Origin of the sequence: Roseovarius aestuariivivens (genome assembly GCF_004761875.1) — a bacterium.
Lineage (GTDB): Bacteria > Pseudomonadota > Alphaproteobacteria > Rhodobacterales > Rhodobacteraceae > Roseovarius > Roseovarius aestuariivivens.
Genome location: NZ_SJEY01000006.1, coordinates 55,784 through 110,259 on the forward strand (window position 1 = coordinate 55,784; position 54,476 = coordinate 110,259).

The following is a 54,476-nucleotide window of genomic DNA, read 5'->3' on the forward strand; positions in this document are numbered from 1 at the left end:
GGCAAACCGCTTTGAGGAACTGGCGCGGGTTATGGCAGACATGCATCCCGGACAAGAGCTCTGATGCGTCTGGTTGTCTCACTGATCACCGGACTCTTCCTTTCGTGCGGGGCTGTTCAGGCCGGCGAGGCCGAGGATATGGACGCCTTGCTTGAGGCCCTGCGCATAAATGATGCGGTTGAGATCATGCGCGCGGAGGGTCTTGTCTATGGCAATGAAATCGCTGCGGACATGCTGCCCGAAACAAGCGAGGATGCCTGGGCTGCCCAGCTTTCACGGATTTATGATACCGACCGCTTGGCAGGCCAGGTTTCGACCAGGTTGGCGGAAGCGCTTGCCGGAACCGACCTTGCGCCGCTGGTGGCCTTCATGACGTCCGAGACCGGCCGCGAGATTGTGGCGCTTGAAATCTCCGCGCGAGAGGCTTTTCTGGATCCTGCGACCGAAGACGCAGCATTCGCAAGTTATGAAGCGGCGAAAGAAGAGCAAACAATTCTTTACCGTAAGGTGCAGGTTCTGATCGAGGACAGCGCACTTGTGGATTTCAACGTGATGGGCGCGCTCAACGCCAATCTCATGTTCTACCGCGGTCTGGAAGACGGCGGCGCCATTGAGATGGGTGAGTCGGAAATGCTGAAGGATGTATGGGCGCAGGAAGACGCCGTGCGCGCCGAGTCCGAAAGCTGGCTCGGCGCCTTCCTTATGATGGCGTACCGTCCGCTCGATCCCGACGCGCTCGAGGCGTATACGGCGTTTTATCGAACGCCCGAGGGCCAGGCGCTCAATGCCGCGATTTTCGAGGCGTATGACGGGATGTACGAGCAGGTGTCCTACCTTCTGGGCCGGGCCGTGGCACGCCAGATGACAAGCGAGGAACTGTAGCGCTCGACGTCAGACGGATCGCTGGAATATTGCACCCAGTTCGGTCTTGACAGGTCCGCCTATCCTGACCATAAGCCCGCATCCCGACGAGGTTCGCTCGCGCGGGTGTGGTATCAATGACGCTCACTTAGCTGGGCGCGCTGTCCGAGGCAGGCCTGAGAAGGCCGCAACACGGGAGACGATCCCGAGGCCACAGGACGCGGGATATGAAAAGGAAGACTAGGATGTTCGCGGTCCTCAAGACCGGCGGCAAGCAGTATAAAGTCCAGTCGGGCGATATGCTCCGCGTGGAAAAGCTTGCAGCAGATGCCGGTGAAAAAGTTCAATTCAACGAGATTCTGATGCTGGGCGGTGATAGCACCGTGATTGGCACGCCTTTCGTCGACGGCGCTGCTGTGCAGGCTGAGGTCGTCGATCAGATCAAGGGCGACAAGGTCATCCACTTCGTCAAGCGCCGCCGCAAGCACGGATCGAAGCGCACCAAGGGCCACCGTCAGCAACTGACCGTCCTGCGTGTGACCGAGATCCTGGAAAAAGGCGCAGAAAAGTCGGGCGTGAAAGCAGCGATGGGCGCAGGATCCGCCGCGGCTGTTGCCGGTCTTGGCGACGCAAAGCTCGCCACAAACAAGGCCGAACAGGCCGACATGAACGCCCGCATCAAAACAGACGACAACAGCGCCAAGGCAAAGCCCGTGGCAGAGGCCGGCGTAGCGTCTGGCGCTGCGGACGATCTCAAGCAGCTGTCGGGCGTTGGCCCTGCGCTTGAGAAGAAACTCAACGAAGCCGGTGTGACAACGTTTGCCCAGATCGCAGCATGGACCGAAGAGGACATTGCTGCTATGGACGAGAAATTGTCGTTCAAAGGCCGGATCGAGCGTGAAGGCTGGGTCGATCAGGCCAAAGAGATCGTCAAAGGCTAAGGAGAAGCGAGATGGCACATAAAAAAGCAGGCGGTTCATCCCGCAACGGGCGCGACTCGGCTGGCCGCCGTCTTGGCGTCAAGAAATACGGTGGCGAAGCCGTCGTTCCTGGCAATATCCTCGTGCGTCAGCGCGGCAACAAATTTTGGCCGGGCGACAACGTTGGACAAGGCAAGGACCACACGCTTTTTGCCACGGTTGAGGGTTCTGTTCAGTTCCGCAAGGGACTGAAGGGTCGGACCTTCATTTCGGTTACGCCGGTGGCGGAGGCCGCAGAGTAAGCCGACACCAAAAGGTCTGACACACCAACGGGATCGGCAAACCGCCGGTCCCTTTTCTTTTGGGCGGCCTTTGCGGGAAACGAGATTGAAAGTCATGATACGGGATCAGGTGGCATGAGCGTGGCGGGCGTCACGAATTCCGCTTCTGCCGGAGCACCCGCCTTGCAGGCGACCGCAACAATCGCCATCTGATTTCTGCTACTGCACTGCCTGCGGCACCCCGTCTGGACATACGGAGGAGATCAGATTGCTGAGGGTGTTGCGGGTACGTCGGCGGAAGCGATTTTAATGTGGACGCTGGCGGTGCTGACCGTCGCATCCGTGGTATTCGTTCTTTTCGGAGGAGAAGGCATATGAAGTTCGAGCATATTTCCAGCCAGCCGGTGATCGACGCGGGCCGCTTCATGCTGCGCCCTTTGCGTGGTGCTGATGCCGGTCTGATCGAGATGTATGCCGGTGACGAGAGGGTGGCCTGGCGTACCACGACCATTCCGCACCCGCTTCCCCCCGGCGTTGCCGAAGCGCTGATCGCCCGGTCGAACGATCCTATCCATTCCGAAGATGTCTGGGCGATGGACGCCTCCGCGTTTGGCGGGAGCGCGCTCATGGGGCTTATAAGCCTCGAACGTCTTGAAATGAATCAATCCGAGATTGGCTATTGGGTGGCGCCGGCGTTCTGGAACGCCGGCATCGCCTCGGCCGCGGTAGAGGCGTTGGTTTCAGCGAATCCGCACCGCGCCCGCACCATTTTCGCCAGTGTCTTTCAAGATAATCCGGCCTCAGCCCGGGTGTTGATCAACTGCGGCTTCGCATATCTCGGAGATGCGGAAAGCTTCTCGGTGGCGCGGCACGCCAAAGTCCCCACCTGGACCTACTCAAAAAAACTGGATTGAGCCGTTAAGGGCCTTTCGCGTAAGGAGACATCATGAAATTTCTCGATCTCGCCAAGGTCTATATTCGCTCGGGCAGCGGCGGGAACGGGTGCATCAGTTTCCGGCGCGAGAAGTTCATAGAATACGGCGGTCCGGATGGCGGCGACGGCGGTGGCGGCGGATCGGTCTGGGTGGAGGCCGTGGACGGGCTGAACACCTTGATCGATTTCCGCTATCAACAGCATTTCTTTGCAGAGAACGGACGTCCAGGCATGGGCCGGCAGCGTACGGGTGCGGATGGAAAAGATATTGTGCTGCGTGTCCCCGTTGGCACCGAGATTCTTGATGAGGATCAGGAAACGCTTCTGGCCGATATGACCGAACTGGGCCAACGCGTGTGCCTTGCAAAAGGCGGAAACGGAGGGTGGGGTAACCTGCATTTCAAGACCTCCACCAACCAGGCACCGCGTCGGGCCAACCCCGGGCAGGAAGGGATCGAACGCACCATATGGCTTAGGCTGAAGCTGATCGCGGATGTGGGGCTTTTGGGCATGCCGAATGCGGGCAAGTCAACTTTTCTTGCCGCGACATCAAATGCTCGGCCTAAGGTGGCTGATTATCCCTTTACCACGCTGCACCCCAATCTGGGCGTCGTTGGCGTCGATGGTGTGGAATTCGTGGTGGCGGATATTCCCGGCCTTATTGGCGGCGCGTCTGAAGGCAAGGGGCTGGGTGATCTGTTTCTGGGTCATGTGGAGCGCTGCGCGGTACTTTTACATCTTGTCGACGGCTCGTCGGGCAGTCTGATCGAGGATTATCATACCATAATCCGCGAGCTTGAGGCTTATGGCGGCGGCTTGGCCGACAAACCCCGTGTCACCGTTCTGAACAAGATCGACACACTTGATGACGAGGAGCGCAGTTTCCTGCGCGAGGAACTCGAAGCCGCGTCAGGCGGACCGGTGATGACGATGTCCGGTGTCTCGGGTGAGGGCGTGCCGGACGTTCTGCGCGCGCTCAGAGCCCAGATCGACGATGACCGCCTGCGGCAACGCCTTGCCGAAGAAGAGCCTGAGCCGTGGCAACCGTAGCGAACGCCAAACGTCTGGTCATAAAGATCGGTTCGGCGCTTCTTGTGGATCGCCACAGCGGGCAGTTGCGCGCAGACTGGCTGCGCGCTCTGGTCGAGGACGTGGCGCGCATTCGCACGCGCGGCACGGATGTGATACTGGTGTCCTCGGGTTCTATCGCACTCGGACGCCGCTTGCTCGGTTTGCCGGCGGAGGAACTTAGCCTCGAGCAAAGCCAGGCGGCCGCCGCGGTTGGTCAGATTCAGCTGGCCCGCGCCTATGCCGAGGCCCTGGCCACGCATGGGATTACCGCCGCTCAGGTATTGGTGACGCTGGAAGACAGCGCAGACCGCCGCCGCTACCTTAATTCTCGCGCCACCTTGGAACAGCTTTTGCGTCTTGGCGCGGTCCCCATCGTCAACGAAAACGACACCGTTGCCACGGACGAGATCCGCTATGGAGATAACGATCGGATGGCCGCACAGGTTGCCGTGACTGCAGGGGCCGACCAGTTGATCCTATTATCGGATGTTGACGGTTTCTACACCGCCAATCCTGCGCATGATCCGAGCGCTAAACGTTTCGATGTGATCGACGCCATCACGCCCGAGATCGAGGCCATGGCGGGCGAGGCGGGCTCGGGCCTCTCGAAAGGCGGCATGAAGACCAAGCTGATGGCCGCGCGCACCGCCACCGCGGCGGGGTGCGACATGGCGATTACCGAAGGCTCTGGCCTGCATCCGGTGCGGGCTTTGGAAGAGGGCGCACCGGCCACCTGGTTCACTGCGCAAGGCGACCCGCAACAGAAGCGGAAGCAATGGATTGCGGCGATGAAGCCAAAGGGAAGGTTCGTAGTCGATGCCGGTGCGGCCAGCGCCCTTGGCAGGGGCTCAAGCCTTTTGCCGGCCGGCGTTGTTTCCGTTTCGGGGCGGTTCGGACGCGGCGATGCCGTGGAACTGGCCGACGAGACCGGCCGCGCCCTGGGACAGGGGCTGACCCGGTATGACATGGCGGATGCCACGCGTATCCTTGGGCGGCGGTCCGCCGAAATTAAAGAGCTGTTGGGCTATCCGGCGCGCGGGCCGCTCATTCACCGCGACGATATGGCGATATGATCCGGTTTGCGTGTAGACTGCGCCGACCGCAGGAGGGTTGAACGATGAAGGATCTGGACAATATCCCCGCGCTGATGGCCGAAATCGGCAGCCGTGCGCGCGCTGCGGCCACCACACTGGCCACGGCCACGCCGGAGGCGAAGCGGCAGGCACTCGAGGTGGCAGCCGATGCTGTCTGGAACACGCGCGCCGACATTATCGCGGCCAATGCGAAAGATCTTGAGTTCGGACGCGACAAAGGCCTGAGCGAGGCGATGATGGACCGTCTTATGCTGAACGAGGCTCGGATCGAGAGTATTTGCGACGGCCTACGTACCGTGGCAGCGCAGGACGACCCTATTGGCGAGGTTCTTGAGGAATGGGACCGTCCTTCTGGTCTGCATATTCGCCGGGTGCGCACGCCGCTTGGTGTGATCGGCGTAATCTACGAATCCCGGCCCAACGTCACAGCGGATGCCGGGGCGCTCTGCCTGAAATCGGGTAACGCCGTTATCCTGCGGGGCGGGTCGGAAAGTTTCCATTCTTCCGCCGCGATCCATGCCTGCCTTGTCGAGGGCCTCCGCCAAGCGGGTCTGCCCGATGATGCGATACAGCTCGTGCCGACGCGAGACCGTGCGGCGGTGCAGGAAATGCTGACGATGACCGACACGATCGACGTCATCGTACCCCGCGGCGGCAAGGGACTCGTCGGTCTCGTGCAGCGCGAAGCCCGCGTGCCGGTTTTCGCCCATCTTGAAGGCATCGTGCACATCTACCTCGATGCCCAGGCGGATCCGGAAAAAGCCCTGCGCGTCGTGCTGAACGCGAAGACCCGGCGCACTGGAATCTGTGGCGCGGCGGAATGTTTGCTGATCCACGAGTCGATCGTAGATACGATCGGCCAGGGTGTACTTAAGGCCTTGATCGAAAAAGGGGTCGAAGTGCGTGCGGATGCGCGCCTTCAGATGGTTCCGGGTACCATACCCGCCAGCGAAGACGATTGGGGGCACGAGTATCTGGACATGATTGTCGCCGCGAAATGCGTGGCGTCTCTTGACGAAGCCATCGATCATATCCGCACCTATGGTTCGAACCACACCGACTGTATCATCACCGAAGATGACGGCGCCGCCGCGGAATTCTTCGCACGGCTAGACAGTGCGATTCTCATGCGCAACGCGTCGACCCAGTTCGCGGACGGCAGCGAATTCGGCATGGGCGCAGAGATCGGCATCGCAACCGGCAAAATGCACGCGCGCGGTCCGGTCGGGGCGGCCCAATTGACCAGCTTCAAGTATCTTGTCGAGGGGGACGGCACGACGCGCCCGTAAGCGTGATCGTTGCCTCATTATCACCGAGATCCGTGGAAATCTTAATGTCCGCTTCCGCCGCCATGGCGGGAAGAAGCGAAAACTGGACAGTGGCCGGAACCGGCGTGCCGATCATTGGCGATCCGTTCAGACGCGCCCAGAGATCCGGATCGGGGATCAGCTGGGAACCACGTGCCGTGACACACCACTGGCCATCCTGAATATCAACGGCGATCTCGCCGCCTTTTGGGATCGCCTGTTCACCGCAGAGGACCGCCAGCAACACAATGCGGACCTCTTGCCGTGCAAAAGAGCCCGCCGGAAAGCCCTTAATTCGCACGCGGCCATCGGCGAAAAGCCCCATCAGGATCGCGGAAACTTCTTCTCCGCCGATCATCTGGCCTGACGAGGCCAAGCCAAACGCGACTCTGAAAAACCGGATCCGGGCATTCGCATGCGCCACGCTTTCGGCGACAAGCTTCAATTCCGGTGTTTTCGGAACACCGGACATTTCCAGAAGCTCCAGACCGTTCGTCACGGCCCCAATCGGGCTTACCAGATCGTGGCAGATACGCGAGCCTATCAACCCGGCCAAGGTGCTGGTATCGTGTCCCATCGACGATCGTCCTTTCCTAGCACCGGAGCCGTGATGTCCGACCTGAATTCCATCCTCGAACCCGGCATGCTGGTTCAGCACCCGGGACAGCCGGACTGGGGCACCGGCCAGGTCCAATCCAACGTGGGCGGCAAGATCACCGTGAATTTTCCGGATTTCGGTAAGGTCGTGATTGACGGATCCCGTGTTGAGCTTTTGCCGGTGATAGAACCATAATCTTGGTTAGCGAATGATTAACAGGGGCAAGCACCAGCACAGCTTCCGGATGGGCAGGGGCGTTGCCTTGACGCCGCGCCTTGCCTAAAAGCCCTGCATGACAAAAGACGCAGTCCAGACACAGTCAGACCAAGCACAGTTCAGCGTGCGTGTTGCGAAGGATGCCGAAGACCTTCGCAGGGCACAAAGGCTACGCTACGACGTCTTCGTTGAAGAATTGGGCGGCGACGGTCCGCTTGTCGATCACACCGCCCGTCTGGAACGCGACCGTTTCGACGAGATTTTCGATCATCTGATCCTAGCCGACGAAATCCGTCACGGCGAAATTGTCGGCGTCTACAGGCTGATGCGCGACGATCAGGCGCGGGAAACCGGGCAGTTCTACTCCGAAGACGAATATGACCTTAGCGCTCTGAAGTCCTCGGGCCGGCGATTGATGGAACTGGGGCGGTCCTGTCTGGCCAAGGGATACCGTGGCGGGACCGCCATGTACCATCTCTGGACGGGCCTTGCGCAGTATATCGCGAAACACGAGATCGAGATCTTGTTCGGCGTAGCCAGCTTTCACGGCACCGATGCCAAGGCTTTGGCACAACCGCTATCGCTGTTGCATCACCGGCATCTTGCGCCGGAAACGTTGCGAGTCAGGGCCCTTGCACCGCATTTCCAGCGCATGGACCTTTTGCCCGAAAATGCGATCGACAGACGCGCGGCGATGCTGCAGGTGCCATCGCTGATTAAGGCCTACTTGCGGCTAGGCGGCTTCGTTGGAGAGGGGGCGTTTATAGACCACGCGTTCAACACGACAGATGTCTGTCTCGTCATGGACACGGCGCGCCTAAGTGAACGTCAGAAAAGTATTTATTCCAAAGGTGTTGGTGCGTGAGCTTCACGTGGAATTCGGACGACAGACCGGCAACTTTGCGCGTAACGCCGACGGGTTGGATCCGGGTTGGCCTGCGCGGGGGCGCGATCGTGACCGTGCTCGGTCTCGGCGTGCTGGTGTCCGCTTTGCTACGTTTGCCAGAGCGTCAGCTGCACGGCACGCAAAGACCTTGGACAGCACCAGTGACCCGACACGCAATGCGAACCATCCTGCGATGCATCGGTCTGCCTTTGCATCAGCAGGGCTCGCCAATGAAAGCCCATGGCGCAGTGGTGTCCAACCATATCTCTTGGCTGGACATCGTGGCGCTGCACGGCTGTCAGCAAGTTGTGTTCGTGTCAAAATCCGAAGTCGCCGGCTGGCCCGGGATCGGTTTTCTGGCGCGCTTCGTGGGGACCGTTTTTATCCGGCGCGATCCGAAAGAAGCCCGCGCACAGCGCGACCGGTTGGTGCGGGCAATGGACGAAGGCGCCAAGCTGATGCTCTTTCCCGAGGGCACATCAACAGATGGCATGAGGGTTTTGCCTTTTAAATCAGCGCTTTTCGATATGATGTTTACGTCGGAGATGCACAAGGATCTGTTCGTGCAGCCGATCAGCCTTGTCTATGCTGCCCCGCCCAGTTCCAGTGATCCGCGGGTCTACGGATGGTGGGGCGACATGGATCTTGGGCCGCATTTGATTCAGGTGCTGGCACGCAGGCGACAGGGTGCGGTGCAGGTGACATTCCATCCGCCTCTCGCGGTGAGGGATTTCGCCGAAAGAAAGGCGCTTGCCCGGACCTGCGAACATATGATCCGTGAGGGTATGCCCAAAAGCCAGCGCGGGACGAACTAGGGGAAGACCGCGGCCAGAAGAGCCGCAAGCGCATCCTCTGGTGCCTCTGCCGACCAGATCTCGTCACCGATGCCGAAGAAATCGGTCACCGGAGCCAGACGGCGGACAAGTGCCACATCCAGCGCGCCTTCAGCTACGACCGGCACCTCGATCATCTGCGACCACCATTCAAAAAGTTCTGCTTCCGCCTGTGTGCCATCCCCTAGCGCCGTAGCACCCACTGGACCAAATGAGACATAGTCAGCGCCGGCCTCTCCGGCGGTCATGCCTTCGTGCCGAGACGCGCCGCAAAAACTGCCGACGATGGCATCGGACCCCAAGGCCTTGCGTGCGCGACGCACCGATCGCGCCCCATCGGTCAGATGCACGCCGTCAAGGCCCAGTCGTTCGGCCAGCACGAAATGCGTATCGATCACCAGCGCCACGTCCCGCGCCGTTGTCACCTCGCGGCAGGCATCGGCGGCGCGGCACAGTGTGTCTTCTTCATGGCTGGACAAAGCCAGACGGACGCACGCAGCCTCTTGCGCATCAAGCACGCGGGCCAGCTGGTTCGGAAAGCGCGACAGCTCGATTTCGGGTGGTGTGATGAGGTAGAGGCGGGGCGGCTCTTGGTCAGCCATCTGTCGTTGTCCTGTCTGTTTGGCGTTCCTATACCGGCTCTGCCGCTCAGAGGCCAGCACTCGGATGACCCGCAATCAAGTGACAGGAAATCTGGTCATTGATGGAAGCTTGGGGGCTTTTCCCTTTTCGGAAGAGAGCCTAAAGGGTCAGGCAGGAGGGCTTTGAATGCCAAGTGACAGCAATCAGCCGCACTTTGTTCTCGTGCGCCCGCAGATGGGTGAAAACATCGGCGCGGCGGCGCGGGCGATGTGGAATTTTGGTCTCGACCGTATGGTGCTGGTCAGCCCCCGGGACGGATGGCCCAATCCGCGCGCCGTGGCGATGGCCAGTGGCGCGGGTCGCCTTTTGGATGAGGCGGTGCTGGCGACGGATCTGCCTGAGGCGGTCGCCGGGGATCATTTCGTGATGGCCACGACAGCGCGGGTGCGCGGGCTGACCAAGCCCGTGTTCAGTCCCGAAGAAGCGATGCGGCAGGCTGCCGACCGCCTGGGGCGCGGCGAACGAGTGTCGGTGCTTTTCGGTCCCGAGCGCGCGGGGCTTGAAAACGAGGATGTGGCGCGCGCAAATGCGATCATTTCGGTTCCGGTAAACCCCCAATTTCCTTCGCTTAATTTAGCCCAATGCGTTTTGCTTTGCGGTTATGAGTGGCGACGCGCAACGCAAGATGTTGCCGCCACTCGGACCGATATGGGTGGCACCGAGTGGGCCAGTCAGATCGAAATCGAAAAGCTTGCGGACCATTACGAAGACAGGCTCGATCAGGCAGGGTACTTCTTTCCGCCGGAAAAAGCGCCCGGCATGCAGGTGAACCTGCGCAATCTCTGGAGCCGGATGCCGTTGACTCGGGCCGATGTGCAGATGCTGCACGGCGTGCTGCGGCAAATGGTACGCTGGAAGGAGCGCGGTTGAAGCGCGGGCGCGAGGCGCGTATTTCTCGCACCAAAACCGTTGGAAAGGCACAGCGATGAGTACCAAGCGCGGCATTTTCGAAGAGGTCGGCGAGGGCACGGCGAAAGCTCAGCCGCCCAAGGGCGGCATGATCGATGCGGGCCGGCGCGGTGCGCGGGGCGCGGTGCGGATCTGGTTGATGATCCTTTTCGCGCTGGTGGTGGTGATGATCGCGGTAGGCGGTCTGACGCGGCTGACGGATAGCGGATTGTCGATCACGGAATGGCGGCCGGTGACCGGGGCGCTGCCGCCGATGGACGCGGCCGAATGGGAAAGCGAGTTCGAAAAGTACCGCGCAATCCCGGAATATCAGTTGCAAAACAAGGGTATGTCACTGTCCGAGTTCAAGGTGATCTATTGGTGGGAATGGGGTCACCGACAGCTGGGCCGGGTGATTGGTCTGGTGTGGGCACTTGGATTCGTTGGCTTTCTGGTGACGAAAAAAAACCCGCCGGGCTGGACCGGCAGATTGCTTTTGCTGGGCGCGCTCGGGGGCGCGCAGGGTGCGATCGGATGGTGGATGGTGTCCTCTGGCCTCACCGGCGAGATGCTTGATGTGGCGAGCTATCGGCTTGCCACGCATCTGGGCCTTGCCTTTGTTATCCTTGGATTTATCGCGTGGTATGTCATGGCGCTTGGCCGTGAGAAACGCGAGTTGATGCAGGCCCGGCGGTCGAAGGACCGGAAGCTTTTCGGCATGACGACGGGCCTGATGCACTTTGCCTTCCTGCAAATCCTTTTGGGCGCGCTGGTGGCAGGGATCGATGCCGGGCGCAGTTACACCGACTGGCCGCTGATGGCGGGCGGCGTCCTGCCGCCGGATTTCTGGATCGCCGAACTTGGCTGGCGCAACCTTTTCGAAAACCCCGGTTTTGTACAATTTGTACATCGTGTGACAGGCTATTTGCTCATTTTGTACGCCTTTGCCGTGTGGCTGAATAGCCGGAAAAGCGCGCATCGGATCACCGCCGGCGCGGTCACGGTCGCCTTCATGGCGCTGATCCTGCAAATCGTGCTGGGGATCATGACGGTGCTTTACATCGCGCCCTGGCACCTGGCGATCCTGCACCAGTTCACCGCCGTGGTGCTTTGGGTGTTGATCCTGCGCGCCCGGTTCCTGAGCCTTTACCCGCGCGCGCAGTCGGTAAGGGGGTAGGCCATGACCGCGTTTGACGAACTGATGGTTTTCGAGCGCGAAACGCAGGCGCTGGCGCGGGTGGCCGGGCGGCTGAGCTGGGATCAGGAGACCGTAATGCCCCGCGGGGCGGTCGGACAGCGCGCCGAGGAATCCGGCGCGATGGAAGCCGTGCTTCATGCCCGGCGCACCGATCCGCGCGTGGGCGCGTGGCTGGGCGATGCCCGCGCCCCGGACGCGGCGGGCGAGGCGCAACTGCGGCTGATCCGGCGCAGCTATGAACGAACGGTAAAAGTGCCGGCCGATCTGGCCACGGCTCTGGCCAAGCTCACGAGCCGGTCGCAAGGGATCTGGGCGGGTGCGCGCGCCGCAGATGACTTCAAGGCCTTTGCGCCGACGCTGGAGGAGGTCGTCCGCCTGAAGCGCGAGGAGGCCGCCGCGCTGGCGGACGGGGGCGATCTATACGACGCGATGGTCGACGATTACGAGCCGGGTGCCAAAGCCGCCGATCTTGCCGCGATCTTCGACGAGATGCGCCCGCGGCTGGTCGCGCTGCGCGAGCGGGCGCTGGGGGCGACCGAGGTGGCCCCGGTCCGCGGCGCGTTCGAGACCGACAAGCAGCTGCGCCTGAGCCGCGATCTGGCGGCGCTGTTCGGATATGATTTCGAGCGGGGGCGGATCGATCTTGCGGTGCATCCGTTCTCGTCCGGGTCGGGCGAGGATGTGCGGATCACCACGCGCGTGTCCGAGACCGATCCCTTCAATTGCCTTTATTCGACGATCCACGAGGTCGGCCATGCCTGTTACGAGCAGGGGATCGACCCCGCCTATCAGCTGACGCCCGTGGGGCAGGGCGTGTCGATGGGCGTGCATGAAAGCCAGAGCCGGATCTACGAGAACCAGCTGGGCCGCAGCCGGGCCTTCTGCCACTACCTTTACGGCCGGATGCGCGAGGTCTTCGGCGAGATCGGGGTGAAAAGCGAAGAAGATTTCTACCGAGTCGTGAACCGGATGCACCGCGGCTATATCCGGACCGAGGCCGACGAGGTGCAATACAACCTGCATATCATGCTGCGCTTTGACCTTGAGCGCGCGCTGATCGCGGGGGATCTGCAGGTTTCGGACCTGGAGGCTGCGTGGAACGACCGTTTCAAGGCCGATTTCGGCTATGCGGTCGACCGGCCCGCCAACGGGGTGCTGCAGGATGTGCACTGGTCCGTGGGGCTGTTCGGGTATTTCCCGACCTACAGCCTTGGCAATGTCTATGCCGGGTGTCTGCACGCGGCGCTGCGGCGCGAGGTGCGAGACCTTGACGGCCAGTTGGCGCAAGGGGATCTGTCGGCGGCAACGACCTGGCTGCGCGCGCATGTGCAACAACACGGCGGACTTTACCCGCCGCGCGAGGTGATTGCCCGCGCCTGCGGGGCAGAGCCGGGGGCGGGCCCGCTTCTGGACTATCTCGACGAGAAGTTCGGCGCGCTTTATCCCTGAGCCGTAAAAGCCCTGCGTCGCGCGGTGTGCGTTGGTCTTAGTAGCCGTTGGGGTTGCCCGGCAGCACGGTGCCTGTTCCAAGGTCTTCGCCATCCTTGATCCAGGTCACGGTTTCGCCGTCGATCTTCAGCCCCCAGCATTCTGCCGGGCCTTCGCCATAGTCGAAACACATGGTGTCGCCTTCGATGCTCCACGCGCCGGTGTAGCTTTCGGCGCGGATCGTGCCGTCGGATTGGTAGAACTCGGTATAGGCCCCGGAACTGTCCATGCTGCCCTGCACGGTGTTGCCGGTGATCGTGTCCGCGATCTGCGCGCCTGTGGCCAGCTCTGCGGCCCAGAGTGGCGTGGCGAGGAGGGCAAATGGCATAGCGAGACGTGTGACTTTCATAGCATTTCTCCCTTTGGATATTCCAAGGAAAGATGCGGCGGCATGCCCCGGGATCAATAGCCCGAGGCCTTGTGCCCGAAAAACACCTTGGTCAGATCCTCGGTGATCTGCCACGTGACGCGGCTTTGATCGCGAAGGAAAAGCGTCGTTCCGGGGGCAAGCGGCTGGGTCGTGCCGGTGGCGTGATCGGTCAGTGTTCCCTTGCCCGCAAGCACGGTCATCAGCTCGTCGCCCTGTTCGGTGCAGGCGAATGTGCCGGCGGTGCAGTGCCAGATCCCCGTGCGCGTGGCATGGCCCGGCCCGCCCGCGTCGAGCCGGCCCGAGGCGCGCGGCGCGCCGCAAAGGATCTCGTAGGCGCTTTCAGGCGCGTCGAACGGCCATTGCGTGAGCGAGGCGGGGTCCGGGACGGTGTCGTAGCGGATCATGGTCATTGCATCCGCAGCGCGCCGTCGAGGCGAATGACCTCGCCGTTGAGATAATCGCATTCCACGATGAACCGCGCGAGGGCGGCGTATTCCGCCGGATCGCCCAGCCGCCGGGGGAAGGGGACATCGGCGGCCAGCTGATCCTGCACCTCTTGCGGCAGGCCCTTGAGCATGGGCGTGGCGAAGATGCCCGGCGCAATGGCCATGACGCGGATCCCCTCGCGCGTCAGATCGCGCGCCATTGGCAGGGTCAGGCCCGCGATCCCGCCCTTCGACGCCGCATAGGCGGTCTGGCCCTTCTGCCCGTCGAAGGCGGCGATGGAGGCGGTGTGGATGATCACGCCCCGCGTGCCGTCGGGGGCGGGCGGGTTGTCGGCGATCGCCTGCGCGGCAAGCCGGGCAACATTGAAAGAGCCGGTCAGGTTGATGTCGATCGTGCGCCGGAAGGCGGCGAGGTCGTGCGGCCCGTCGCGCCCGAGCGTTTTTTCCCCGGTGGCGACGCCCGCGCAGTTAATGGCGGCGGTGATCCGGCCCATGGCGCCCGTGGCGGTGGCGATCGCGGCTTTGACCGAAGCCTCGTCGGTCACGTCGGTCTCGACAAAGGTCGCGCCGATCTCTTCTGCAAGGGCCGCGCCTCGCGCCGCGTCGCGGTCGAGCAGCGTGACCGCCGCGCCCTCGGCGCGGAAATGGCGGGCGGTGGCCTCGCCGAGGCCGGAGGCCGCGCCGGTGATCACGGCGGCGGTGTCGGTGATGCGCATGGGCTGTCCTTTCGGAAGGAAGATGACCGGTGCCTGCAGGTAGCCCGCCCGCGCGAGGCTGTCAAAGACGCGCGCGAAAGCGGCGTGCGGTCAGGCCGAGGCCCAGGACGGTGATCACGATTCGGAAGATATGATGCAGGGTGACGAAGGCCGGGTTGGCCTGCAGCGACAGCGCGACAAGCGCCATCTCGGTCACGCCGCCGGGGGCGAAGCTGATGAGCATGACATCGACCGGCTGATCGAGCGGGCCGGCCAGCACGAGCGCGAACGCTGCCGAAAGCGCCATCATCCCGGTGACCGAGACCAGCGTGAGACCGAGCCCGCGCAGGATGAGCCCGCGCGACAGCCCGGAAAACCGCATGCCGAGCGCGGTGCCGACGACGACCTGCGCGACATTGACGAGCCATTGCGGGATGTCGAGCTGCGCCAGGCCGGTCAGGCTCAGGAGCGCGGCGACGGCGAGCGGCCCGGTGAGCTGTTTTGCCGGCAGGCGCAGCGCCCGGCCAAGCGCGAGCCCCGCCGCCCCGGCGGCCACGATGATCGGCAGGGCCGACCAGGGCACCGCGCCGCGCGAAAGAGTCATGCCGGCGGAACTGCCGACCGGCTCGCCCAGCCACAGGGACAGACCGATGGGCAGGCAGGTCACGACGACGATAATACGCAGGAACTGATGCAGCGTGAGCCGCGCGGGATCGGCGCCGGCCTCTTCGCCGAGCGCGATCGATTCGAAGAGCCCACCCGGCGTGGCCGAGTAGAAGGCGGTGGGCCGGTCATAGCCGCCGAGATGTCGCAGCACCGCGTAGCCAAAGCCATGCGCCAGCACCGCGAAGAGCGTTAGCGCGGCGAAACTGAGCGCCAGGCGCGGGGCCGCCGAGAAAAGCTCGGACGTCACCTGCGCGCCGATCATCAGGCCGATGACGGCTATGAAGACGAGCCGCAGCGCGGGCGGAAAGCGATAGCCTTCGGGCAGGCGATGGGGCAGGCCGGTCGCCACCGCGCCCGACACCAGCAGCGGCCCGATGAGGAAAGGCAGCGGCAGCCCAAGCCGCGCCGCCGCGAGCCCGGCGAGACCGGAAAGGGCCAGAAGACCAAGAGTGGCAAGGACGCGCGTCATGGCGTCTATCAATCACCCGCGCGCGCCGGGAGCAAGAGCGGCAGAAAGACCGTCCGCGCCGCCGGGTTTGGCGGAATATGAGTGTTTTCTCCGCGACGAAGGCGGGGCGCCGCACGTTTTATCACTCTGTACAGGCCCTGGCGGGCAGGCTGTCAGGCGAAAGAGACGGTCTTGGAGAACGGCATCTCGCGCAGGCGCTGCCCCGTGACCGCGAAGATCGCGGCTGCCAGCGCCGGGGCGGCGGGGGCCACGGGCGGCTCGCCGATGCCCTTGACCTCGGGGCCGGTCTCAAGACCGCGCACCGCGATCTCGGGACTTTGCGGCAGGCGCAGGGACGGGTAGGTGTCGAAATTGTCCTGTTGGGCGCGGCCCGTCTCATAGGTGATTTCAGAGAACATCGCGTGGCCGAGCCCGAAGATCACGCCGCCCGCGACGAGATTCTCGAAATTGACAGGATCGACGACGCGGCCCACCTCGGCGGCGACCCAGACGCGCGACACGCGCAGGCCGCTGTCGGTCTGACGGACCTCGACCACCTGTGCGCAGGGCACGCCGAAGGAATGCGTCAGCGCCACGCCGCGCCCGAGGCCCGCGCCGGGGACCGGGCCTGACCAGTCCGACATCTCGGCCACGGCCTCGAGCACCGCGCGGGCGCGGGCATCGGTGCAGAGACGCAGGCGTTCTTCGAGCGGGTCGGCGCCCGCAGCATGGATCAGCTCATCGAGGCCGGCATTATAGAAAAACCCGTTCGACGACGCCCCGACCGAGCGCCAGGAGGAGATCGGGGCCAGCTCCGGCGCGCGGTAGCCGGTGACGCGGTGATGCGGGATCGAAAACGGCTGCTCGAACGCGCCCGCCACGATCTGGCTGTCGGGGCCTTGAAAGGGCATCCCCTGACGCGACAGTTGTGATGCAAAGACAGAGGGCATGGCGATAGACAGATCGAACGCCTCGACCCGTCCGTCCGAGACCGCGCCGCCCATCCGCGCCATCGCGATCTGGCGCGGGAAATCGTGGGTCATGTCCATTTCGCGGCTATAGGTCAGCTTGATAGGCACGCCTTTCATCTGCAGCGCAATCTCGGTGGCGTGCTTGACGACCTCATCCTCGAGCCGGTGGCCAAAGCTGCCGCCGATCATCTGGGCGTGGACGGTGACGGCCTCGGCCTTCAGCCCGGCGAGGCGGGCGACATTGGCCTGCACGAAACGCGGGATCTGCGTGCCGGTCCAGACCTCGGCCTCGGTGTCGGTCACGCGCACGACGGCGCAGAGCGGCTCGAGCGGCGCATGGGCGAGATAGGGCGCGCGGTACTCGGCCTCGATCACCTCGGCCTCGGCGAGGGCGCTCTCCACGTCGCCGTCATCGCGCTTGCGGCTGTCGAGACGGTCTTCGGTAAAGCTGTCCGCGAGGGCCTGCCAATGCGCCGCCATGGTTTCTGGCATGGGCGCTTCGGGCCAATCGGCCGCGATCGCCTTTGCCCCCTTGAAGGCGTGCCACGTGGTGTCTGCCACGATGCCCAGACCGCCGGTGATCTCGATCACCGATTGCACTTGCGGGATCTCGAAGGCCTTGGCGGTGTCGTATTTGCCCAGTTCACCGCCCTGAGCCGGATTGAGCAGCACGGTGGCGTGCATCATGCCGGGCACGGTTACGTCGATGCCGTAGGTCTGCGTGCCGGTGGATTTTGCACGGATGTCAAGCCGCTGTGTCGGCTTGCCGATCAGCCGCCACTGGCCGGGCTTGCGCAGCGGCACGTCCGTGACCGGGTCGATCGTGGCGGCGGTGGCGGCAAGATCCGTGTAGGGCAAGCGGGTTCCGTCGGGCAGGAGCACCGCACCGCCCGCCGTGGTGAGCTGCGCCAGCGGCGTGCCGGTCGTCTGGGACGCGGCGCGCTTGAGCGTTTCGCGGGCACTGGCCCCGGCGGCGCGCAGAGGTGTGAACGCATCCGGAATAGTGGTGGAGCCGCCGGTGATCTGCAGGCCGAGGAATTTCGACGCGGCCGCGACGGTCGTGGTGGCGGCGCCGTGCAGGATCCCGTCGCCGGGTGCGAGGAAGGCCGCGGCCTCATCCGCCAGGGCGCGGTTCCAATAGGCCACCGAGGGCGTGCCGGGATCGGTCGCGATCTGGTCGAGATCGACATCGAGCTCTTCTGCGATCAGCAGCGCCTGCGCGTGCGTGGCACCCTGGCCCAGATCGGCCCGGGGTGTAATAAGCGTGATCCCCTGCAGCGTTATGAGCACGTAAGGCGTCAGCGCCGCTTCGCCGTCGTTGAGGCTGGCCAGAAGCGGGTTGCGATAGGGGGTGTGATAGCGCCAGACGCCGAAGGCGATGCCGCCGGCAAGAGCGGCGCCCCCGGCGAGAAACGTCCGGCGAGCGATCTTTTTCGCGCGGCTCATGTCTTCTGCTCGCGCATCTTGGCGGCGGCGAGGCGCACGGCGGCGCGAATGCGCGGATAGGTGCCACAGCGGCAGAGATTGCCTTCCATGGCGCTGTCGATGTCGTCATCGGTGGGATCCGGGAGCTCGGCCAGAAGCGCGGCGGCCTGCATGATCTGGCCCGACTGGCAATAGCCGCACTGCGCAACCTGGGTTTCGATCCAGGCGGCCTGAACCGGGTGGGGGGCATCGGGCGTGCCAAGGCCCTGAATGGTGGTGACGGGCCCCCAGACGTCACCCGCCGGCACCTGGCAGCTGCGCACGGCCACGCCGTCGATATGCACGGTGCAGGCGCCGCATTGGGCAATGCCGCAGCCGTATTTGACGCCGGTCAGCCCGAGAAGATCGCGCAGAACCCAAAGCAGGGGCATGTCGGGATCAGCGTCGACCTCGACGGTGCGGCTGTCGATCTTCAGTTGCATCAGGCCCTCCGTATACCCGCCCCAAGATAAACCGTGCGGTTCAGTTTTCCAAGTGCCGCGTCGGTCTAGCGCACCAGAAGATCGAGCGGTTGACGTGAGAGACGTTCGCAGCCCGTCTCGGTCACCAGCACGCAATGACCCGGGCACATGGCCAGTCCCGCGTCGGCATCCATCAGGATCATGTGCAGAAAGAACACCTGCCCGGCCTGCATGGGCAAGGGATTGCCGTCGTAGAACATCGGGAAATCGACCCAGATCGGGTTGTAGACCGCGCCCATGCCATAGCCGCAGGCCTGCATCCGGGCCTCGTTCAGGCCGTGGGCGTCAAGCGTCTCGGCATGGGCGGTGAAGACGTCGCCCATGGGCGCGCCAGGCCGGATCGCGGCCTCGCAGACCTCGAGCGCGGCGGTGGCGCCCGCGTGCATATGGCGTTGACGGTCGGAGGGCGTGCCGATGATGACGGTGCGCATCATCGCGGCGTGATAGCGGGCATAGGCCCCGGCCCATTCCCAGGTCATCTGGTCCTGCGCGTCGAGATGGCGGCGGCCCGAATGGTACCGGCTGAGCAGGGCCGAGGGACCGGACCCGAGGATGAATTCATTGCCCGCATAGTCGCCGCCGCCGCGAAAAACCGCGCCCTGCATGGCGGCCAGGATATCGCCCTCGAACGCGCCGGCGCGGGTTTCGGCGAGGCCTGCATCCATCGCATCATCGGCCAGTTCGGCGGCGCGGCGGTGCATGGCGATCTCGGCGGGCGACTTGACGCGACGCAGCGCGCGGATCAGGCCCGAATGATCGATGATCTGGGGCAGGGCGGCGCGCAAGAGGCGGCCATTGTGATCGGTCAGGCCGACGGTGTCGCCCTCATACCCGAGGCGGGCATCCGCGAGGCCTAGATCCGACAGCAGGTTGCGCAGATGCGCCGCGGGGTTGGAGCCCTCGTATTGCGGCCAGACATGGATCTTGTCCTCGGCCAGTGTCGAGGTCAGCCGCGCCTGAAGCCGGTCGGGCATGCGGGTCAGAAGGCGGATGTCGCCCGAGGCCGTCAGCACCATGGCCTGGAACATCGCGAAGCCGAACGTGTCGTACCCGGTCAGCCAGAAATGGCTTTCGGGAGCGAAGAGAATCAGCGCGTCGAGGCCGGTGTCCTGCACGGCAGCCGTGGCGCGGGACTGACGGGCGGCGTATTCCTCGGCGTCGAAGTGAAAGGGCATGGTGTTTCTTTCGGACTGTGAAACGGTCGTGGGGCGAGCAGAGCGCGATTGCGGCGCGCAATCAACGGGCAAATGCGGTCAGCGCACCGGAAATCCGTGTCTGCCCGGGCGCTCTGGCTTGAAGCGGTCTGAGACCTGTGGTTATCGGGCATCTGCGCGCACGGTTCAGGCAGGAGACAGATCATGACGCAAATGCAGGACCCGGTCGCGCCGCAGGCGGTGCGCCTGATGGACAAACCCAACTGGGTCTACCTTTTGCGGGAATTCGAAACGCTTTACCGACATGGATCGAACGGCGGCAGCGTGGCCATCCGCAGCCACCGCAAGAGGGTGCGCGACCGGTTGTCGGCGGTGCTGACGCGCAATCCCGAGATCCTGTCGCGGGAGCGTGCGCAAAAGCCGGTGACGGCGCATTTCGCACGGGCGCTCGACCTGGGTGAGCGCGGAGGCATGCAAGGCATGGCGCGCGCGCTGCGCGAGGTGCGCACCGCGCTGACCTGGGAATACGGTTACGACAAGGTGCCGCGCGGGCTAAGCCAGAAATACGCCTATTGCGAGATCCTTGGCCCCAATGGCCCGGTTATGGCCGGCGACCTGGTGCTGGGGTTCGTGCTTTTCGCCCCGAAAACGACCTATCCGCAGCACAGCCATCACGAAATCGAGGAAAGCTATATCTCGGTCGCTGGCGCCTGGTCGGAAAACAACGGTGCGGTCTATGCGCCCGGATCGCTGATCCTCAACCGGCCCGATCACGAACATCGGATCACCACGGGCGAGCGCGAACCGGTTCTTTTGGCCTATGCGTGGACCGGCCCGCCCGAGCGTCTGGCGAATCCGGGCATGAAGCTGACCATGGGGCGCAAGCCGAAAGGATAAGGGCGGAGTTGCCAAACGGCCGCCTGGTGCGTCACAGTGGGACGATCCAGCAGAAGGAATGCACTATGCCCTCGTATCGGATGCCCCTGATTTTCGCCCTCATCGGCGCGTTTGCCGGGGCCGTCGGCTATGGTCTCTCGACCCTTGCGGGCCGCGATCTTGGCGCGTCTTTCCTGACGATTGTGCTTGCCGGGTCGATCGGCGGGATGATCGGCGGTTGGCTGCGGCAGCGACGCGAAAAATAGCGCCTTAGCCCGAGCAGCTGGCCCCGCCTAGAACGCAGAACTTGGCGCAATGCGGATGATTGAGCGCCACGTCGCGCTCGGCCTCTTCCAGGGTCGTGCCCATCTCGAAACGGCTGTCATAGGGCAAAAGCGTGCAGGCCAGCACCGCAGGCGTGTCTGCGCCCTTGCGTTTGACCACCATGCGCGAGGACGCGCACATCACGCTTTCGGGCGATTTTCCCAGGATGGACCAGCAGGCTGTGGTGATCTCAGGCACTTCGGCGGCTTCATCCATTTCCGGGAAAAGAACCGTCATTCCGGGGTCTTGCGCGTCGATTTTGAAGTTGTGACGCGCATAGAGCGCGGCATAGGAGGCGCGGCTTTCTTCTTCGGTTTCGCCCCAGACGGTGCGGCCCGCCACGGCCATGCGTGCGCCGATGTCGCGCAACCATTGCATGCCTTCCAGCGTGCGGGCGAAGGCGCCCTTGCCGCGTTCCGCGTCATGGTTGGCCTCGTCCCAGTGATCGACCGAGACGCGCAAGGTGAGCTTGTCGCCGTAAGCCGTGACAAGCTCTTGCAGGCCGGCCTTCACGCGCTTGCGCATCATCGGGCGCATGGCGTTGGTGAGCACCAGCACGTCATAGCCGCGCTTGAGGGGCGCGCGCACAATCTCGATAATATCGGGGTTCATGAAGGGCTCGCCGCCGGTGAAGCCGATCTCGGTCACGCCCCAGCCGCGTGCATCCACCTGGTCAAGATAGTCTTCGACCTCGGCTGTCGTGATATAGACAAGCCGGTCATTGTCGGGCGAGCTTTCGATATAGCAGTTCAGGCATTCGATATTGCACAGCGTGCCGGTGTTGAACCAAAGCGTCTGAGGAGCCGTCAGCGCCACCCGCGCCCGTGCCGAACCGTCCGCGGTGACCTCGGGATCGTTGAATTTTCCGGCATTGGCGCCCGGATCGGCGGCGTCCTTCATCGATTAGGTCCCGAAATCATTTGCTTTCCGCGCGTAACCTGTAATTTCTTGGCACAAAAGTCGAGACGGGCGTGGTGACAGTGTCGTGAACCGCACCAAGACGCCGTCCAAGGGAGATTTCATGGTATCGCGCGTCATTCCGGTGGACAGCTTCGACCTGGTGATCTTTGGCGGCACGGGGGATCTGGCCCGCCGCAAGATCCTTCCCGGGCTGTTCCGGCGGTTCCGCGCGGGTCAGATGAGCGCCGAGTCGCGGATCATCGGCGCGGCGCGCAGCGAGATGGATGCGGATGGCTATCGCGCCTTCGTGCGCGAGGCGGTGGCGGAATTCGATCCCGACAGCGAAGGCGATGCCGAGCATCTGGAGCGGTTTCTGGCGCGGCTCGACTACGTGACGCTTGACGCCAAGGGCGAGGAGGGCTGGACGGATCTGGCCGGGCTGTTGCGCGCCGGCGTGGTGCGGGCGTTCTATTTCTCGGTGGGGCCGGCGCTTTTCGGGGCGTTGGCCGAGCGGCTGCATGCCCACGAGATTGCCAGCCCGGACTGCCGGATCGTGGTCGAGAAGCCCTTTGGCCGGGATCTGGAAAGCGCGCGCGCGCTGAACCGGACGCTCGCGCAGCATTTCGAGGAAACACAAATCTACCGGATCGATCACTACCTCGGGAAGGAAACGGTGCAGAACCTGATGGCGATCCGGTTCGGCAATATGCTGTTCGAACCGCTTTGGAACAGCCAATACGTGGATCACATCCAGATCACCGTGGCCGAGGAGGTGGGCGTCGGCGGGCGCGGGGAATATTATGACCGCTCGGGCGCGATGCGCGACATGCTGCAGAACCACATGATGCAGCTTTTGTGCCTGATCGCGATGGAGCCGCCCGCGAAATTCGCCCCCGATCCGGTGCGCGACGAGAAGCTGAAGGTTATCCGCGCGCTCGACCCGGTGGCGCGGGAGGACGTGGTGCGGGGCCAGTACGAGGGCACGCGAGACCAGAATTCGTATCGCATCGAGGTGGGCAATCGCGACAGCCTGACCGAAAGCTTCGTGGCGATCCGCGCACGGATCAGCAACTGGCGGTGGGCGGGCACGCCATTCTACCTGCGCACGGGCAAACGACTACGCGACCGCGCGAGCGAGATCGCGGTGGTGTTCAAGGACGCGCCGCATTCCATTTTCGGCGCCAAGGCGGGCCATCACCGCAATATCCTGACGATCAAGCTGCAACCCAACGAGGGGATTGAGCTGGGTGTGACGATCAAGGAGCCCGGACCGGGGGGTATGCGGCTGGTCGATGTACCGCTCGACATGACCTTTGCCGACGCGCTGGGGCCGGAAGAGGCGGATTTCCCGGATGCCTATGAGCGGCTGATCATGGACGTGATCCGGGGCAACCAGACGTTGTTCATGCGCGGCGACGAGGTGGAGGCCGCCTGGGGTTGGGTCGATCCGATCATTGCGGACTGGACCGAGGCGGGCGAGGCGCCGCTGCCCTATGCCACGGGCAGTTCGGGCCCCGATGACGCTCTGATGCTGATGCATCGCGACGGGCGGCGCTGGCGGGAGATCCGGGCATGAGACTGATCGAGTATGCCGATGACGAGATGATGGCGATGGATCTGGCCAACGCCCTGGCCGAGGACCTGACCAGCGCGCTAGACCATGAGGACCGCGCGCTGTTGTGCGTGGCAGGCGGCAGTACGCCCGGGCCGGTCTATGACGATCTGTGCGATGCCGACCTGGACTGGAGCCGCGTCGATGTGATGCTGAGCGACGAGCGCTGGGTCCCCGAGGATCACGCGCGGTCCAACACCGCGATGATCCGCACGCGCCTGCTGACCGGGCGGGCGTCGGCGGCGACCTTTCTGCCGCTCTACATGGCCGCAAAAACGCCCGAACCTGTTCTGGCGGAGCTGGAAACCAATATCCTGCCGCGCCTGCCCATCGCGGTTCTGTTGCTGGGCATGGGGGCGGACGGGCACACGGCCTCGCTCTTTCCCGGTGCCGACCGGCTGGAGGAGGCCCTGGCGCCCCGCGCGCGGGTGCTGGTGCCGATGCGCGTGCCGGGGCAGGAAGATATTCGGCTGACGGTGTCGGCGCGGGTGCTGAACGGGGCGATGGCCAAGCATATCGTGCTGACCGGATCCGAGAAGCGCGCCGTGCTTGACCATGCGAAGGGGGCTGACCCGAGCGAGGCCCCGGTGGCGGCGCTTCTGGGGGACGCGCTGGTGCATTGGGCGCCGTGAGCGCGGACGCCCGGGCGACGACACCGCGACCCGAAGCTGCGCATGGGATGAACGGGAAGATCAGGAGCCGCATATGTGGGAGACACTGAAAACGGAAACCGGAAGCCGCATTTCGGCATTGCTGGAAGACCCGACGCGGGCGCAACGGTTTTCGGTCTCAGGCGACGGCATCCTCTTTGATTATTCGAAGACCACGATGACCGACACGGCGCGCGCGGCCTTGCTTTCGCTGGCCGAGACGCGCGGTGTTCCGGCGCGGCGCGACGCGATGTTTTCGGGCGAGATCATCAACGAGACGGAAGGCCGCGCGGTCCTTCATACCGCGCTGCGAAAGCGTGACGCCGGACCCGTGACCGTCGACGGCGAGGACGTCATGCCGGGGGTGTGCGCCACGCTGGCACGGATGGAGAGCTTTGCCGGCGCGGTGCGCGATGGCAGCTTTCGCGGGCAGGGCGGCGCGATCACGGATGTGGTCAATATCGGCATCGGCGGATCGCATCTTGGCCCGGAGATGGGCGCGCTGGCGCTGGCGCCCTATCATGACGGGCCGCGCTGTCATTTCGTGTCGAATGTCGACGGGGCGGATATCGCCGATTGCCTGGAAGGGCTCGATCCGGCGACGACGCTGGTCATTGTCGCCTCGAAAACCTTCACCACCATCGAAACGATGACCAATGCCGAGACCGCGAAGGCATGGATGGCGCGCAAGGTTAGCGATCCGGCGGCGCAATTCGCGGCCCTGTCGACGGCCGGCGACCTGACCGCAGCTTTCGGGATCGACCCCGATCGGGTCTTCGGCTTCGCGGATTGGGTCGGCGGGCGCTATTCGATGTGGGGTCCCATCGGACTTTCCTTGATGATTGCGATCGGACCTACGCGGTTCACGGAATTCCTGGCCGGGGGCGCGGCGATGGACACCCATTTCCAGGAGGCGCCCCTGGACCGGAACATGCCCGTGATGCTGGCGCTGACCGGCCTTTGGCATTCCCATGTCTGCGGCTATCCCACCCGGGCCGTGCTGCCCTATGACCAGCGGCTTTTGCGACTGCCGGCCTATCTGCAGCAGCTGGAGATGGAGAGCAACGGAAAGAGGGTGACAATGGAGGGCGCGCCGCTTGACCAGGGCGGGCCGGTTGTCTGGGGCGAGCCGGGAACGAACGGGCAGCACGCGTTCTATCAATTGATCCATCAGGGCACGCAGGTGGTACCCTGCGAGTTCATGGTCGCCGCCCAAGGCCATGAGCCGGATCTGGCGCATCATCACCGGCTGCTGCTGGCCAATTGCCTGGCGCAGTCCGAGGCCCTGATGCGAGGGCGCAGCCTGAGCGAGGCGCGCGATATGATGGCCGAGGCAGGATTTGAAGGCGATGAGCTGGAACGGCAGGCGGCACATCGGGTCTTTCCCGGCAACCGGCCGTCGAGCACGCTGATCTACGACCGGCTGACGCCTTACCGGCTGGGCCAGATCGTGGCGCTCTACGAACACCGGGTGTTTGTCGAGGGGGTTATCCTTGGGCTCAACTCTTTCGACCAATGGGGTGTCGAGCTTGGCAAGGTGCTGGCCACGGAAATGGCGCCGCTTCTGACGGGCGACCCCGCGGACGGGAAGGATGGCTCGACCCGCCAACTGATTGACTTCGTGCGAACACACACAGGCAGGTGAGCCATCCAACGGCGCGTTGCGAGCGCCTGGCCGGTCCGATTCCGGACGGGCTTGCCTATAAGCACGAACGAGCGCCGAAAAGGTTTCAAAAAACTTTAATTTTTTGTCGCGGATCAGGCGCGGGGTATGTCGAAGCCGTCGGGTGCGAGGGTGAAATTCTCGAACTCGAAGCCCGGCGATACGGTACAGCCGACCAAAGTGAAGTCGCCTGTCGAGCGCGCCATCTGCCAGTGATGGGGTGGAACAAGGATTTGCGGCATCTGATCCTCGGCAAGGTCGGGGCCGAGCACATGATCGGTGGCGAGGCCGTCATCCGTGGCCGAGATCGACAGAACAAGCGGCGCACCGGCGTAGAAATGCCAGATCTCGCCCGCGTCGACCTTGTGCCAGCGATTGTTGTCCTGTCCGCGAAGCAGAAAATATATCGCTGTGCCGGTGGCACGTCCCGCGTTGTCCGCCCGCCAGGTTTCACGAAAGAACCCGCCCTCTGGATGTGGGGCGAGGTTCAGGCGGGCGATGATCTCGTCGGCGGTCATGATGGTCGGGCTCCTGTGCAGCTTGATCCGTGGCGAAGGCCGCTATGTTCTTGTGCAAGGAGAGCTAGCATGACCGAGGACGAGTACAGAACCCGCATTCTGACCATGGCCAAGCAATGCGCCGTCGAGGAAGAGGACGACCGGGCCGCGGCGGTGCGGCGCGGCTGGCTGGATGATGACGGGGCTTCCACGGCGTCGGGCCGGGCCCTGATCGACGAGCTGGACGGGCAAGTCGGAGCACGCAGCGTGTTCCGCCACGTGCCCTGACGCATCAGCGCAGAATCGATCGACCGGCGTATTCGGCCGTCTCGCCAAGCGCTTCTTCGATGCGGATAAGCTGATTGTACTTGGCCAGCCGGTCGGAACGCGCAAGGCTGCCGGTCTTGATCTGCCCGCAGTTGGTGGCGACGGCCAGATCCGCGATGGTGGCATCCTCGGTCTCGCCCGAGCGGTGCGACATCACGTTGGTGTAGCGGGCGCGATGGGCCATGTCGACGGCTTTAAGAGTTTCCGTCAAGCTTCCGATTTGGTTGACTTTTACCAGCATGGAGTTGGCGACGCCGCGCTTGATCCCGTCGGCAAGGCGCGTGGGGTTCGTGACAAAAAGATCGTCGCCCACAAGCTGCACCTTGTCGCCGATCTTGTCGGTCAGAAGCTTCCAGCCGTCCCAGTCATCCTCGGACATGCCGTCCTCGATGGAGATGATCGGATAGTCGGAGACGAGCGCAGCGAGGTAGTCGGCGTTCTCTTCCGGTGACAATGATTTATCTTCTCCAGCAAGGACATACTTGCCGTTCTTAAAGTATTCCGTCGCGGCGCAGTCGAGCGCAAGATAGATGTCTTCGCCCGGTTTGTATCCGGCCTTTTCGATAGACTTCAGGATGAAATCCAAAGCCTCGCGGGTGGAGCCGATATTGGGGGCGAAGCCGCCCTCGTCGCCGATGCCAGTGGAAAGACCGGCCGCCGACAGCTCTTTCTTCAGGGTGTGGAAGACCTCGGCCCCCATGCGCACGCCGTCGCGGATCGTGTCGGCGCTGACAGGCATGATCATGAATTCCTGAATGTCGATCGGGTTGTCGGCATGTTCGCCGCCGTTGATGATGTTCATCATCGGAACGGGAAGAATGCGCGCCGAGGTGCCGCCCACGTAGCGGTAGAGCGGCTGCGCGGTGAAATCGGCGGCGGCCTTGGCCACGGCGAGCGAGACGCCCAGGATGGCATTCGCCCCGAGGCGGCCCTTGTTGGGCGTGCCGTCGAGTTCGATCATGGTTTCGTCGATGGCAACCTGCTCGGTCGCGTCGAACCCGGCCAGGGCCTCGGCGATCTCGCCATTGACGGCGGCGACGGCCTCGAGCACGCCCTTGCCCATGTACCGGGCCTTGTCGCCGTCGCGCTTTTCCACGGCCTCGTGCGCACCGGTGGACGCGCCCGACGGCACGGCGGCACGGCCCATGGTGCCGTCTTCAAGGATGACATCGACTTCGACGGTCGGATTGCCCCGGCTGTCGAGAATTTCGCGCGCGTGAATGTCGAGTATGAGACTCATGGAAAAAGGCTCCGGCTGGTAAGGTTGGCTGTGGTCTAACAGCCTGCGGGTATATTGCAACGGGCATGATAGCGCTAACGGCCATATGACGCAGGCTATGGCGCGGCCCGCGCAAGCCGGCGCTCGCGCAGGAAGGTATAAAGCCCAGTGGCAATGATGAGCGCCGCGCCAAGCAGGGTCAGGACATCCGGGCGTTCGCTAAAGATGACGATGCCGACCAGCAGCGAAAACAGAAGCCGCGTGTAGCGAAAGGGCGTGACGACCGAGGCATCACCGATGCGCATGGCGGTGACGATGCAGTAATAGGCCGCTGCACCGAAGAGAACGGCGCAGGCAAGCATGGCCCATCCAAGCGTCTTGGGTGCAACGGGGGCGTCGCCGGTGATGGCCAGCAGGATCAGACCGGCGGGTACGACGATCGCGAAGCCCTGGAACGAGATGACGGTCGAGGGGACCGTGATGTCTATGCGCCGGGTGATGAGGTCGCGCGTGGCGACCATCACGACCGAGACCAGCACGAAAAGCGCCTGCGGCTCGAACCCGTCAAGGCCGGGGCGGATGATCAGCAGAACACCGGAAAAGCCGAGGATAATGGCCGTCCAGCGGCGCCAGCCGACGTCTTCGCCTAGAAAAAGGGCGGCGCCCATCGTGATGGCGAGCGGCGTGGTCTGAAAGACCGAGGCAACGATAGAGATATCGACGCGCGAGAGCGCCGTGGCAAAGAAGATCGCCGCCAGCGCCTCGCACAGGGCGCGCACCAGAAAGGCAGGCCGCCAGGCCGCACGGGTCAGAATTCGGTGGCCGCTGAGACGGGCGACACCAGCGAACACACAGGCGCAGCCGAAGCCGAGAACGATCAGGATCTGGCCGACCGGCATATCCTGTGACAGCCGCTTTATAAATGTGTCCTCGATCGTGAAGGCCGCCATGGCGACGACGACCAGGATAATGCCGCGCAGGTTGTCCATCGGGCCTCCGGTCAGATGCATGACGCAGACCGCTTAGGCCCTGACCCATCGGAACACAAGCCGCGCTCAGCGTTTGCGGATCGGCACACCGTAGAGTTCGAGCCGGTGGCCCTTGAGCTTGTAGCCAAGCTTTTCGGCGATCTTTTCCTGCAGTGCCTCGATCTCGGGATCGACGAATTCGATCACCTCGCCGGAATTCATGTCGATGAGATGGTCGTGATGATCACGTTCGGCATCCTCGTAGCGCGCGCGCCCATCACCGAATTCCAGTTTGTCGAGGATCCCGGCCTCTTCGAAAAGCTTCACGGTGCGGTAGACCGTGGCGATGGAGATGTTGGGATCGCGGCCCGAGGCGCGGGCATAGAGCTCTTCGACATCCGGATGATCCTCGGAGTCCTCGAGCACCGAGGCGATGGTACGCCGCTGATCGGTCATGCGCAGGCCCTTGGCCTCGCAACGGTCGGTGATAGTGTCGGACATCGGGAGGTCTCCGGCGTTGGTCGGCCTGCGGTGTAGGCTATTTCGCGGCGAATCGGAAGCCCGTCTCAGAACCATCGCTTGTAGCGGAATAGCAGGGCCAGAACCGCCGCCGCGACGACCGAAACGCCAAGCAAAAGCCAGAAGGCCGGCGCCCAGTTGGTGCCCGGCATGCCCGCGACGTTCACGCCGAAAAGGCCCGACACAAAGGTGAGCGGCAGGAAAATCGCAGCGATCACCGACAGAAGGTAGCCGTTGCGCTGTTGCCGGCTGGCGGCGGTCATGTCCAGGTGTTCGGCCAGCGCGGTGAGACGGTCGCGGGCGGCTTCGAGTTCTTCCACGGACCGGGTGGCGCGGTTGGCGGTTTCGGCCAGTTGCGCGCGGGCCGCCTCGGCGGTGCCATTAAGGGCGGGCAGAGCGCGTGCGGCTTCGTGCAGGGCCACGGCCATGGGCCCGACATGACGGCGCATCCGGATGGTGGCGCGGCGCATCTGCGCCAGATCGGAGATATCTGGCGTGGTTTCATGCGCGCCGTCGAAAACGCGTTCTTCCATCTCGTCGACCCGGTCTTCGAGATCGAGGCTGACATCCTCGATCCGCTCGATCAGCTCGTGCGAGAGCCGCAGGAGAAGATCCGCGGGCGAGGCAGGCGCGCGGCCCGCCTCTGCATCCTCCAGCACGGCCCTGAGCGCGAAGACTGGACGGTGGCGCAGGGTTATGGCGAGGCCGGGTGCAACATAGGTGCGCAGCGACACCATGTCGTCCACGTTCTGTTCGGGATTGAGGTTCACCCCGCGAAGAATCATCAGCATGCCATCGCCGGACACCACCGTGCGGGGCCGGGTTTCGGCCTGCAAAAGCGCCTGCGCGACAAGGGAAGGCAGATGCGCGCGGCACCAGTCCGCGATCTCGGGATCCTCGGGCGAACCGACGATCCAGAGATAATCGCCGGGCGCACCGGGATCGGCGGGATCATGGGCACGGGCATGCCCATCGGGCGAAACGAGAAGGCGCTGGATATCGGTCATGGGATGGTGGGGTCCGCTCTGGCTTTTTCCGCGTGGCATAGGACGAGTGTCGGGGGCGGTGCAAGCAGGTTGGGCGTGCTCAGGCGGCCGGGGTGAATTCAGCCCAGACCGGCAGGTGATCCGACGCGATCTGCGCCGGATTTTCGGCATGATGGTCGAAGGCCTGCACCTGCAGGCGGTCGCAATGCGCGATCCGGTCGAGCCGGGCGACAGGACGCGGCGCGGGAAAACTGGGCGGGGTGGGCAGGAAGCGCAGACCCGGGGCGGCCCGTTCGAGCCAGCTTGAGCGACGCCATTCGTTGAAATCCCCCGCCAAAACGGTGGGCATGGTGGGTGCGCGGTCCAGATAGCGCGTGATGGTGGAAAGTTGCAGCCGCCGATACCGGCGGACCAGCCCCAGATGCAGGCCAACCACCCGCAGCGGACCGACCGGCGTATCCAGCTCGGCCAGGATCGCGCCGCGCGGCTCGAGCCCCGGCAGGTCGAGATGGGCGGTGCGGATGATGTTGAGACCGGGACGCGCGAGCATCGCGTTGCCGTGCCATCCGATGGAGCCACCGGGCGCCCCGAAAGGCAGAATGCGCCATCCCTCGGCCTCGGCCATGTCGTGGGGCAGGGCGGCCGGACGGGGGGCGAGACGCTTGTCAGCTTCCTGCAGGACGACAAGATCGGCCCCGGTGGCGGCGATCACGTCAAGCGTACGCCCGGGACGCCGGCGCATGTCGAGCCCGACGCATTTCTGAAGGTTGTAGGTTGCAATTCGGACCGCCGGGGCTTTCATGGGGACAGATTACCAAGTGCTCGGAAGGATACCACCCGGTGTTTGCCGAACAGACATGGCTGGCGCGGATCATCTGGATGGCGCTTCTGGCCGTTGCCGGATGGGCGCTTTTGCAGTGGCGGCTCGAACTGGCCTTTGTCGCGCTGGCGACGCTGGTGGTGTCGCTGATGCCGGTTGTGGTGGCCCGCTGGACGGAAATCCACGTGCCGCCCAGCTTCATCGCCGCGGTCGTTCTGTTCGTCGGCGGGACGTTGTTTCTGGGAGAGGTCTTTGACTTCTACGAACGTTTCTGGTGGTGGGACGTGGCGATGCATGGCGGTTCGGCGGTGGGATTCGGCCTGATCGGGTTCGTGCTGGTCTTCATGATGTTCCAAGGCGACCGGTTCGCCGCGCCGCCGCTGCCGATGGCGTTTCTGGCTTTCTGCTTTGCCGTGACGATCGGCACCGCGTGGGAAATCTTCGAGTTCGCGATGGACCAGGCCTTTGGCCTCAACATGCAGAAATCGGGGCTGCGCGACACGATGGGCGATCTGATCGTGGACGTGATCGGCGCGGTCACTGGCGCCGCCGTTGGCTATGCCTATCTCAGGGGGCAGGCCCGGGGCGGTCTGGCGGCAATCATCGACGAGTTCGTCGAGCGCAATCCAAAGTATTTTCGCCGCCTGCGGAAGAAGTGACCTGTCAGGTGCCGCAGAAGGTCTGGTGCACCACCTCGTCCGGCGCGGGCGGGTGGCGCAGATCCGACGTATCGGGATCGTCCACGAAGGGCTGCGAGAGCGCAAGGTTGAGCCGCGCGAAGGGCGCGAAATCGCCAGCGACGGCCGCGTCGATCATCTCTTCCACACGGTGATTGCGCGGGATCAGCACAGGGTTGGCCGCGCGCATCGTGGCGAGCGGATCGTCCTCCTGCTCGAGCCGGGTGCGCCAGTCCGGCTCCCAGTCGTCGAAAAGGGCCGGGTCGGTGAATTGGTCGCGTGGTTTTCCGTCACTGAGCGCGCGGAAGGTGTTGGTGAAATCGGCCTGACCGTGCGCCATGTTGTTTAGCAGGTCGGTGATGAGGGTTTCATCGGCCTCTGATATCGCCGATAGCCCGATCTTACGGCCAAAGGCCTGACGCCAGTAGTGATGGGTCAACTCTGGCATGGCATGTACGGCCTTCGTGAATTTCTCCACCGCTTCATCCTCGTCTGTCATGAGCGGCACCATGGCCGTGGCTAGTTGCGCCATATTCCAGACAATCACGTTGGGCTGATTGGAAAAGGCATAGCGCCCGCGCATGTCGATAGAGCTGAAGACCGTGTCGGGATGATATGTATCGAGAAAGGCACAAGGGCCATAGTCGATCGTCTCGCCCGAAAGCGTGGTGTTGTCGGTGTTCATCACCCCGTGGATGAAGCCCACGGACATCCATTGCGCCACGAGCCGCGCCTGCCGATCGATCACGCGGGAGAGCAGGTCGACAGGGTCGGTCGCGTCCGGATAGTGGCGGTCGACCACATGAGCATAAAGCGCCTTGAGCGCGTCGAGGTCGCGGCGGGCGGCGAAATACTGAAACGTTCCCACCCGGATATGGCTGGACGCCACCCGAGTCAGGATCGCGCCCGGCAGGCCGCCCGGTTCGCGATAGACGGTTTCGCCGGTGCTGACTGCGGCGAGCGCCCGGCTGGTGGGGACGCCAAGCGCGTGCATCGCCTCGGATACGACGTATTCGCGCAGGACCGGCCCCATCCAGGCGCGGCCGTCGCCCATGCGAGAGTAGGGCGTGGGGCCAGAGCCCTTAAGCTGGATATCCACGCGGCGCCCGTCATGCAGAGCTTCGCCCAGAAGGTTCGCGCGTCCGTCGCCCAGTTGCGGAGAGAACCCGCCGAACTGGTGACCGGCATAGGCCTGGGCCAGCGGCTCGGCCCCGACAGGGATCTCGTTGCCGGCAAAGATTCTGGCCATGCTGGCCTCGTCGCCGGGCGTTATGCCAAGCTCGGCCGCCAGGGGTGTGTTGAAGGCGATGAGGTGCGGCTCTCGCACCGGCACGGGCGACATTCGTGTGAAAAAACGGTCGGGCAGGCGGGCGTAGCTGTTGTCGAACGGAATATGCAGGCTCATGGTCGCAACATAAGCGCCATGGCGGGGAATGCTAGAGCGTGCGCGACATCAGGAGATAGCGTTCGCGCGCGGCAAACCGCTGCTTGCCGTAGAATGTCCGGGCGCGGTCGTCTTCTCGGTCGACCTCGAGATGCAGCGCCTTTACGCCAGCCGCGCCGAGCGCTTTGGGCAGGCTTGCGAGGATCTCGGAGCCGATGCCGCGCCCGCGCACGCCCGAGCGGATGTAGATCTCGTCGAGAATGGCGTCGAGTCCGCCGTATTCGATGGACCAGCCGAAGGAAATCACCACGTAGCCAATGGGGGCACGCGCGGGGCCTGCAAGGTAAATGCAGCCATGCGGGCTTCCGTCGAGCAGCGGAGTCAGAGCCGCGCGGCGCGCGGCGTCATCCTGTGCGATATTCTGCTCGGCGTGGAAATCGGACACGAGCCGCAGGACGCGATCAAGGTCGTCGGGTCCGGCCAGGGTGAGCTTGGTCATAGGCGTGCGAGCCTTTCGGTGAGAAGGGAGAAAAGGGCGTCAGCGTCCACCTCGGTCAGGAAGGTGGCGTTGGGCGCGCGGGTGGTGACGCCCCACCAGTCGGCGACGGTCATGCCCAAAGTAAGGTCGGACCCGGTCTCGACCTCGACATTGATGTGGCGACCGCGGAAAAGGTCGGGCCGCAACAGATACGTGATGGTGCAGGGGTCGTGCAGGGGCACGCCGGGCGCGCCGAATTTCTCGGTATTGTGGCGGTGCGGCGCGTCGGTCAGCGCCGCGACGGCGGTTCCGACGGGCGTGCCGATGTCACGAAACGCGGTAGTTCGGGCGGGCGTCACGAGCGCCTTGTAGGTCACGTCGAGCGGCAGAACGGTTAGCGGCGCCCCGCACGCGAAGACCAGCTTGGCCGCGTGCGGATCCACATGGATATTGAACTCCGCCGCAGGGGTGACGTTGCCGCCTGCAAAATGCGCCCCGCCCATCAGCACGATCCGCCCAAGGCGCGCCGAGATGTCCGGCGCGCGTGTCAGCGCCGTGGCGACATTCGTCAGCGGACCGATAGCCACAAGCGTGACCGTGCCGGGCGCCTCGCGGCGCACGGTGTCGACGATGAAATCCACCCCGTGGCCCTTGGCCAGCGGCATCGAGGGTTCTGGCAGGTCGGGCCCGTCAAGCCCCGACGCACCGTGCACCTGTTCCGCCGTGACCAGCGGGCGCGCCAGTGGGCGGTCGCACCCGGCATAAATCGGCAGGTCCGGCCGGCCCGCCAGCTCGGCGATCTTGCGGGCATTGCAGGTCGTGAGATCTAGCGGCACGTTGCCTGCAACGCACGTCAGGGCCAGCACGTCGAGTTCCGGCGACGCGAGCGCCAGCAGGATCGCCACGGCGTCGTCCTGTCCGGGATCAGTGTCGATAATGATCTTGTGCGCGGCCATGCGGGCCATGTGTCACGAAGGCAGGATCATGTCCACCGGGCTTGGGGCGTGCCGGCCGATCCGTGCCGCTGTGGCCCTGGCGGCACGGTTGTGCTACCTAAGACCGCTGTAGAACCGACGAAACCGATTTTCCCATTGCGACCGCGCGGCGCATCGTTTTGACCATGGGCGAGGGCGCGGGAATGCAAAATCGGGGACGTCGGGGACAGGATGAAATACAGGCGCGAGATCGATGGGTTGCGCACGGTCGCCGTGGTGCCGGTGATCCTGTTCCACGCCGGGATCACCGTCTTCAGCGGCGGCTATGTCGGGGTGGACGTGTTCTTTGTCATCTCGGGCTATCTGATCACCACGATCCTGATCGACGGGCGGGAACGCGGCACTTATTCGCTCTGGCGTTTCTACGAGCGCCGGGCGCGCCGGATCCTGCCCGCGCTCTTTGTCGTGCTGGCCGCATGTGTGCCCGTGGCGTGGCTCTACATGCCGCCCTATCTCTTCGAAGAATTCGCGCGCAGCATGGCCTTCGCCGCGCTTTTCGTATCGAACGTGCATTTCTGGGAAAACGCAGGGTACTTCGCGCTTGAGGCCGAGCTGCAGCCACTGCTGCACACGTGGAGCCTCGCGGTGGAGGAACAGTATTATCTGCTGTTCCCCCTGCTTCTGATGGCCTTGGGGGCGTTCCGGCGCTGGCGCTTTGCGCTGGTCTTCGGGATCCTTGCGGCGATGTCGCTGGCCCTGAGCGAATGGGGCTGGCGGAATTATCCCGACGAGAACTTCTTCTTCACCTTCTCGCGCTTCTGGGAGCTTCTGGCCGGCTCGCTCTGCGCTGTGTGGCTCTACCGGCGCGACATGCGCCCCAATGAGGTGCTGGCCGGCTTTGGGCTGGCGCTGATCGTCTATGCGATCCTTGCCTTTGACGCGCTGGTGCCTTTCCCGTCGCTTTACGCGCTGGTGCCGGTCGTGGGCGCGATGCTGATCATTCTGTTTGCCGGGCCAAGCACCGTCACCGCGCGGGTTCTGTCGCTGAAGCCGATGGTGGGGATCGGCCTGATTTCCTATAGCGCCTATCTTTGGCATCAACCGCTGTTCGCGTTTGCGCGCATCCTGTCGGCCGATCATCCGTCTTTCGCGGTGATGCTGGGGCTGGCGGCGGCCTCGCTGGTGTTAGCCTGGCTCAGTTGGCGGTTCGTCGAGCAGCCGTTCCGGAACGCCAAAAGGCCACTTCTGCCCCGGCGCGCCGGTGTGTTCACGGCGAGTATCGTAGGGATCGCCGGTTTCGCCGCCTTCGGTCTTGCCGGCTTTCACAGTGGCGGGTTTCAGCAGCGGCTGGACGGCAGCCTGACGCCTGAATTCCGGGAAACGCTGAAAAGCTTTGACGAGCGCAGTGACTATGGCGGCTGTTTTCCCGGCACGGATCATGTGACGCGGTGGGCGAAACTGTGCGAGGTGTATCGTCCGGGCAGCCCCACACGGGTGTTCGGCCTGATCGGCGACAGCCACGCGATGTCGCTTCTGACGGGCCTTGCTCCCGTGTCTGAGCGCTTTGACGCGACCATCTTGGGCGGATCGGTTCCGGCCTGTCCGCCGCTAATAGGGGTGACCACATCGCTTGGCCCGAAAGAGAGCGATATTTGTCGTGATGCGGTCGAGACGCAGATTGAGGGGTTCAAGGCATCCGAGGTCGATCTGGTGTTTCTCGTGGCGCGCTGGTCGCTTTACGCAACCGACGATTATGACGCGCCGACGCTGGATCACGTGCTCTGGGCCGACGGAACAGAGTTCGAGCGCAGCCCTGAGGCGGCGCTTGAGGCCTTGCGCGCGGGTCTTGAGACGACGACGCGGGCCCTGACAGAGGCCGGTATAGAAGTGGTGATCGTGGGGCAGGTTCCTGCGCAACGCGTTCTGCCGCGGCAGGTTTTCGAACGCGTCGTTCTGCTGGGACGCGACCGGGAAAGAACCTTGGCCATGATCGAAGACAGCTACGTGACAGCCGCGGCGCACGAGCGCTTGCAGGCGCGGGCCTATTCCGTTCTGCGCTCGGTCGAGCGTGACATGGTGACCGTGGTCACGCTCGATCCGGCCTTTGCGCAGGGCGATCGCTATGGCTGGCTGTCAGAGGGTCAGGCGCTCTATGTGGACCGCGATCATCTGTCGGTCGCGGGCGCGCATGTGGCCGCGCGGTACCTGGCGTCACAACTGGAAGAGATTGTACCGCGCTGAGCGGATGACGGATCAGGTATCGGGTGGCAGAAGGCCAAGACCGCGCAGGTAGACTCCGATGCCGGATTCCAGGATATCCTCGGGCGAGAACGGCGATTGCGTGCCCGGAGAGTTGCGCGCGAAGAGCTCGACCACGCCGTGGCTGAGCGCCCAGATATGGGCCGAGAACATCGCCGGGGGCGGGCGTTTCTCGGGCGGGATATGCTGGCTGAGATCCTGCGCGGCCTGTTCCAGCACGGCGCGGGCGCGGTTGGCGACGGCGGCCAGATCAGGATCGCTGTTGACCGAGATTCCGCTTTCGAACATCGCGATGTAATGCCCGGGATATTTGCGTGCGAAGGCGAGATAGGCGCGGCCCGTCGCCTCGAACGCGGCCAGCGCCGAGGGCTGACCGGTGTCATAGGCGTATTGGACGACATCGGCGAAGATCTCGTAGCCCTGCCGCGCGGCCTCGGCGATGAGCGCCTCTCGTCCGTCGAAATGCCGGTAGACCGCCGCCGGGGTGACACCGGCCTTCTTCGCAGCCTCGGTCAGGGTGAATCCGGTGGGACCTTTTTCTTCGATAAGCGCGAGCGCGGCCTCGACCAGCGCCTGCCGGAGATTGCCGTGATGATAGCCGCGCTTAGGCATCCCAGATCTCAGGCCCGCCGCAGACCTTCGGATCGGACTGTCCGACTGCCTTGGGATCCTTGCGGCCATAGTCGATGGAGGTCAGCACGTGGCGGATCGCCGCGAGCCGCGCGCGGCGCTTGTCATCGGAGCGGATCACCGTCCAGGGCGCGTGGGCGGTGTGGGATCTGTCGAGTGTCTCGCCAATGGCCGCGGTGTAGGCATCCCATTTCTTGAGACCTTCGACATCGATCCAGCTGAGCTTCCATTGCTTCAGCGGGTCGCCTTCGCGGCCAAGAAAGCGGCGCAGTTGTTCGGCGCGGCCGACATTGAGCCAGAACTTGAAAAGGTGAATGCCCTCGTCCACCAGCATCTTCTCGACATCACCGACCTGATGGAAGAAATGCTCGCGCTGCTGGTCGGTGCAAAAGCCAAACACCTTTTCCACGACCGCGCGGTTGTACCATGAGCGGTCGTAGAACACCATTTCGCCCGCCGTTGGCAGGTGGTCGATATAGCGCTGGAAATACCACTGGCCCTGTTCGGTCTCGGTGGGTTTGGGCAACGCCACGACACGCGCCCCCCGGGGATTGAGATATTCGCGGAAACGTTTGATCGTGCCCCCCTTTCCGGCGGCGTCACGGCCTTCGAAAACGCAAACGATCCGCGCGCCGCTTTCCTTGACCCAGCCCTGCATCTTGGCCAGTTCGGTCTGCAGCTTCTTGAGGTCCCGTTCATAGGCCTTGCGCGGCATGCGTTCGGAGTGAGGATAGGAGGCGTCGATGATATCGCCCTTGTCGCCGCGCCGGATCGCGTTGCGCACCGCCTCGGGCGCCTCGGATTTGAAGAATTCGGTGATCGCGCCGTCGAATGGCAGCTCCATGGGCCTCTCCTTTTTGGCGGGCACTATGGGGTGTTACGGGGCAGGGCGCAATCCGGCGCGGGCGGCGGCGCGATGGATCGCTGCGACGATCTCGTCGGGCTCGGCATGGTGGGGCATGTGGCCGGTGCCCGGCAGCAGCACGAGATTGGCGTTGCGGATCTTCTTGGCCAGAGGCTGGGAGTGGATCGAGAGCCCAACGGTGGTATCGGCGGTGCCGTGCAGGATTTCCGTTGGCACCTTGATGTCCTCGTAATAGGGCACCATGCGTTTGATTTCCGACAGCAGGCTGGCGCGTTGTAGCGCGTTGGCGCGCAGGCTGCTGCGGCGCAGGGTGAGATCCGCGGCGAAATGGGCGAAGTATCCCTCCGGCACGTCATCGGGCTGGAACACCTCCGCGATGGCCTCCTGCACCCGCGATTGCGGCACGAAAGCGGTCAGCGGCGGGATCACAAGCGGCCCGGCCACAGGATGCGAAAGCAGGCGGTAATAGGTCGATAGCCCCGTATCCCAAGGGTGCGAGGCAGCCGAGACGGCCACCAGCGCGGCGAGGTGATCGGGGTGGTTGATCGCCCAGGCCAGCGCGACGGCGCCGCCGTAGGAATGCCCCAGCACGACAGGGTTTCGCGCGCCAAGCCGCGCCGCCGCTTCCTGCAGCACGGCGGCCTGCCGGATGACAGATGTTCCGTCCTCGGCCACCCGGTCCGTGTATCCGAGACCGGGCCGGTCGAAGATTATGACGCGGTAGTCTTGCGCCAGTTCGGGACCCAGACGGAAGGTCCAGTCGGTGAAATTGCCCGATGCGCCGTGAATCAGGACCAGATCGGGCGCCTCTCCGGCCTCGGGGCCCATGACAACCGCGTGGACCTGCTGGCCGTCGACCTCGATCAGCTCGCCCCGGGGAGGGTGCGCGGCGACGGCCACGGCTTCCTGCGCGCGGGCGCGGTGCAGCACGACGCCCCAGGCAAGGGCCAGCGCCAACAGAACCGCGAGGGCGATCTTAAGCCCCATTGCTCTGATGTCCGATGCGGTCCATCTCGAACGGGGTGGTCTGGTAGATCTCGTTGATCCAGTTGCCGTAAAGCAGATGGGCGTGACTGCGCCAGCGGTTCTGCGGTCGGCGGGCCGGATCATCGTCCGGATAGTAGTTGCAGGGCACATTGATCGGCGTGCCCGCCTCGATGTCACGGTCGTATTCCTGCTTGAGCGTATCGCTGTCATATTCGAGGTGGTTGAAGATATAGAGCCCCCGCCGCGCGGGATCTTCCACCAGGCAAGGCCCGACCTCATCGCTGTCGAGCAGAATATCGAGCCCGCCCGCCGCCTCGATCTCGGCGCGCTTCATCTCGGTCCAGCGGCTGACGGGGATCACGCAATCGTCCGAAAACCCACGCAGATAGGGCGAGGCGGGGGCCATGTTGCGGTGACGGAAGCACCCGAAGGCCTTGGCGTCGAGCATGTGTTTCTGCACGCCATGGAAATGATAGATCATCGCCATGCCACCCCAGCAGACGCCAAAGGTGGAGTGGACATGGGTTTGCGTCCAGTCGAAGACCTGTTGCAGCTCGTCCCAGTAGGTCACCTCTTCGAAATCCAGATGCTCGATCGGCGCGCCGGTGATGATGAGACCATCGAATTTCTCGCCCGTTGCAGCCACTTCGGTGAACGGACGGTAGAAGCTTTCCATATGTTCGGCGGCCGTGTTCTTGGTGCGATGCTCGGACATGCGGATGAGGCTGAGATCGATCTGCAGCGGCGTCGCGCCGATCAGGCGGGCGAACTGGTTTTCCGTCTGGATCTTCTTGGGCATAAGATTCAGCAGCCCGATGCGCAACGGGCGGATATCCTGCCGGGAGGCCAGATCCTCGTCCATGACCATCACGCCCTCACGGGTGAGGACGTCATAGGCGGGGAGGTCTGAGGGAATCCGGATGGGCATAAGCAGGCTTTCGGGCGGTTGGCCTAGTCAGATAGGCGTCGGCGCGGGCCGCGCAAGGGCGGTCGCGACAAGCTCGACGAAGAGATCTTCTGTGGTGCAGGCGGCAATCTCTTCGGCGGTGACCGTCACGCCCCATTTTTCCATGGCCGCGTAACGCGGTTCCCGGTGAGCCAACGCGCGCGCATAGGTCCAGCGGATGAAGGCGTCTGGATCAACTTCGTCTTCCAGGCATTTATTTTCACGAAGGTATTCCGCCCAAGCCATGTCCAGAAACTCGGGCTGATAGCACATCGGTTTCGGGGCTCTGTCGAAGCGGCGGATCAGTTCTTGGCGGTGCGCGTCATTGCCCTTGATGTGAACGAGCAGGCAGTGCCGCGTCAGTTCGGTCAGGATCGCATCGTCGGGATCGTCGCCATCGACCCATTCGCAGATGGACCCGCCGGTGTCGCAAATGAAATGCGGGTAACCGTAGAGAGCCTCGGCCCGGGAGATAAAATGGCTGGTATCCATCAGCGCGGCGATCTCTGCGCGGCGGAACTGATCCTGGCGGATGCGGAACTCCTCGATTGGCAGACCGCCCTTGGACGGATCACCCGGCTTTCCGAGATAGGTGGAGACCGGCGTGAGATTGTCGAAGGTGATGTTGGAGCCGATATAGATCGAATCCGTCAGTAGGAGGTCGCGCAGGAACGGCACCCTCATCGCGTGCGCCTTGGCGTTATCGGCAATGAGTTCGCCCATGTAGCGGGTACCGATGCGGTAATCGATCGAGTAATGGAACCACGCGCCGGATTTGCGCAGCATGTTGGATACATGCGTCTTGCCCAGCCCCGACATGCCATAAAACAGCACCCGCTTGTGCGGAGCATCGCGCCAGTCCTTAGCCGAAGAATAGATCATGAGGCACCTTTTGGTCTTGGGCGACGTGGTAGCCACAGCCGCGGCGGCGGTCAAACCCCAAACCTGCCGGGACAAATTAAAAAGCCCCGCCTGGTAGAGGCGGGGACGATCATCTTAGCGGCGCGCAAGGCCTAAAAGCGGAAACCCAGCTTCATGCCGAAGGCGAGAGCGTCGTTGCCCGAAAAGTTCGCGCCGATACCTGTCACGGCGTCACCCAGTTCAATATAGCGAATGCCTGTTGTCACATCCCAGCTCTCGGTCTGATACTTAACGGCAAGACCGTAGCTAAAAAAGCCGTCCTTGCCCGACAGGTTGCCGACCACGTTGCCCTGATCCTTTTCGTAGCCAAGGCTGACCGCGCCTGACCAGTTCTCGGAAAAGCGGCGCCCGACGCCCAGTTCATAGGTCCAGATATCCGAAGCGCCGCGCGCAATCGGAACGAGGCCGCCGACATAATCGCGCGGAGCGATCAGGAATTTGGTCCATTCCTGCCAGCGCACCGAACCGAAGACCAATGTGTTCGCGGCGATGCCCGAGCGGGCGTGCAGGGTGACGGCCTGGGGCGTCTTGATGTTGAAGGACGTCCCGGTATTGTCGCGAAAATCGTGCTTGATCTCCGACTCGTAGGTCAACGCGACCTTGAGCGCGATGTCGGGCCGCTCATACGCGCCGCCAAGCACGTAGCCGACCTGATAATTCTTGTCGACGGTCAGCGTGTAGAGCGGGGGGATCGTGGGCGGCAGACCGGCTGTCTGGATGCGCAGGCTCCCATCCATCGTCTGCACCCGCAGGCCGCCATAGGCGCTGAAATTGTCGTTGAATTGATACTTCAGCAGTCCCGTTACCGCGAATGTGTTCAGTTCGGCGGTTGTGCCGGAGAAAGGGTAAAAGGTACCCGCAGCGTAATTGACGTCTGCCCCATAGGGCTGATTGGCGATGATCGCATAGGTCAGCCTTTCGTTGATCTCGCGTTTATAAGCGAGCGAATAAGTCTGAAAATTCTCAACCATGTTGCCGGACGGGATGGCGCCGAAAGGTGAATTCACTGAGCCGCTCACGTCCGGTGCGACGACCGTCGCGGAAAACTCCAGGTAGTTTTTTCCGTTCTCGTAAAGAACCTGCGACCGATCCGAGTCCCTTTGGATCTCGCCGGCATGGCCCGCTGTCGCAGCCAGCGCCAGTGCAGCGGTTGCTCCTGCAAATACTCTCATATCCACCCCGGCCTGCGTTCAACTTAAGAAATACTAGGGTGTCGCAAGGACACGCTTGGATAAATCGATACTGCTGTTGTAAAAAATAATAAACCCCGCCCAGAAATGGGCGGGGTTCCAGTTGCCGAACTGCACCGGCTTAGAAGCGGAAGCCAACCTTCAGGCCCACGGCCAGCGCATCGTTGTCCGAAAAGTTCGACCCAATCGTCGTTGTGGTCGCCGAGCCGAGATCGAAGTACTTCACACCCAGGGTCACGTCATAGCTTTCGGCGGTGTACTTCATCGCGACACCATAGCTCATGAAGCCGTCGCGGCCTTCAAGGTTGCCCACAGGTTTGCCGCTGTCGGGTTCATAGCCGAGGGTCAGCGCACCCGACCAGTTTTCCGAGAACTTCCGGCCGACGCCAAGCTCGTACGTCCAGTAGTCGTCTGCGCCGAAGGCAATCGGCAACGGCGACCGGACGCCGGTGAAGTCGGACGGTGCAACCTGGAACTTGGACCATTCCTGCCAGCGGGCCGATCCGAAGATGATCGTGTCGGCGGCAATTCCGGTGCGCGCATGCAGGGTAACAGCCTGCGGGATTTCCACGTCGAACTTGGTTCCGGTGGTGTCGCGGAAGTCGTGCTCGATTTTCGATTCATAGGTGAGCGCGACACGGAGCGCGATCTCGGGGATCTCGTAAGCACCGCCGAACACATAACCTAGCTTGTAATCGTTATCAACCGACAGCGCGTAGCGCGTGGCGAACGGCGGGCTGGGCGGCAAGTTCACGCTGCCACTCAGCGACTGCACCCGCAGGCCGCCATAGACGCTGACACGGTCGTTCATCTGGTACTTGAGGTAGCCGGTGACGGCGAGTGATTTGATTATCGCGGTCGCAGAAGCAAACGGATAAAGCTGGAGCGGATAGGAAATGTCCGCGCCGACCGGGTTGTTGGCCACGATGGCAAACGTGAGACGCTCATCAATCTCGGTTTTGTACCCAAGGCTGAACGTCTGGTAGGTTTTTGCAATATCGCCAGACTGCAATCCGGCCAACGGCAGCACAGCGTTCGTGCCGACACCGCTGACGCTCGGCGCAACGTTGACGACCGAGAATTCCAGATAGTTCTTGCCCGCTTCGTACAAGATCTGCGAGCGATCTCCGTCGCGTTGAATGCTGCCTGCGTGCGCGGTGCCGGCGGCAAAACCGAACGCAACGGCTGCGAGTGCGAATTTTTTCATGTGACCCAACTCCTCCAAGGTTGGCGCGACATTACGCAAAGGCGCAAGACCGTCAATTTTGACGCGGCGTCACAAAACTGTGTGCCGTGGGGGCGTTGTTTTTAAGTCATAGTGCGCGATCACGACCGGCGCGTTTGCGACCATAGGTTTAGATAGTTTGCGCCAAAAATCACCGCCGCGCCCAGGATCACGAAAATATCGATCGGCTCTTGGTAGAGCAGCAGACCAACGACGGCGATCACCGGCAGTCGCAGGAAATCCACCGGAGAGACAAGCGTGGCGGGTGCGATGGCCAGGGCCGAGGTGATGCAGACATGCGCCATCAGCCCGGCAAACCCAATGGCCACGATGAAAGGCGCGGTCGCCAAGGATGGCAAGGCGATGTCACCGTCCAGCCCCGCGCAGACCAGCCCGAACAAGGTTTGCGTCGCCGTCATCCAAGCGAGAATACAGATCAGCGTTTCGGTGCGGGTCAGCTTTTTCGTGAAGATTATGGAGCCCGCGAAACCGATAGCGGCGGCAGCGGCGCTGAGCGTTCCGACATTGATCGTCTCGACGCTTGGGCGGGCGACGATCAGTATGCCGACGAACCCGATCAGGGCGGCGAGAACTCGGACCGGGGTCAGCCGTTCGCCCAAAATGAGCGGGGACAGCATCAACACCCAAAGCGGCGTGGTGAATTCGAGCGCGAAGACCTGTGCGAGAGGAATAAGGGTGATGGCATAGAACCACAGGTTCTGACCAGTAAAGTGACAGACGTTGCGCACCACATGAACACCCGGCGAGCGGCGCGTGATCTGACCAAGACGCCCGGTCAGCGCCCCCACACCCAGCACGATCGCCAGGCCGACAATACTGCGATAGGTCATGATTTCAAAGGTATCGAGGGCGAAGCTGACCTCGCGCCCGGCGACGGCCATGATCGAGAAAGAAGCCACCGCGCCCAGCATCCAGAGCGCCGCCTTGAGGACCTCTACCGGCTCGCTCGGACCCGGTACGGCGCTTACTCCCATTCGATGGTGCCCGGCGGTTTCGACGTGATATCGTAGGTCACCCGGTTGATACCCTTCACCTCGTTGATGATCCGGGTCGCCGTCTCACCCAGGAAGTCGTGGGTAAAGGGGTAGTAATCGGCGGTCATGCCGTCCACCGACGTCACCGCGCGCAAAGCGCAGGCGTAATCATAGGTGCGCCCGTCGCCCATCACGCCGACGGTGCGCACCGGCAGGATGGCAACGAAGGCTTGCCAGATCTCGTCATAGAGACCGTGCTTGCGGATCTGGTCGATATAGACCGCATCGGCCTTGCGCAGGATCTCCAGCTTGTCGCGCGTGATCTCGCCGGGGCAGCGGATGGCGAGACCCGGGCCGGGGAAGGGGTGGCGGCCAATGAAGCTGTCAGGCAGGCCCAGTTCGCGGCCAAGCGCCCGGACCTCGTCCTTGAAAAGCTCGCGAAGCGGCTCGACAAGCTTGAGGCCCATCTTTTCGGGCAGGCCGCCAACATTGTGGTGGCTCTTGATCGTCACGGACGGTCCGCCGGAAAAACTGACTGATTCAATCACGTCCGGGTAGAGCGTTCCCTGGGCGAGAAACGACGCACCCTCGATCCTGTCGGCGTGTTTCTGGAACACGTCGATGAAGAGGCGTCCAATGGTTTTTCTCTTTTCTTCCGGGTCACTTACACCTTCAAGCTCACCCAGAAAAAGATCGGATTCATCGGCGTGGATGAGTGGAATGTTGTAATGGTCGCGGAACATCGTCACGACCTCTTCGGCCTCGTTGAGGCGCAAGAGACCATGATCGACAAAAACACAGGTCAGCTGATCGCCGATGGCCTCGTGAATGAGCACGGCGGCCACCGAACTGTCGACGCCGCCCGAAAGGCCACAGATCACCTTGGCGTCGCCGACCTGGTCACGGATCTTGCGCACGGCCTCTTCGCGATAGGCATCCATCGTCCAGTCGCCCTTGAAACCCGCGTCGCGCACAAAATTCTCGTAAAGCGTCTTGCCGTTGGGCGTGTGGTGCACCTCGGGATGAAACTGCACGGCCCAGAAGCGGCGCTTGGGGTCGCCGGTGATCGCGAAGGGCGCGCCGGGCGAGGTGCCATAGACCTCGAACCCCGGGGCGATTTCGCTGACGTGATCGCCGTGGCTCATCCAGACCTGTTCGCGCTGCGAGCCATCCATGAACCAGCCGGTGAGCAGATCCGAGCGCGCCTCAGCGGGTTTCACCCAGGCGCGGCCGAACTCGGCGGTGGCGTGCTCGCCCGCCTCAACCTTTCCGCCGAGATCGTGCATCATCACCTGCTGGCCGTAGCAGATGCCGAGGATCGGCACGCCCATCTCGTAGACGGCACTGGGCGGGCGCGGGCTGCCGTCGCGCATCACCGAATCGGGGCCGCCCGAGAAGATCACGGCCTTGGGCGCGAAATCGCGCAGAAAGGACTCGGTGACGTTCTGATACGGATGGATTTCGCAGTAGACATTCAACTCGCGCAGGCGGCGGGCGATCAGCTGGGTCACCTGGCTGCCGAAGTCGATGATCAGAAGGCGGTCGTGGATGTCGGTGCTCATGATCTGGCAATAGGACGGGGTTGCGAAATGCGCAAGGGCAAGGGCGGTCCGGCGGGCGGGGAATTGAGCGCGCGGAATGTCGTTCCTGCGCCTCAGATGGCGCAATTCTTCCCTGTCGGACTTTTGCCCTGATGTAAAAGACGCGCAACGGCCCTTTTGGGGGCAAGGCATCTTCAAGGGATACAGCAGCATCATGGTCGAAGCAGCAGAACGCAAACGAGGCCGCGGTGGCGGCGGCGCGGCACGCCGGGCCGAACGCACGGCGGTCAGCATCGAGACCGCGAAGTATATCGAGCGCAATATCCCGAATTTCGAAGTGCTGACCGAAGAAGCGCTGGAGATCATCGAGCAGAACGCAGAGACGATTCTCGAAGAGGTCGGTGTCAATTTCGTCGATAATCCCGCCGCCCTGGCGCGCTGGAAAGACGCGGGCGCCGATGTCACAGGCGAGCGTGTGCGTATTCCGCGCGGCCTGGCGCGGCAACTGATCTCGACGGCGCCCTCGCAATACACACAGCACGCCCGCAATCCCGAGCGCAGCGTCGTGGTCGGCGGGCGCAACATGGTCTGCGCGCCGGTTTACGGCCCGCCCTTCGTGCGCGATGTCGACGGCGGACGCCGGTATGCGACGATGGCGGATTTCGAGAAATTCGTGAAGCTGGGCTACATGTCGAAATGGCTGCACCATTCCGGCGGCACGGTCTGCGAGCCCACGGATATCGCGGTGAACAAGCGCCACCTCGACATGCTGCGCGCCCACATGGTGCTGTCGGACAAGCCGTTCATGGGCTCGGTGACCGAGCCCAGCCGCGCACAGGACAGCGTGGATATGTGCGGCCTGCTCTTCGGGGAGCAGTTCGTGCAGGACAACACGGTGATGACCTCGCTCATCAACATCAACTCGCCGATGACCTTCGACGACGTGATGATGGGGGCGATGGAGGTCTATGCGCAGAACAACCAGGCCTGCATCGTCTCGCCGTTCATCGTCGGTGGCGCGATGGCGCCGGTGACGGTGGCGGGAACGCTGACGCAGGTCATGGCCGAGGTTCTGGCGGGCATCGCCTATAACCAGCTTTGCCGTGCTGGCGCACCGGTGGTGATGGGGGCCTTCGTGACCTCGATCGACATGAACTCTGGCGCGCCGACCTTTGGCACTCCGGAGGCCGCGCAGATTACCTATGGCGCGGGACAGATTGCGCGGCGCCTTGGACTGCCCTACCGGTCGGCGGGGTCCTTCACCGGCTCGAAGCTGCCCGATGCGCAGGCGGCCTATGAAACGGCGAACAGTCTGAACATGGGTCTTCTGTCGGGCGTGAACTTCATGCTGCATTCCTGCGGCTGGCTGGAAGGGGGGCTGGTGTCATCCGTCGAGAAGTTCGTGATGGATGCCGACCAGCTTGGCATGCTGCACCAGTTCGCCAAGGGCGTCGACCTGAGCGAGAACGGACAGGCGATGGACGCGATCCGCGAGGTCGGACCCGGCGGACATTACCTGGGCTGTGCGCACACGCAGGCAAATTTCAAAAGCGCGTTCTGGCGGTCGAACCTGCTGGATTACAAGCCCTTTGAGACCTGGTACGAAGAGGGCGCGCGCGATACGATGACATTGGCGCAAGCCAAGGTCGAGCATACCCTGAATACCTACCAGCAACCGCCCCTCGATCCCGGGATCAAGGAGGCGATCGACGCCTTCGTTGAGACGAAAAAGGCGTCGATGCCGGACGCGTTCAGCTGATCGCGGCAGGGCGGGCGGGCAGCGCGATTTCGCGCGGCTCCGCCCGGTTGCTGCACCGAAGAATGCGCGCCTCCCCCATCATGGCGATCAACAAGCCCAAGTGGCGCGCCGCCGAGTAGCCTGTGCGGCGCGCGCTCTACGGCGCGCGTTCATCTCTTCCTCCAGAACCAAGAGTTGCAGCAGCGCCTCCCGGCTGCGCGGACAACGCTGCCCGCCGAGATGGCGCGGCAAATGTGTCTCTCGACGATAATCCATCACTCCGATCCGGGCGGCGTTGATCAACAAACGCGGGCGTTTGATCGTATCGAGCTGGGCAAGCGCATCTTTCATCGGGGTCTCCTGAGTGGCTGATTTCCCTCTTTGCATTGCACAACCTAAAAGGGTGCTTCGTGATCTTACGTCCATGCGTTCGCTGCCGATTACAATTGTTTACGTTTTGCAAGCCATTGTTGCAAATACGTTTACAGATTAACGGACTGGTAAGAAAAACACTCATCGGTTGCGCGGCATTTGTGGAAAAGTCTGTGGACAACCAGACATCCACGGTGTGATGCGGCGAGGCGAAAAGGAGGAGAGTGCCCCATGCAAAAGGGTTTTCTGTCGGATGAGACGAGCAGCGGGGCGATGGGCTGGGTGCCGCGCGCGGCCCTCAACTATCTCGCACATACCGAAGGAGGCACCTCGATCCGGGCGCTGGCGCGCAAGGCCGGATGCCACGCCTCGACCGTTTCGCGCCAGGTGCGCGCCTTCGAGGCACGGCGCGACGACCTGCTTGTCGATGAGGCGCTGCGCCGCCTCGGCAAGCAGGTGGCCGAGATCGCGGGAACCGGTTCACCGACAAAGGAGACCCCGATGCCTTGCAGCCCCGATCGACCCGATACCGCAGAAAACGCCCTGACCAAAACCCGTTTGCACACGGAAGCGCGGCGGGTTTTGCGGCGCTTGTGCGAAAGCGGTGCGCTTCTGGCCGTGGCCGCGGACATGGACAAAGCCGTTGTGCTGCGCGAGCAGCCGCACGGTTCCAGCCGGACCGCGATCGTCGACCGGGACGTGGCCGAGGCGATGGCATTGAAGGGCTGGATCACCTGTGATGCCCCAGGCCGTGTGTCGCGCTATCGTATCAGCGGGGCAGGGCGCACGGCACTGGCACATCTTCTGGCGGAGGTGGAAAACGAGCTGCAGGCCCGTAAGGGGCGCGAGCCCGCGCCGGCCCTTTTCGACGATGAGGAAGAAGAGACCGCCGCACGGCCCCGCATGCGTTATGGCGCGCCGGAGTCGCCGCTTGTCTGTCTGGCGCGGCGGCGCGACAGGGACGGCGCGAGATTTCTATCCGATGAGCTTGTGCGGGCGGGCGAACGGCTTCGCGAGGATTTCGAGATAGCCCAGATGGGACCGCGCACCGGGCAAAGCTGGGACGAGTTCCTGAGCGATGCGACGCCTCTGCCGGTGCCAGACAGCCGCGCGCGCAGTGAAGCGGCGGCGCGTGCGCGGGTTACCGGCGCGCTGCGCGATCTGGGGCCGGGTCTGGGCGACGTGGTTCTGCGCTGTTGTTGCTATCTCGAAGGGCTGGAAACGGCGGAAAAAAAGATGGGCTGGTCGGCGCGCTCGGGCAAGATCGTGCTGCGGATCGCACTGCAGCGGCTCAAACGGCATTACGACGCCTTGGGGGACGCGGCCGGTTTGATGGGTTAGCCGCCGACGAGCCAGCCGACACCGAAGGCCACAAAAGCGCAGACAGTTCCGACCGAGACGGTCTCGCTGACGCAGCGCAGAATTCGTTCGCCGGTTGCGTTCCAGCGCAGCATTCCCAACGCGACAAGTGCCGAAAAGGTCGTAACGACGGACAGAAAGAAGGTCTGCTGCGTTGGCTCCATCAGGAAATAGGGCACGAGCGGGATCGAGCCGAACATCACGAACGATCCGAAGGTGAAAAGCCCGTTCAGCACCGGGCTTTCCTCGTCGGGGTCCTGCATCCCGAATTCGTAGGTCATCATAAGGTCCGCCATGATTTCGGGATGACGCGACAGGATGCCGGCGGCGGTATCGGCCTCTCCGGCGGGCAGGCCGCGCTGGCGCAGGATTTCGAACAACTCCATGCGTTCCTGTTCGGGGTTTTCCTGGATCTCGCGCAATTCGCTGGCGCGGCGCGAGCGGTAGAGATCGTGCTGAGAGCGCGCGGAGAGAAATTCGCCCATGCCCATGCTGACCGCGTCGGCGAAAAGGTTGGCGAGACCGAAGACCAGCACGGCCATGCCACCGATCTGCGCGACTCCGTCGGCCTGCGCGCCGGCGAACCCCGCGACGATGGCAAAGGTCGTGACGATCCCGTCATTGCCGCCATAGACGATCTGCTTGAGGAATTCCTGCGTTTGATTGAGCCTGTGCGCCTCGCGCCTGTGCACCTGCCAGTCCATGTCATCCCCGTCGCGACCGCGTGGCCTAGAATAACGGCTGCGGGTCGGACCGCAACGGCGATCCGACCTGAAAAAGGCCAAGCGGTGGGTACTCGTTACATGTAAACGCGACCTGTCCGCGCAGGATCTGACCGCGCAACTGGTACTTCCCACCGCCGATGACTATAGATAAAGGATCTTACCAAACGATTTGCGGGGAATAAGCCGTGCGAGACCTCAAAATCCCCGGACAGCGTCACCCCGAAAAGGCGCACCGTCCGGACAACGCGCAACCCAAGAAACCCGACTGGATCCGCGTCAAGGCGCCCACGTCGAAAGGGTATCGCGAGACGCACAAGATCATTCGCGAGCATAAGCTTGTGACGGTCTGCGAAGAGGCGGGCTGTCCCAATGCCGGGGAGTGCTGGGCGCAGGGTCATGCAACCATGATGATCATGGGCGAGATCTGCACGCGCGGTTGCACCTTCTGCAACATTGCGACCGGCAAGCCGCAGACCCTCGATGTTTTCGAGCCGGGCCGCGTGGCGGATGCGGTGGAGAAACTGGGGCTTAATCACGTGGTTGTGACGTCGGTCGACCGGGACGATCTGGAAGACGGCGGCGCAGAGCATTTCGCGCAAACGATCCGCGCGATCCGGCATCGCAGCCCCGGCACGACGATTGAGATCCTGACGCCCGATTTTCTTCATTGCGCGCCGTCGGTTCTGGAAATCGTGGTCGAGGCGCGTCCGGATGTGTTCAACCACAACCTCGAAACCGTGCCCGGCCTTTATCCCGAGGTAAGGCCCGGCGCGCGGTATTTTCACAGCCTGCGTCTGCTACAAAGGGTCAAGGAGCTTGATCCGACGATGTTCACAAAGTCGGGAATCATGGTTGGCCTTGGCGAGGACCGGCAGGCCGTACATCAGGTCATGGATGATATGCGTGCGGCGGATGTGGATTTCCTGACCGTTGGTCAGTACCTTCAGCCCACGCCCAAGCATCACGCAGTCGACCGTTTCGTCACGCCCGAGGAGTTCGCAGCTTACGAGAAGGCTGCCTATGGCAAGGGATTCCTCATGGTGTCCGCCACACCGCTGACGCGATCCTCCTATCATGCCGGAGACGATTTCGCGAAACTGCGCGAAGCGCGGCTCGCGCGTTTGGGATAGTCCCGGCACGGGACAAAACGTTCGCGACAAAGAAAAACACCGGTCAAACTGCCGGTGTTTTTTCATGTTCCGTCGTCGGTTGACGGGATCCTAGCGGCCCCAGCTGCGGACCGGACCGCAGTCCATATGAACGAAATTCGATCCCGAGTAACGTCCGACGCCACCGCCACGGCAGGACACCGCCGCACGATACATCTGGCTGACCGAGCGCGAATTGAGCCGTAGATCCGCCGCTTGGCCGCGCAGGTGCCGCGAATTCTTCGCCACACCGCTCGAGCGGGCGCGCAGCATCGCGTTCGTTTTCGGGCTGCGATATCCGGAAAGAAGCAAATAGGGCTCGTTCACATCCATCAGGTTGTGAGCAGCCGCCATGATGTCGAGGGTGCGAAGGTCGATGTTGTGCACATCGTTGGTTCGCCAGTCACGCATGAAGAGATTGATCTCGCGCACCGCGTCCTTGATGTAGTCGCCTTCGATCCAGTAAATCGTGTCGATTTTCTCACCGGTTCGGGGCGATGCCATTTTGAGGCGGCGAATGTCTCCTGCACCTCGAAGGAACCCTGCTGCGTTGCTGAATGTCGGGGCTGCGGACACTGCCGTTGCTGCAAAAGCGCCCAATAACGCGCGCCGCGTCATGCCCAAAGAGCTGTCGTCAGTCATATATCTAGCGCCTGTCCCGTCGCTTACCTGTTTTGCCGCTTTGCGCGGCACTGCCATCTCATCCCCAGATGTGGAACTTCTATGCCATATCGAGAATCGGTTACCAAGGGGTGAAGTTGGCACACGCGCCGAGAGCAACAATTTTCGGCAGAATCTTGCGCATTTTTTCCGCAGTCGTGTCCGAATTGCGTGACACCTGCGACCCTGCTACCGCAGGAAGGTCAATGATTTCAGTACGCAAGCAAATTTGATTGGACAAGTTCGGCCGCAATAGGGACTCATGGTCGAGCGCCGTCATTCGCGGCACCTGAGTATGTTGAAGAAGAGGGATCATGGGTCATTCACACGAGTTTGCCGCATCGCGCGCAACCATTGGTAAAGCGTACGGACAGTCTGCAACCCCGGTATTTCAGCGCAAGACGCGCCAATTCGCGCGAATTCTGACCATTTTGGTATTTTCGATCGGGTTTTTGGCGCTTCTGGCCCTTCCGGCCTTTGCGCAGGTCACGGCATTCAAACAGGCGGTCGCCGAGGCCGCGTCGGACGACCGCGATCTCGCCGCCTTTTATCAGGCCAATGGATATGCCGGTATCTGGACGGATCCGGACGCCGATCGGGGACGTCGACAGGCGCTCTTCCAGGCGCTGGCAGATACGCCGGCGCACGGGCTGCCCGCCGCGCGCTATGAGACCGACGCGCTGATGGCGCAACTTCGGGACGCCCGCAGCCCCCGCGATCTCGGCTTTGCCGAAGTGGCTATGAGCAAGACCTTCCTGCGGCTTGCCCGGGATCTTCAGACCGGCGTGTTGATCCCGTCGCGCTTGGTCGGCGATATCAAGCGCGAGGTGCCTTATCGCGACCGCCAGACCTATATCACCGGCTTGCTCGATAGCGATCCGTACGCCTTTTTCCGCGCCTTGCCGCCGAAGACCAATGAATATGCGCGCCTGATGAAGGAGCGGATGCGTCTGGAGCGTCTCGTGGCCGATGGCGGGTGGGGCGAAACCGTCGCTGCTGCATCACTGGAACCCGGTGCCCGGGGCGCGTCCGTCGTGGCGCTGCGTAACCGGCTTTTGCGCATGGGTTTCCTGTCGCGGACCGCGACGCAGACCTATGACGCCGATATCGAGGCAGCCGTGCGCGCGTTTCAGGAGGCCCATGGTCTGGAGGCGGACGGCGTCGCAGGCTCCTCCACCATCGACGAGATTAACACGCCCGCAACCGAGAGGCTCAAATCGATCCACGTGGCGATGGAGCGGGAGCGCTGGCTCAACCTGCCAGAGGGTCGGGGCAAGCGCCACATCCTTGTAAATCTCACGGATTTCACGGCCCGGATCATGGACGACGATCATGAGACCTTCCGCACGCGTTCTGTGATCGGCAAGAATTCCGACGGTCGGCGCAGCCCGGAATTTTCGGACGTCATGGAGCACATGGTGATCAATCCGACCTGGCATGTGCCACGGTCGATCGCGGTCAAGGAATACCTGCCGATGATGAAGCGCAACCGCAACGCCGCGAGCCACCTTCGGCTCGTGGATTCGCGCGGACGCACGGTCAATCGCGGGTCGGTGAATTTCTCTCGCTACAATGCGCGGAACTTTCCCTTTGCGATCAAACAGCCGCCCTCAAGCCGAAACGCGCTTGGTCTGGTGAAGTTCATGTTCCCGAACAAGTACAACATTTACCTGCATGACACGCCGGCGAAGAACCTCTTTGAACGCGAAATGCGCGCCTACAGCCACGGCTGTATCCGGCTCGCGCAGCCGTTCGAGTTCGCCTACACGCTTCTTGCCGCGCAGGAGGATGACCCCAAGGCCGCGTTTCACCGTGTTCTGAACACCGGGCGCGAAACCCGGGTCAACCTCGAACAGCACGTCCCGGTTCATATCATATATCGCACGGTCTTCACGCAGGCAAAGGGACCGGTGAATTACCGCAAGGACATCTACGGGCGGGACGCGCGCATCTGGTCGGCTTTGAGCCAAGCAGGGGTTTCGCTGGCCGACGTTCGGGGATAAACGGAACCCCGAAACAAGGGGTGACGCATGTCCTATTCCATCCGCGAGATCGCCGCGTCGCTGGGCGCCACGGCCCTTGGAGACGATAGCATCGAGATCGACGGCGTGGCCGAGCCCGCCGATGCCGGGCCGCGGGACCTCGCGCTGGCGATGAAACCAGCTTA

Annotated in this window: 60 protein-coding genes (2 of these 60 running past the window's edge); 27 read left to right on the plus strand and 33 right to left on the minus strand. The window is 63.2% G+C overall.

All coding sequences use genetic code 11. The annotated features are described in order from the left end of the window. From EZV60_RS10895 to EZV60_RS10930, 8 genes are all read left to right on the plus strand, one after another. Positions 1-64 carry the final stretch of a DUF2059 domain-containing protein gene (locus EZV60_RS10895; protein ID WP_135505754.1) on the plus strand. 713 nt of this gene lie to the left of the window's left edge, so the window shows 64 of its 777 coding nt (coding positions 714-777); its start codon lies off the left edge, out of view; the stop codon is at positions 62-64. Continuing rightward, a complete protein-coding gene (locus EZV60_RS10900) occupies positions 64-882 on the plus strand; it encodes a DUF2059 domain-containing protein (protein WP_135505369.1) in 819 nt (272 codons plus the stop codon). Before EZV60_RS10895 ends, EZV60_RS10900 begins: the two co-directional genes overlap by 1 nt. A gap of 224 nt (positions 883-1,106) precedes the next feature. Next, the gene (locus EZV60_RS10905) at positions 1,107-1,802 is read left to right on the plus strand and encodes a 50S ribosomal protein L21 (RefSeq protein ID WP_135505371.1); all 696 of its coding nucleotides are present in this window, start codon (positions 1,107-1,109) and stop codon (positions 1,800-1,802) included. An 11-nt stretch (positions 1,803-1,813) separates the two neighbouring features. After that, positions 1,814-2,083: a 50S ribosomal protein L27 gene (rpmA, locus tag EZV60_RS10910; protein ID WP_135505373.1), complete on the plus strand. Its 270-nt coding sequence runs from the start codon at positions 1,814-1,816 to the stop codon at positions 2,081-2,083. A 353-nt stretch (positions 2,084-2,436) separates the two neighbouring features. After that, entirely contained in the window at positions 2,437-2,976 is a 540-nt protein-coding gene (locus EZV60_RS10915; protein WP_135505375.1) for a GNAT family N-acetyltransferase, read from the plus strand. Between the two features lie 32 nt (positions 2,977-3,008). Beyond that, positions 3,009-4,046, plus strand: coding sequence for a GTPase ObgE (gene obgE, locus EZV60_RS10920; RefSeq protein ID WP_135505377.1), 1,038 nt, complete (start codon positions 3,009-3,011; stop codon positions 4,044-4,046). Continuing rightward, entirely contained in the window at positions 4,034-5,140 is a 1,107-nt protein-coding gene (gene proB / locus EZV60_RS10925; RefSeq protein ID WP_135505379.1) for a glutamate 5-kinase, read from the plus strand. Before obgE ends, proB begins: the two co-directional genes overlap by 13 nt. 44 nt (positions 5,141-5,184) lie before the next feature. Beyond that, complete coding sequence (locus EZV60_RS10930; RefSeq protein WP_135505381.1) at positions 5,185-6,450, plus strand: glutamate-5-semialdehyde dehydrogenase; 1,266 nt, start codon at positions 5,185-5,187, stop codon at positions 6,448-6,450. On the opposite strand, the gene EZV60_RS10935 is transcribed toward EZV60_RS10930, so the two are convergent. Beyond that, positions 6,410-7,045, minus strand: coding sequence for a histidine phosphotransferase family protein (locus tag EZV60_RS10935; protein ID WP_135505383.1), 636 nt, complete (start codon positions 7,043-7,045; stop codon positions 6,410-6,412). The two genes, EZV60_RS10930 and EZV60_RS10935, sit on opposite strands and share 41 nt — an antisense overlap. Before the next feature lie 33 nt (positions 7,046-7,078). Here EZV60_RS10935 and EZV60_RS10940 point away from each other — a divergent pair, with 33 nt between their 5' ends. From EZV60_RS10940 to olsA, 3 genes are all read left to right on the plus strand, one after another. Then, positions 7,079-7,261 (plus strand): DUF3553 domain-containing protein, encoded by a 183-nt coding sequence (locus EZV60_RS10940; protein ID WP_135505385.1) that lies wholly within the window; start codon positions 7,079-7,081, stop codon positions 7,259-7,261. Positions 7,262-7,358: 97 nt separating this feature from the next. Then, positions 7,359-8,147: an L-ornithine N(alpha)-acyltransferase gene (gene olsB / locus EZV60_RS10945; protein ID WP_135505387.1), complete on the plus strand. Its 789-nt coding sequence runs from the start codon at positions 7,359-7,361 to the stop codon at positions 8,145-8,147. Next, positions 8,144-8,983: a lyso-ornithine lipid O-acyltransferase gene (gene olsA / locus EZV60_RS10950; RefSeq protein ID WP_135505389.1), complete on the plus strand. Its 840-nt coding sequence runs from the start codon at positions 8,144-8,146 to the stop codon at positions 8,981-8,983. Before olsB ends, olsA begins: the two co-directional genes overlap by 4 nt. On the opposite strand, the gene EZV60_RS10955 is transcribed toward olsA, so the two are convergent. Next, positions 8,980-9,603 carry a thiamine phosphate synthase gene (locus tag EZV60_RS10955; RefSeq protein ID WP_135505391.1) on the minus strand — a complete coding sequence of 208 codons (624 nt, stop codon included), beginning with the start codon at positions 9,601-9,603 and terminating at the stop codon, positions 8,980-8,982. The two genes, olsA and EZV60_RS10955, sit on opposite strands and share 4 nt — an antisense overlap. A 166-nt stretch (positions 9,604-9,769) precedes the next feature. Here EZV60_RS10955 and EZV60_RS10960 point away from each other — a divergent pair, with 166 nt between their 5' ends. From EZV60_RS10960 to EZV60_RS10970, 3 genes are read left to right on the plus strand one after another with little or no spacing between them, the layout of a single operon-like run. Continuing rightward, entirely contained in the window at positions 9,770-10,513 is a 744-nt protein-coding gene (locus tag EZV60_RS10960; RefSeq protein ID WP_135505393.1) for an RNA methyltransferase, read from the plus strand. Positions 10,514-10,568: 55 nt separating this feature from the next. Beyond that, positions 10,569-11,708 (plus strand): heme A synthase, encoded by a 1,140-nt coding sequence (ctaA, locus tag EZV60_RS10965; protein ID WP_135505394.1) that lies wholly within the window; start codon positions 10,569-10,571, stop codon positions 11,706-11,708. 3 nt (positions 11,709-11,711) lie between these two features. Continuing rightward, positions 11,712-13,178 (plus strand): carboxypeptidase M32, encoded by a 1,467-nt coding sequence (locus tag EZV60_RS10970; RefSeq protein ID WP_135505396.1) that lies wholly within the window; start codon positions 11,712-11,714, stop codon positions 13,176-13,178. Between the two features lie 37 nt (positions 13,179-13,215). Here the strand turns inward: EZV60_RS10970 and EZV60_RS10975 are convergent, their stop codons facing one another. The 7 genes from EZV60_RS10975 to EZV60_RS11005 all read right to left on the minus strand — a co-directional run bounded on the left by EZV60_RS10975 (position 13,216) and on the right by EZV60_RS11005 (position 19,934). Continuing rightward, positions 13,216-13,566, minus strand: a complete 351-nt coding sequence (locus EZV60_RS10975) for a hypothetical protein (protein WP_135505398.1) — start codon at positions 13,564-13,566, stop codon at positions 13,216-13,218. A gap of 53 nt (positions 13,567-13,619) precedes the next feature. Continuing rightward, positions 13,620-13,991, minus strand: coding sequence for a cupin domain-containing protein (locus tag EZV60_RS10980; protein ID WP_167853510.1), 372 nt, complete (start codon positions 13,989-13,991; stop codon positions 13,620-13,622). A gap of 2 nt (positions 13,992-13,993) precedes the next feature. Beyond that, positions 13,994-14,749 carry an SDR family NAD(P)-dependent oxidoreductase gene (locus EZV60_RS10985; protein WP_135505402.1) on the minus strand — a complete coding sequence of 252 codons (756 nt, stop codon included), beginning with the start codon at positions 14,747-14,749 and terminating at the stop codon, positions 13,994-13,996. A 61-nt stretch (positions 14,750-14,810) separates the two neighbouring features. Beyond that, positions 14,811-15,863: an AbrB family transcriptional regulator gene (locus EZV60_RS10990; RefSeq protein ID WP_135505404.1), complete on the minus strand. Its 1,053-nt coding sequence runs from the start codon at positions 15,861-15,863 to the stop codon at positions 14,811-14,813. Between the two features lie 152 nt (positions 15,864-16,015). Next, positions 16,016-18,259: a xanthine dehydrogenase family protein molybdopterin-binding subunit gene (locus EZV60_RS10995; protein ID WP_135505406.1), complete on the minus strand. Its 2,244-nt coding sequence runs from the start codon at positions 18,257-18,259 to the stop codon at positions 16,016-16,018. Beyond that, on the minus strand, positions 18,256-18,720 hold the full coding sequence (locus tag EZV60_RS11000) for a (2Fe-2S)-binding protein (RefSeq protein ID WP_135505408.1): 465 nt from the start codon (positions 18,718-18,720) through the stop codon (positions 18,256-18,258). The genes EZV60_RS10995 and EZV60_RS11000 overlap by 4 nt, the downstream gene beginning before the upstream one ends. A 65-nt stretch (positions 18,721-18,785) precedes the next feature. Further along, on the minus strand, positions 18,786-19,934 hold the full coding sequence (locus EZV60_RS11005) for a M24 family metallopeptidase (protein WP_135505410.1): 1,149 nt from the start codon (positions 19,932-19,934) through the stop codon (positions 18,786-18,788). Positions 19,935-20,126: 192 nt separating this feature from the next. Here EZV60_RS11005 and EZV60_RS11010 point away from each other — a divergent pair, with 192 nt between their 5' ends. Beyond that, complete coding sequence (locus EZV60_RS11010) at positions 20,127-20,810, plus strand: dimethylsulfonioproprionate lyase family protein (RefSeq protein ID WP_425353568.1); 684 nt, start codon at positions 20,127-20,129, stop codon at positions 20,808-20,810. Between the two features lie 65 nt (positions 20,811-20,875). After that, entirely contained in the window at positions 20,876-21,055 is a 180-nt protein-coding gene (locus EZV60_RS11015) for a hypothetical protein (protein WP_135505414.1), read from the plus strand. A gap of 4 nt (positions 21,056-21,059) precedes the next feature. On the opposite strand, the gene EZV60_RS11020 is transcribed toward EZV60_RS11015, so the two are convergent. Further along, a complete protein-coding gene (locus EZV60_RS11020) occupies positions 21,060-22,013 on the minus strand; it encodes a radical SAM protein (protein WP_135505416.1) in 954 nt (317 codons plus the stop codon). 121 nt (positions 22,014-22,134) lie between these two features. Here EZV60_RS11020 and zwf point away from each other — a divergent pair, with 121 nt between their 5' ends. The 3 genes from zwf (at position 22,135) to pgi (ending at position 25,920) form a co-directional block, all read left to right on the plus strand. After that, a complete protein-coding gene (zwf, locus tag EZV60_RS11025) occupies positions 22,135-23,589 on the plus strand; it encodes a glucose-6-phosphate dehydrogenase (protein ID WP_135505418.1) in 1,455 nt (484 codons plus the stop codon). After that, positions 23,586-24,257 carry a 6-phosphogluconolactonase gene (pgl, locus tag EZV60_RS11030; protein ID WP_135505420.1) on the plus strand — a complete coding sequence of 224 codons (672 nt, stop codon included), beginning with the start codon at positions 23,586-23,588 and terminating at the stop codon, positions 24,255-24,257. The genes zwf and pgl overlap by 4 nt, the downstream gene beginning before the upstream one ends. A gap of 73 nt (positions 24,258-24,330) precedes the next feature. Next, entirely contained in the window at positions 24,331-25,920 is a 1,590-nt protein-coding gene (pgi, locus tag EZV60_RS11035) for a glucose-6-phosphate isomerase (protein ID WP_135505422.1), read from the plus strand. 113 nt (positions 25,921-26,033) lie between these two features. Here the strand turns inward: pgi and EZV60_RS11040 are convergent, their stop codons facing one another. Next, positions 26,034-26,456, minus strand: coding sequence for a cupin domain-containing protein (locus EZV60_RS11040; protein ID WP_135505424.1), 423 nt, complete (start codon positions 26,454-26,456; stop codon positions 26,034-26,036). A 69-nt stretch (positions 26,457-26,525) separates the two neighbouring features. Between EZV60_RS11040 and EZV60_RS11045 the strand changes: the two genes are divergently transcribed. Beyond that, a complete protein-coding gene (locus EZV60_RS11045; RefSeq protein WP_135505426.1) occupies positions 26,526-26,723 on the plus strand; it encodes a hypothetical protein in 198 nt (65 codons plus the stop codon). A gap of 4 nt (positions 26,724-26,727) precedes the next feature. Here EZV60_RS11045 and eno read toward each other — a convergent pair whose 3' ends face one another. The 5 genes from eno to EZV60_RS11070 form a co-directional block, all read right to left on the minus strand. Then, positions 26,728-28,002: a phosphopyruvate hydratase gene (gene eno / locus EZV60_RS11050; protein WP_135505428.1), complete on the minus strand. Its 1,275-nt coding sequence runs from the start codon at positions 28,000-28,002 to the stop codon at positions 26,728-26,730. Between the two features lie 95 nt (positions 28,003-28,097). After that, on the minus strand, positions 28,098-28,970 hold the full coding sequence (locus EZV60_RS11055; protein WP_135505756.1) for a DMT family transporter: 873 nt from the start codon (positions 28,968-28,970) through the stop codon (positions 28,098-28,100). A gap of 66 nt (positions 28,971-29,036) precedes the next feature. Next, positions 29,037-29,450, minus strand: coding sequence for a Fur family transcriptional regulator (locus tag EZV60_RS11060; protein ID WP_135505430.1), 414 nt, complete (start codon positions 29,448-29,450; stop codon positions 29,037-29,039). Between the two features lie 65 nt (positions 29,451-29,515). Next, positions 29,516-30,475, minus strand: a complete 960-nt coding sequence (locus EZV60_RS11065) for a CorA family divalent cation transporter (protein ID WP_167853511.1) — start codon at positions 30,473-30,475, stop codon at positions 29,516-29,518. A gap of 79 nt (positions 30,476-30,554) precedes the next feature. Next, on the minus strand, positions 30,555-31,256 hold the full coding sequence (locus tag EZV60_RS11070; RefSeq protein WP_135505434.1) for an endonuclease/exonuclease/phosphatase family protein: 702 nt from the start codon (positions 31,254-31,256) through the stop codon (positions 30,555-30,557). Between the two features lie 38 nt (positions 31,257-31,294). On the opposite strand from EZV60_RS11070, the gene EZV60_RS11075 reads away from it, so the two are divergent. Then, positions 31,295-31,933, plus strand: a complete 639-nt coding sequence (locus tag EZV60_RS11075) for a DUF2238 domain-containing protein (protein ID WP_135505436.1) — start codon at positions 31,295-31,297, stop codon at positions 31,931-31,933. Between the two features lie 4 nt (positions 31,934-31,937). On the opposite strand, the gene EZV60_RS11080 is transcribed toward EZV60_RS11075, so the two are convergent. From EZV60_RS11080 to EZV60_RS11090, 3 genes are read right to left on the minus strand one after another with little or no spacing between them, the layout of a single operon-like run. Beyond that, positions 31,938-33,356, minus strand: a complete 1,419-nt coding sequence (locus tag EZV60_RS11080) for a protein adenylyltransferase SelO (protein ID WP_135505438.1) — start codon at positions 33,354-33,356, stop codon at positions 31,938-31,940. A gap of 31 nt (positions 33,357-33,387) precedes the next feature. Then, positions 33,388-33,834, minus strand: coding sequence for a GNAT family N-acetyltransferase (locus EZV60_RS11085; protein WP_135505440.1), 447 nt, complete (start codon positions 33,832-33,834; stop codon positions 33,388-33,390). After that, positions 33,831-34,769 carry a nucleoside hydrolase gene (locus EZV60_RS11090; protein WP_135505442.1) on the minus strand — a complete coding sequence of 313 codons (939 nt, stop codon included), beginning with the start codon at positions 34,767-34,769 and terminating at the stop codon, positions 33,831-33,833. Before EZV60_RS11090 ends, EZV60_RS11085 begins: the two co-directional genes overlap by 4 nt. 210 nt (positions 34,770-34,979) lie before the next feature. On the opposite strand from EZV60_RS11090, the gene EZV60_RS11095 reads away from it, so the two are divergent. Further along, entirely contained in the window at positions 34,980-36,989 is a 2,010-nt protein-coding gene (locus tag EZV60_RS11095; protein WP_135505444.1) for an acyltransferase family protein, read from the plus strand. 12 nt (positions 36,990-37,001) lie between these two features. On the opposite strand, the gene EZV60_RS11100 is transcribed toward EZV60_RS11095, so the two are convergent. From EZV60_RS11100 to guaA, 9 genes are all read right to left on the minus strand, one after another. After that, on the minus strand, positions 37,002-37,619 hold the full coding sequence (locus EZV60_RS11100) for a TetR/AcrR family transcriptional regulator (RefSeq protein WP_135505446.1): 618 nt from the start codon (positions 37,617-37,619) through the stop codon (positions 37,002-37,004). Further along, positions 37,612-38,481, minus strand: coding sequence for a polyphosphate kinase 2 (ppk2, locus tag EZV60_RS11105; protein WP_135505448.1), 870 nt, complete (start codon positions 38,479-38,481; stop codon positions 37,612-37,614). The genes EZV60_RS11100 and ppk2 overlap by 8 nt, the downstream gene beginning before the upstream one ends. 33 nt (positions 38,482-38,514) lie before the next feature. After that, positions 38,515-39,489, minus strand: coding sequence for an alpha/beta fold hydrolase (locus EZV60_RS11110; protein WP_135505450.1), 975 nt, complete (start codon positions 39,487-39,489; stop codon positions 38,515-38,517). Continuing rightward, positions 39,479-40,417 (minus strand): homoserine O-acetyltransferase MetA, encoded by a 939-nt coding sequence (gene metA / locus EZV60_RS11115; protein ID WP_135505452.1) that lies wholly within the window; start codon positions 40,415-40,417, stop codon positions 39,479-39,481. Before metA ends, EZV60_RS11110 begins: the two co-directional genes overlap by 11 nt. Before the next feature lie 27 nt (positions 40,418-40,444). After that, complete coding sequence (locus EZV60_RS11120; protein ID WP_135505454.1) at positions 40,445-41,317, minus strand: ATPase; 873 nt, start codon at positions 41,315-41,317, stop codon at positions 40,445-40,447. Positions 41,318-41,448: 131 nt separating this feature from the next. Further along, positions 41,449-42,528: an OmpP1/FadL family transporter gene (locus tag EZV60_RS11125; RefSeq protein WP_135505455.1), complete on the minus strand. Its 1,080-nt coding sequence runs from the start codon at positions 42,526-42,528 to the stop codon at positions 41,449-41,451. 139 nt (positions 42,529-42,667) lie between these two features. Continuing rightward, the gene (locus EZV60_RS11130; RefSeq protein ID WP_135505456.1) at positions 42,668-43,753 is read right to left on the minus strand and encodes an OmpP1/FadL family transporter; all 1,086 of its coding nucleotides are present in this window, start codon (positions 43,751-43,753) and stop codon (positions 42,668-42,670) included. Between the two features lie 119 nt (positions 43,754-43,872). Further along, a complete protein-coding gene (locus EZV60_RS11135) occupies positions 43,873-44,766 on the minus strand; it encodes a DMT family transporter (protein WP_135505457.1) in 894 nt (297 codons plus the stop codon). After that, positions 44,757-46,328 carry a glutamine-hydrolyzing GMP synthase gene (gene guaA / locus EZV60_RS11140; RefSeq protein ID WP_135505458.1) on the minus strand — a complete coding sequence of 524 codons (1,572 nt, stop codon included), beginning with the start codon at positions 46,326-46,328 and terminating at the stop codon, positions 44,757-44,759. Before guaA ends, EZV60_RS11135 begins: the two co-directional genes overlap by 10 nt. 193 nt (positions 46,329-46,521) lie before the next feature. Here guaA and EZV60_RS11145 point away from each other — a divergent pair, with 193 nt between their 5' ends. Then, a complete protein-coding gene (locus EZV60_RS11145) occupies positions 46,522-48,066 on the plus strand; it encodes a trimethylamine methyltransferase family protein (RefSeq protein WP_135505459.1) in 1,545 nt (514 codons plus the stop codon). On the opposite strand, the gene EZV60_RS19510 is transcribed toward EZV60_RS11145, so the two are convergent. Together EZV60_RS19510 and EZV60_RS11150 are read right to left on the minus strand one after the other, a co-directional pair. After that, entirely contained in the window at positions 48,059-48,166 is a 108-nt protein-coding gene (locus EZV60_RS19510) for a hypothetical protein (protein ID WP_342588790.1), read from the minus strand. The two genes, EZV60_RS11145 and EZV60_RS19510, sit on opposite strands and share 8 nt — an antisense overlap. Beyond that, positions 48,154-48,396: a DUF6477 family protein gene (locus EZV60_RS11150; RefSeq protein ID WP_245306275.1), complete on the minus strand. Its 243-nt coding sequence runs from the start codon at positions 48,394-48,396 to the stop codon at positions 48,154-48,156. The genes EZV60_RS19510 and EZV60_RS11150 overlap by 13 nt, the downstream gene beginning before the upstream one ends. A gap of 252 nt (positions 48,397-48,648) precedes the next feature. Between EZV60_RS11150 and EZV60_RS11155 the strand changes: the two genes are divergently transcribed. Then, positions 48,649-49,758 carry a DUF6456 domain-containing protein gene (locus EZV60_RS11155; RefSeq protein ID WP_245306276.1) on the plus strand — a complete coding sequence of 370 codons (1,110 nt, stop codon included), beginning with the start codon at positions 48,649-48,651 and terminating at the stop codon, positions 49,756-49,758. Here the strand turns inward: EZV60_RS11155 and EZV60_RS11160 are convergent. After that, a complete protein-coding gene (locus tag EZV60_RS11160; RefSeq protein WP_135505460.1) occupies positions 49,755-50,480 on the minus strand; it encodes a VIT1/CCC1 transporter family protein in 726 nt (241 codons plus the stop codon). The two genes, EZV60_RS11155 and EZV60_RS11160, sit on opposite strands and share 4 nt — an antisense overlap. Before the next feature lie 206 nt (positions 50,481-50,686). On the opposite strand from EZV60_RS11160, the gene lipA reads away from it, so the two are divergent. Then, the gene (lipA, locus tag EZV60_RS11165; protein ID WP_135505461.1) at positions 50,687-51,631 is read left to right on the plus strand and encodes a lipoyl synthase; all 945 of its coding nucleotides are present in this window, start codon (positions 50,687-50,689) and stop codon (positions 51,629-51,631) included. Positions 51,632-51,721: 90 nt separating this feature from the next. On the opposite strand, the gene mepK is transcribed toward lipA, so the two are convergent. Together mepK and EZV60_RS11175 are read right to left on the minus strand one after the other, a co-directional pair. Next, on the minus strand, positions 51,722-52,291 hold the full coding sequence (gene mepK / locus EZV60_RS11170) for a peptidoglycan L,D-endopeptidase MepK (protein WP_135505462.1): 570 nt from the start codon (positions 52,289-52,291) through the stop codon (positions 51,722-51,724). A 100-nt stretch (positions 52,292-52,391) separates the two neighbouring features. Then, entirely contained in the window at positions 52,392-52,589 is a 198-nt protein-coding gene (locus tag EZV60_RS11175; protein WP_135505463.1) for a hypothetical protein, read from the minus strand. A 34-nt stretch (positions 52,590-52,623) separates the two neighbouring features. Between EZV60_RS11175 and EZV60_RS11180 the strand changes: the two genes are divergently transcribed. Then, complete coding sequence (locus EZV60_RS11180) at positions 52,624-54,312, plus strand: L,D-transpeptidase family protein (RefSeq protein ID WP_135505464.1); 1,689 nt, start codon at positions 52,624-52,626, stop codon at positions 54,310-54,312. Positions 54,313-54,339: 27 nt separating this feature from the next. Further along, a protein-coding gene (gene lpxD, locus EZV60_RS11185; RefSeq protein ID WP_135505466.1) for a UDP-3-O-(3-hydroxymyristoyl)glucosamine N-acyltransferase crosses the window boundary here: on the plus strand, positions 54,340-54,476 show its 5' portion. 955 nt of this gene lie beyond the right edge of the window; 137 of the gene's 1,092 nt are visible here — the first part of the coding sequence; the start codon lies at positions 54,340-54,342; its stop codon lies off the right edge, out of view.

Excerpts from the sequence above, each read along its gene's own strand:
- EZV60_RS10955 (WP_135505391.1), bottom strand. The coding sequence starts at position 9,603 with ATGGCTGACCAAGAGCCGCCCCGCCTCTACCTCATCACACCACCCGAA.
- EZV60_RS10975 (WP_135505398.1), bottom strand. The coding sequence starts at position 13,566 with ATGAAAGTCACACGTCTCGCTATGCCATTTGCCCTCCTCGCCACGCCA.
- ppk2 (WP_135505448.1), bottom strand. The coding sequence starts at position 38,481 with ATGGAGCTGCCATTCGACGGCGCGATCACCGAATTCTTCAAATCCGAG.
- EZV60_RS10930 (WP_135505381.1), top strand. The coding sequence starts at position 5,185 with ATGAAGGATCTGGACAATATCCCCGCGCTGATGGCCGAAATCGGCAGC.
- olsB (WP_135505387.1), top strand. The coding sequence starts at position 7,359 with ATGACAAAAGACGCAGTCCAGACACAGTCAGACCAAGCACAGTTCAGC.
- EZV60_RS11070 (WP_135505434.1), bottom strand. The coding sequence starts at position 31,256 with ATGAAAGCCCCGGCGGTCCGAATTGCAACCTACAACCTTCAGAAATGC.
- EZV60_RS11005 (WP_135505410.1), bottom strand. The coding sequence starts at position 19,934 with ATGCCCTTTCACTTCGACGCCGAGGAATACGCCGCCCGTCAGTCCCGC.
- EZV60_RS11015 (WP_135505414.1), top strand. The coding sequence starts at position 20,876 with ATGCCCTCGTATCGGATGCCCCTGATTTTCGCCCTCATCGGCGCGTTT.
- EZV60_RS11095 (WP_135505444.1), top strand. The coding sequence starts at position 34,980 with ATGAAATACAGGCGCGAGATCGATGGGTTGCGCACGGTCGCCGTGGTG.
- rpmA (WP_135505373.1), top strand. The coding sequence starts at position 1,814 with ATGGCACATAAAAAAGCAGGCGGTTCATCCCGCAACGGGCGCGACTCG.
- EZV60_RS11150 (WP_245306275.1), bottom strand. The coding sequence starts at position 48,396 with ATGAAAGATGCGCTTGCCCAGCTCGATACGATCAAACGCCCGCGTTTG.
- EZV60_RS11130 (WP_135505456.1), bottom strand. The coding sequence starts at position 43,753 with ATGAAAAAATTCGCACTCGCAGCCGTTGCGTTCGGTTTTGCCGCCGGC.
- EZV60_RS11055 (WP_135505756.1), bottom strand. The coding sequence starts at position 28,970 with ATGGACAACCTGCGCGGCATTATCCTGGTCGTCGTCGCCATGGCGGCC.
- EZV60_RS10935 (WP_135505383.1), bottom strand. The coding sequence starts at position 7,045 with ATGGGACACGATACCAGCACCTTGGCCGGGTTGATAGGCTCGCGTATC.
- metA (WP_135505452.1), bottom strand. The coding sequence starts at position 40,417 with ATGCCCATCCGGATTCCCTCAGACCTCCCCGCCTATGACGTCCTCACC.
- EZV60_RS11120 (WP_135505454.1), bottom strand. The coding sequence starts at position 41,317 with ATGATCTATTCTTCGGCTAAGGACTGGCGCGATGCTCCGCACAAGCGG.
- EZV60_RS11125 (WP_135505455.1), bottom strand. The coding sequence starts at position 42,528 with ATGAGAGTATTTGCAGGAGCAACCGCTGCACTGGCGCTGGCTGCGACA.
- EZV60_RS11045 (WP_135505426.1), top strand. The coding sequence starts at position 26,526 with ATGACCGAGGACGAGTACAGAACCCGCATTCTGACCATGGCCAAGCAA.
- mepK (WP_135505462.1), bottom strand. The coding sequence starts at position 52,291 with ATGACTGACGACAGCTCTTTGGGCATGACGCGGCGCGCGTTATTGGGC.
- EZV60_RS11010 (WP_425353568.1), top strand. The coding sequence starts at position 20,127 with ATGCAGGACCCGGTCGCGCCGCAGGCGGTGCGCCTGATGGACAAACCC.
- EZV60_RS10915 (WP_135505375.1), top strand. The coding sequence starts at position 2,437 with ATGAAGTTCGAGCATATTTCCAGCCAGCCGGTGATCGACGCGGGCCGC.
- EZV60_RS11145 (WP_135505459.1), top strand. The coding sequence starts at position 46,522 with ATGGTCGAAGCAGCAGAACGCAAACGAGGCCGCGGTGGCGGCGGCGCG.
- EZV60_RS10985 (WP_135505402.1), bottom strand. The coding sequence starts at position 14,749 with ATGCGCATCACCGACACCGCCGCCGTGATCACCGGCGCGGCCTCCGGC.
- EZV60_RS11175 (WP_135505463.1), bottom strand. The coding sequence starts at position 52,589 with ATGACGGCGCTCGACCATGAGTCCCTATTGCGGCCGAACTTGTCCAAT.
- EZV60_RS10980 (WP_167853510.1), bottom strand. The coding sequence starts at position 13,991 with ATGATCCGCTACGACACCGTCCCGGACCCCGCCTCGCTCACGCAATGG.
- ctaA (WP_135505394.1), top strand. The coding sequence starts at position 10,569 with ATGAGTACCAAGCGCGGCATTTTCGAAGAGGTCGGCGAGGGCACGGCG.
- EZV60_RS11090 (WP_135505442.1), bottom strand. The coding sequence starts at position 34,769 with ATGGCCGCGCACAAGATCATTATCGACACTGATCCCGGACAGGACGAC.
- obgE (WP_135505377.1), top strand. The coding sequence starts at position 3,009 with ATGAAATTTCTCGATCTCGCCAAGGTCTATATTCGCTCGGGCAGCGGC.
- EZV60_RS11160 (WP_135505460.1), bottom strand. The coding sequence starts at position 50,480 with ATGGACTGGCAGGTGCACAGGCGCGAGGCGCACAGGCTCAATCAAACG.
- EZV60_RS11060 (WP_135505430.1), bottom strand. The coding sequence starts at position 29,450 with ATGTCCGACACTATCACCGACCGTTGCGAGGCCAAGGGCCTGCGCATG.
- eno (WP_135505428.1), bottom strand. The coding sequence starts at position 28,002 with ATGAGTCTCATACTCGACATTCACGCGCGCGAAATTCTCGACAGCCGG.
- EZV60_RS11180 (WP_135505464.1), top strand. The coding sequence starts at position 52,624 with ATGGGTCATTCACACGAGTTTGCCGCATCGCGCGCAACCATTGGTAAA.
- pgl (WP_135505420.1), top strand. The coding sequence starts at position 23,586 with ATGAGACTGATCGAGTATGCCGATGACGAGATGATGGCGATGGATCTG.
- EZV60_RS11100 (WP_135505446.1), bottom strand. The coding sequence starts at position 37,619 with ATGCCTAAGCGCGGCTATCATCACGGCAATCTCCGGCAGGCGCTGGTC.
- guaA (WP_135505458.1), bottom strand. The coding sequence starts at position 46,328 with ATGAGCACCGACATCCACGACCGCCTTCTGATCATCGACTTCGGCAGC.
- EZV60_RS10990 (WP_135505404.1), bottom strand. The coding sequence starts at position 15,863 with ATGACGCGCGTCCTTGCCACTCTTGGTCTTCTGGCCCTTTCCGGTCTC.
- EZV60_RS11110 (WP_135505450.1), bottom strand. The coding sequence starts at position 39,489 with ATGGGGCTTAAGATCGCCCTCGCGGTTCTGTTGGCGCTGGCCCTTGCC.
- pgi (WP_135505422.1), top strand. The coding sequence starts at position 24,331 with ATGTGGGAGACACTGAAAACGGAAACCGGAAGCCGCATTTCGGCATTG.
- EZV60_RS11020 (WP_135505416.1), bottom strand. The coding sequence starts at position 22,013 with ATGAAGGACGCCGCCGATCCGGGCGCCAATGCCGGAAAATTCAACGAT.
- EZV60_RS10900 (WP_135505369.1), top strand. The coding sequence starts at position 64 with ATGCGTCTGGTTGTCTCACTGATCACCGGACTCTTCCTTTCGTGCGGG.
- EZV60_RS10940 (WP_135505385.1), top strand. The coding sequence starts at position 7,079 with ATGTCCGACCTGAATTCCATCCTCGAACCCGGCATGCTGGTTCAGCAC.
- EZV60_RS10970 (WP_135505396.1), top strand. The coding sequence starts at position 11,712 with ATGACCGCGTTTGACGAACTGATGGTTTTCGAGCGCGAAACGCAGGCG.
- EZV60_RS11040 (WP_135505424.1), bottom strand. The coding sequence starts at position 26,456 with ATGACCGCCGACGAGATCATCGCCCGCCTGAACCTCGCCCCACATCCA.
- EZV60_RS11135 (WP_135505457.1), bottom strand. The coding sequence starts at position 44,766 with ATGGGAGTAAGCGCCGTACCGGGTCCGAGCGAGCCGGTAGAGGTCCTC.
- EZV60_RS11155 (WP_245306276.1), top strand. The coding sequence starts at position 48,649 with ATGCAAAAGGGTTTTCTGTCGGATGAGACGAGCAGCGGGGCGATGGGC.
- EZV60_RS10905 (WP_135505371.1), top strand. The coding sequence starts at position 1,107 with ATGTTCGCGGTCCTCAAGACCGGCGGCAAGCAGTATAAAGTCCAGTCG.
- EZV60_RS11085 (WP_135505440.1), bottom strand. The coding sequence starts at position 33,834 with ATGACCAAGCTCACCCTGGCCGGACCCGACGACCTTGATCGCGTCCTG.
- EZV60_RS10995 (WP_135505406.1), bottom strand. The coding sequence starts at position 18,259 with ATGAGCCGCGCGAAAAAGATCGCTCGCCGGACGTTTCTCGCCGGGGGC.
- EZV60_RS11080 (WP_135505438.1), bottom strand. The coding sequence starts at position 33,356 with ATGAGCCTGCATATTCCGTTCGACAACAGCTACGCCCGCCTGCCCGAC.
- EZV60_RS11000 (WP_135505408.1), bottom strand. The coding sequence starts at position 18,720 with ATGCAACTGAAGATCGACAGCCGCACCGTCGAGGTCGACGCTGATCCC.
- EZV60_RS11065 (WP_167853511.1), bottom strand. The coding sequence starts at position 30,475 with ATGACCGATATCCAGCGCCTTCTCGTTTCGCCCGATGGGCATGCCCGT.
- zwf (WP_135505418.1), top strand. The coding sequence starts at position 22,135 with ATGGTATCGCGCGTCATTCCGGTGGACAGCTTCGACCTGGTGATCTTT.
- EZV60_RS10960 (WP_135505393.1), top strand. The coding sequence starts at position 9,770 with ATGCCAAGTGACAGCAATCAGCCGCACTTTGTTCTCGTGCGCCCGCAG.